General features: G+C 36.5%; 52 protein-coding genes. 39 read left to right on the plus strand and 13 right to left on the minus strand.

The window, feature by feature from the left end; all coding sequences use genetic code 11:
* Positions 1 to 600: 600 nt before the first annotated feature.
* Both C7D53_RS17400 and C7D53_RS17405 read right to left on the minus strand, forming a co-directional pair.
* Positions 601 to 1,647 carry a PA0069 family radical SAM protein gene (locus C7D53_RS17400; RefSeq protein ID WP_106917690.1) on the minus strand — a complete coding sequence of 349 codons (1,047 nt, stop codon included), beginning with the start codon at positions 1,645 to 1,647 and terminating at the stop codon, positions 601 to 603.
* A gap of 121 nt (positions 1,648 to 1,768) precedes the next feature.
* Entirely contained in the window at positions 1,769 to 1,963 is a 195-nt protein-coding gene (locus tag C7D53_RS17405; protein ID WP_076352774.1) for a hypothetical protein, read from the minus strand.
* A gap of 174 nt (positions 1,964 to 2,137) precedes the next feature.
* On the opposite strand from C7D53_RS17405, the gene C7D53_RS17410 reads away from it, so the two are divergent.
* Complete coding sequence (locus C7D53_RS17410; RefSeq protein ID WP_106917691.1) at positions 2,138 to 2,488, plus strand: hypothetical protein; 351 nt, start codon at positions 2,138 to 2,140, stop codon at positions 2,486 to 2,488.
* 125 nt (positions 2,489 to 2,613) lie between these two features.
* On the opposite strand, the gene C7D53_RS17415 is transcribed toward C7D53_RS17410, so the two are convergent.
* Together C7D53_RS17415 and C7D53_RS17420 are read right to left on the minus strand one after the other, a co-directional pair.
* Entirely contained in the window at positions 2,614 to 5,280 is a 2,667-nt protein-coding gene (locus tag C7D53_RS17415) for an AsmA family protein (RefSeq protein WP_106917692.1), read from the minus strand.
* Between the two features lie 34 nt (positions 5,281 to 5,314).
* Entirely contained in the window at positions 5,315 to 6,112 is a 798-nt protein-coding gene (locus C7D53_RS17420; protein WP_106917693.1) for a DUF2797 domain-containing protein, read from the minus strand.
* 89 nt (positions 6,113 to 6,201) lie between these two features.
* Between C7D53_RS17420 and C7D53_RS17425 the strand changes: the two genes are divergently transcribed.
* From C7D53_RS17425 to msrA, 10 genes are all read left to right on the plus strand, one after another.
* A complete protein-coding gene (locus tag C7D53_RS17425; protein ID WP_106917694.1) occupies positions 6,202 to 7,230 on the plus strand; it encodes a GDP-mannose 4,6-dehydratase in 1,029 nt (342 codons plus the stop codon).
* A 136-nt stretch (positions 7,231 to 7,366) separates the two neighbouring features.
* Positions 7,367 to 7,588: a DUF2795 domain-containing protein gene (locus C7D53_RS17430; RefSeq protein ID WP_002662059.1), complete on the plus strand. Its 222-nt coding sequence runs from the start codon at positions 7,367 to 7,369 to the stop codon at positions 7,586 to 7,588.
* Between the two features lie 126 nt (positions 7,589 to 7,714).
* Positions 7,715 to 10,789: a preprotein translocase subunit SecA gene (gene secA / locus C7D53_RS17435; protein ID WP_106917695.1), complete on the plus strand. Its 3,075-nt coding sequence runs from the start codon at positions 7,715 to 7,717 to the stop codon at positions 10,787 to 10,789.
* 150 nt (positions 10,790 to 10,939) lie between these two features.
* The gene (locus C7D53_RS17440) at positions 10,940 to 13,135 is read left to right on the plus strand and encodes a TonB-dependent siderophore receptor (protein ID WP_106917696.1); all 2,196 of its coding nucleotides are present in this window, start codon (positions 10,940 to 10,942) and stop codon (positions 13,133 to 13,135) included.
* Between the two features lie 35 nt (positions 13,136 to 13,170).
* Complete coding sequence (locus C7D53_RS17445; protein ID WP_106917697.1) at positions 13,171 to 15,384, plus strand: TonB-dependent siderophore receptor; 2,214 nt, start codon at positions 13,171 to 13,173, stop codon at positions 15,382 to 15,384.
* A gap of 39 nt (positions 15,385 to 15,423) precedes the next feature.
* Positions 15,424 to 16,626 (plus strand): PepSY-associated TM helix domain-containing protein, encoded by a 1,203-nt coding sequence (locus C7D53_RS17450; protein WP_106917698.1) that lies wholly within the window; start codon positions 15,424 to 15,426, stop codon positions 16,624 to 16,626.
* Positions 16,626 to 18,740: a TonB-dependent receptor gene (locus C7D53_RS17455; RefSeq protein WP_106917891.1), complete on the plus strand. Its 2,115-nt coding sequence runs from the start codon at positions 16,626 to 16,628 to the stop codon at positions 18,738 to 18,740. The genes C7D53_RS17450 and C7D53_RS17455 overlap by 1 nt, the downstream gene beginning before the upstream one ends.
* Positions 18,741 to 18,791: 51 nt before the next feature.
* Positions 18,792 to 20,000: a PepSY-associated TM helix domain-containing protein gene (locus C7D53_RS17460; RefSeq protein WP_106917699.1), complete on the plus strand. Its 1,209-nt coding sequence runs from the start codon at positions 18,792 to 18,794 to the stop codon at positions 19,998 to 20,000.
* A gap of 79 nt (positions 20,001 to 20,079) precedes the next feature.
* On the plus strand, positions 20,080 to 21,048 hold the full coding sequence (locus C7D53_RS17465) for an ROK family protein (protein ID WP_106917700.1): 969 nt from the start codon (positions 20,080 to 20,082) through the stop codon (positions 21,046 to 21,048).
* 262 nt (positions 21,049 to 21,310) lie between these two features.
* Positions 21,311 to 21,865, plus strand: coding sequence for a peptide-methionine (S)-S-oxide reductase MsrA (msrA, locus tag C7D53_RS17470; protein WP_106917701.1), 555 nt, complete (start codon positions 21,311 to 21,313; stop codon positions 21,863 to 21,865).
* Between the two features lie 37 nt (positions 21,866 to 21,902).
* Here msrA and C7D53_RS17475 read toward each other — a convergent pair whose 3' ends face one another.
* Positions 21,903 to 22,718, minus strand: a complete 816-nt coding sequence (locus C7D53_RS17475; RefSeq protein ID WP_106917702.1) for a hypothetical protein — start codon at positions 22,716 to 22,718, stop codon at positions 21,903 to 21,905.
* Positions 22,719 to 23,116: 398 nt separating this feature from the next.
* On the opposite strand from C7D53_RS17475, the gene C7D53_RS17480 reads away from it, so the two are divergent.
* The 11 genes from C7D53_RS17480 (at position 23,117) to C7D53_RS21020 (ending at position 30,853) form a co-directional block, all read left to right on the plus strand.
* Positions 23,117 to 23,278: a hypothetical protein gene (locus C7D53_RS17480; protein ID WP_228422412.1), complete on the plus strand. Its 162-nt coding sequence runs from the start codon at positions 23,117 to 23,119 to the stop codon at positions 23,276 to 23,278.
* 54 nt (positions 23,279 to 23,332) lie between these two features.
* The gene (locus tag C7D53_RS17485; RefSeq protein WP_106917704.1) at positions 23,333 to 24,973 is read left to right on the plus strand and encodes an ATP-binding protein; all 1,641 of its coding nucleotides are present in this window, start codon (positions 23,333 to 23,335) and stop codon (positions 24,971 to 24,973) included.
* A gap of 13 nt (positions 24,974 to 24,986) precedes the next feature.
* The gene (locus C7D53_RS17490) at positions 24,987 to 25,652 is read left to right on the plus strand and encodes a response regulator (RefSeq protein WP_106917705.1); all 666 of its coding nucleotides are present in this window, start codon (positions 24,987 to 24,989) and stop codon (positions 25,650 to 25,652) included.
* 67 nt (positions 25,653 to 25,719) lie between these two features.
* The gene (locus C7D53_RS17495) at positions 25,720 to 27,438 is read left to right on the plus strand and encodes a hypothetical protein (protein ID WP_106917706.1); all 1,719 of its coding nucleotides are present in this window, start codon (positions 25,720 to 25,722) and stop codon (positions 27,436 to 27,438) included.
* A gap of 18 nt (positions 27,439 to 27,456) precedes the next feature.
* On the plus strand, positions 27,457 to 27,609 hold the full coding sequence (locus C7D53_RS21010; protein WP_162926213.1) for a hypothetical protein: 153 nt from the start codon (positions 27,457 to 27,459) through the stop codon (positions 27,607 to 27,609).
* Positions 27,610 to 27,757: 148 nt separating this feature from the next.
* A complete protein-coding gene (locus C7D53_RS21175; RefSeq protein WP_228422414.1) occupies positions 27,758 to 28,372 on the plus strand; it encodes a TM2 domain-containing protein in 615 nt (204 codons plus the stop codon).
* Between the two features lie 230 nt (positions 28,373 to 28,602).
* Entirely contained in the window at positions 28,603 to 28,935 is a 333-nt protein-coding gene (locus C7D53_RS17510; protein WP_106917708.1) for a YegP family protein, read from the plus strand.
* A gap of 10 nt (positions 28,936 to 28,945) precedes the next feature.
* Positions 28,946 to 30,013 (plus strand): type I restriction endonuclease, encoded by a 1,068-nt coding sequence (locus C7D53_RS17515; RefSeq protein ID WP_106917893.1) that lies wholly within the window; start codon positions 28,946 to 28,948, stop codon positions 30,011 to 30,013.
* A gap of 67 nt (positions 30,014 to 30,080) precedes the next feature.
* The gene (locus C7D53_RS17520; protein WP_106917709.1) at positions 30,081 to 30,392 is read left to right on the plus strand and encodes a hypothetical protein; all 312 of its coding nucleotides are present in this window, start codon (positions 30,081 to 30,083) and stop codon (positions 30,390 to 30,392) included.
* Between the two features lie 101 nt (positions 30,393 to 30,493).
* The gene (locus tag C7D53_RS21015; RefSeq protein ID WP_162926214.1) at positions 30,494 to 30,685 is read left to right on the plus strand and encodes a hypothetical protein; all 192 of its coding nucleotides are present in this window, start codon (positions 30,494 to 30,496) and stop codon (positions 30,683 to 30,685) included.
* 9 nt (positions 30,686 to 30,694) lie between these two features.
* Entirely contained in the window at positions 30,695 to 30,853 is a 159-nt protein-coding gene (locus tag C7D53_RS21020; RefSeq protein ID WP_162926215.1) for a hypothetical protein, read from the plus strand.
* Between the two features lie 36 nt (positions 30,854 to 30,889).
* Here the strand turns inward: C7D53_RS21020 and C7D53_RS17530 are convergent, their stop codons facing one another.
* From C7D53_RS17530 to C7D53_RS17540, 3 genes are all read right to left on the minus strand, one after another.
* On the minus strand, positions 30,890 to 31,342 hold the full coding sequence (locus C7D53_RS17530; protein ID WP_106917711.1) for a GNAT family N-acetyltransferase: 453 nt from the start codon (positions 31,340 to 31,342) through the stop codon (positions 30,890 to 30,892).
* Positions 31,332 to 31,958, minus strand: a complete 627-nt coding sequence (gene yihA, locus C7D53_RS17535) for a ribosome biogenesis GTP-binding protein YihA/YsxC (protein ID WP_106917712.1) — start codon at positions 31,956 to 31,958, stop codon at positions 31,332 to 31,334. Before yihA ends, C7D53_RS17530 begins: the two co-directional genes overlap by 11 nt.
* A gap of 63 nt (positions 31,959 to 32,021) precedes the next feature.
* Entirely contained in the window at positions 32,022 to 32,783 is a 762-nt protein-coding gene (locus tag C7D53_RS17540) for an alpha/beta fold hydrolase (RefSeq protein WP_106917713.1), read from the minus strand.
* Positions 32,784 to 33,055: 272 nt separating this feature from the next.
* Here C7D53_RS17540 and mraZ point away from each other — a divergent pair, with 272 nt between their 5' ends.
* The 16 genes from mraZ to C7D53_RS17620 all read left to right on the plus strand — a co-directional run bounded on the left by mraZ (position 33,056) and on the right by C7D53_RS17620 (position 51,378).
* Entirely contained in the window at positions 33,056 to 33,514 is a 459-nt protein-coding gene (gene mraZ, locus C7D53_RS17545) for a division/cell wall cluster transcriptional repressor MraZ (protein WP_076352797.1), read from the plus strand.
* 46 nt (positions 33,515 to 33,560) lie between these two features.
* On the plus strand, positions 33,561 to 34,454 hold the full coding sequence (rsmH, locus tag C7D53_RS17550) for a 16S rRNA (cytosine(1402)-N(4))-methyltransferase RsmH (protein ID WP_106917714.1): 894 nt from the start codon (positions 33,561 to 33,563) through the stop codon (positions 34,452 to 34,454).
* A 39-nt stretch (positions 34,455 to 34,493) separates the two neighbouring features.
* Positions 34,494 to 34,859 carry an FtsL-like putative cell division protein gene (locus tag C7D53_RS17555; protein WP_106917715.1) on the plus strand — a complete coding sequence of 122 codons (366 nt, stop codon included), beginning with the start codon at positions 34,494 to 34,496 and terminating at the stop codon, positions 34,857 to 34,859.
* Positions 34,843 to 36,834 carry a penicillin-binding transpeptidase domain-containing protein gene (locus tag C7D53_RS17560; protein WP_106917716.1) on the plus strand — a complete coding sequence of 664 codons (1,992 nt, stop codon included), beginning with the start codon at positions 34,843 to 34,845 and terminating at the stop codon, positions 36,832 to 36,834. Before C7D53_RS17555 ends, C7D53_RS17560 begins: the two co-directional genes overlap by 17 nt.
* Before the next feature lie 64 nt (positions 36,835 to 36,898).
* Complete coding sequence (locus tag C7D53_RS17565; protein WP_106917717.1) at positions 36,899 to 38,359, plus strand: UDP-N-acetylmuramoyl-L-alanyl-D-glutamate--2,6-diaminopimelate ligase; 1,461 nt, start codon at positions 36,899 to 36,901, stop codon at positions 38,357 to 38,359.
* A gap of 46 nt (positions 38,360 to 38,405) precedes the next feature.
* The gene (gene mraY, locus C7D53_RS17570) at positions 38,406 to 39,647 is read left to right on the plus strand and encodes a phospho-N-acetylmuramoyl-pentapeptide-transferase (protein ID WP_106917718.1); all 1,242 of its coding nucleotides are present in this window, start codon (positions 38,406 to 38,408) and stop codon (positions 39,645 to 39,647) included.
* Between the two features lie 86 nt (positions 39,648 to 39,733).
* Positions 39,734 to 41,059: a UDP-N-acetylmuramoyl-L-alanine--D-glutamate ligase gene (gene murD, locus C7D53_RS17575; RefSeq protein WP_106917719.1), complete on the plus strand. Its 1,326-nt coding sequence runs from the start codon at positions 39,734 to 39,736 to the stop codon at positions 41,057 to 41,059.
* A gap of 58 nt (positions 41,060 to 41,117) precedes the next feature.
* On the plus strand, positions 41,118 to 42,356 hold the full coding sequence (locus C7D53_RS17580) for an FtsW/RodA/SpoVE family cell cycle protein (protein ID WP_106917720.1): 1,239 nt from the start codon (positions 41,118 to 41,120) through the stop codon (positions 42,354 to 42,356).
* Between the two features lie 32 nt (positions 42,357 to 42,388).
* A complete protein-coding gene (gene murG / locus C7D53_RS17585) occupies positions 42,389 to 43,486 on the plus strand; it encodes an undecaprenyldiphospho-muramoylpentapeptide beta-N-acetylglucosaminyltransferase (RefSeq protein WP_106917721.1) in 1,098 nt (365 codons plus the stop codon).
* Positions 43,487 to 43,560: 74 nt separating this feature from the next.
* On the plus strand, positions 43,561 to 44,919 hold the full coding sequence (gene murC / locus C7D53_RS17590) for a UDP-N-acetylmuramate--L-alanine ligase (RefSeq protein WP_106917894.1): 1,359 nt from the start codon (positions 43,561 to 43,563) through the stop codon (positions 44,917 to 44,919).
* 176 nt (positions 44,920 to 45,095) lie between these two features.
* A complete protein-coding gene (locus tag C7D53_RS17595; RefSeq protein ID WP_106917722.1) occupies positions 45,096 to 45,473 on the plus strand; it encodes a GxxExxY protein in 378 nt (125 codons plus the stop codon).
* A gap of 64 nt (positions 45,474 to 45,537) precedes the next feature.
* On the plus strand, positions 45,538 to 46,515 hold the full coding sequence (locus C7D53_RS17600) for a cell division protein FtsQ/DivIB (RefSeq protein ID WP_106917723.1): 978 nt from the start codon (positions 45,538 to 45,540) through the stop codon (positions 46,513 to 46,515).
* Positions 46,516 to 46,581: 66 nt separating this feature from the next.
* A complete protein-coding gene (ftsA, locus tag C7D53_RS17605) occupies positions 46,582 to 47,967 on the plus strand; it encodes a cell division protein FtsA (RefSeq protein ID WP_106917724.1) in 1,386 nt (461 codons plus the stop codon).
* Positions 47,968 to 48,045: 78 nt separating this feature from the next.
* The gene (gene ftsZ, locus C7D53_RS17610; RefSeq protein ID WP_106917725.1) at positions 48,046 to 49,959 is read left to right on the plus strand and encodes a cell division protein FtsZ; all 1,914 of its coding nucleotides are present in this window, start codon (positions 48,046 to 48,048) and stop codon (positions 49,957 to 49,959) included.
* Positions 49,960 to 50,060: 101 nt separating this feature from the next.
* On the plus strand, positions 50,061 to 50,507 hold the full coding sequence (locus C7D53_RS17615) for a GatB/YqeY domain-containing protein (RefSeq protein WP_106917726.1): 447 nt from the start codon (positions 50,061 to 50,063) through the stop codon (positions 50,505 to 50,507).
* A 460-nt stretch (positions 50,508 to 50,967) separates the two neighbouring features.
* Positions 50,968 to 51,378, plus strand: coding sequence for a BrxA/BrxB family bacilliredoxin (locus tag C7D53_RS17620; protein ID WP_106917727.1), 411 nt, complete (start codon positions 50,968 to 50,970; stop codon positions 51,376 to 51,378).
* A 222-nt stretch (positions 51,379 to 51,600) separates the two neighbouring features.
* On the opposite strand, the gene C7D53_RS17625 is transcribed toward C7D53_RS17620, so the two are convergent.
* On the minus strand, positions 51,601 to 53,199 hold the full coding sequence (locus tag C7D53_RS17625; protein WP_106917728.1) for a hypothetical protein: 1,599 nt from the start codon (positions 53,197 to 53,199) through the stop codon (positions 51,601 to 51,603).
* A gap of 77 nt (positions 53,200 to 53,276) precedes the next feature.
* Positions 53,277 to 53,447, minus strand: coding sequence for a hypothetical protein (locus tag C7D53_RS21025; RefSeq protein WP_162926216.1), 171 nt, complete (start codon positions 53,445 to 53,447; stop codon positions 53,277 to 53,279).
* Between the two features lie 754 nt (positions 53,448 to 54,201).
* Here C7D53_RS21025 and C7D53_RS17630 point away from each other — a divergent pair.
* Positions 54,202 to 55,716 (plus strand): GH3 auxin-responsive promoter family protein, encoded by a 1,515-nt coding sequence (locus C7D53_RS17630; RefSeq protein WP_106917729.1) that lies wholly within the window; start codon positions 54,202 to 54,204, stop codon positions 55,714 to 55,716.
* An 80-nt stretch (positions 55,717 to 55,796) separates the two neighbouring features.
* Here the strand turns inward: C7D53_RS17630 and C7D53_RS17635 are convergent, their stop codons facing one another.
* Genes C7D53_RS17635 through C7D53_RS17645 form a run of 3 tightly spaced genes read right to left on the minus strand, consistent with a single transcriptional unit; the run spans position 55,797 to position 57,666 of the window.
* Positions 55,797 to 56,243 carry a hypothetical protein gene (locus tag C7D53_RS17635; protein WP_106917730.1) on the minus strand — a complete coding sequence of 149 codons (447 nt, stop codon included), beginning with the start codon at positions 56,241 to 56,243 and terminating at the stop codon, positions 55,797 to 55,799.
* A gap of 24 nt (positions 56,244 to 56,267) precedes the next feature.
* Positions 56,268 to 56,630 (minus strand): hypothetical protein, encoded by a 363-nt coding sequence (locus tag C7D53_RS17640; protein WP_106917731.1) that lies wholly within the window; start codon positions 56,628 to 56,630, stop codon positions 56,268 to 56,270.
* A gap of 4 nt (positions 56,631 to 56,634) precedes the next feature.
* Positions 56,635 to 57,666 carry an endonuclease/exonuclease/phosphatase family protein gene (locus C7D53_RS17645; protein WP_228422416.1) on the minus strand — a complete coding sequence of 344 codons (1,032 nt, stop codon included), beginning with the start codon at positions 57,664 to 57,666 and terminating at the stop codon, positions 56,635 to 56,637.
* Positions 57,667 to 57,671 lie beyond the last annotated feature (5 nt).

The raw sequence follows: 57,671 nt of genomic DNA on the forward strand, positions 1-57,671 counted from the left end.
ACACCTCAATCATCCTACCCCTGCGCTCCCATTTTATTGGGACTGCAAAGATACAAACTCTTTTTTATCTCGCAACCCCTACAGTGTAAAAGTTGAAGGTTTTTTTTTAGCTTGCCTCCCTGGTAGTCTATAATGTCTCTGCCTATCAAAAGGCTCTTCTGCGCTACTGATCCACTCTCGTTTTCAGTGGGGCAAAGATAGAAACTTATACCATAACCCGCAAGTTTATTTAACATAAAGTTCATATTTTGTTCCTATTTTTTCATAAGGGGCTGGCAGGCAGCGGGAAAGATTTTAAACAAATGTTTGGGAGATGGGAAGGAGGGACATAAATAATGAATAATGGGTGATGGAAGATATGCCTATATACTATATTTATATATACGACATCTTCCCTAGCCCTGATAGCAACGGTTACCCCGCAGCAAGGGTTGGGAAGCGGGTGGACCTGGATTGGGGACGCATGGAGCGAGGAGTAGAAGTGAATAGCAGGATAAAGCTCCTGAAAAGAGGAATGGTAATAAATAGAGAATAGATGAATCTTTTATTACCTATTATATTATATAGATACAGATTCTTTATTTGGATGGAAAATGAAAATTAATCGAACAATCTCAGTTGCTGATCTCGTGCTCCTGTGAAATTACTAGTGGAGAGTTTGGGAAAGTCTTTTCCATCAAAGAACTTCTTTCGCCCTATTTTAAAGGTGGTGTGAATCATGTCTGCAATATTCCCCTCTCCTCTCTGTCTTTCAAAATATCTTTTATCACCAAGTTTTCCTCCACGCATGGAACGGATCAGGTTGAGTACTTTTTGTGCTCTATCCGGAAAATGAGATTCTATCCAGTTAACGAAAACAGGCTCTACCGTATCATTTAATCTGACGAGGGTGTATCCGAATCCCAAAGCGCCGGCGTCAGCAATTGTTTTAAGAATGGTTAAGGGCTCATCACTGTTAAGTCCCGGAATGATGGGAGCTACCATGACATGTACTGGAATCTTATTCTCGGAGAGAATTTCTATGGCCTTTAATTTATTTTTCGCGGAGCTTGTTCTTGGTTCCATTTTTCGTCTTAAGTCTTCATTAATGGTAGGAATACTTAATGATACGGAAACAAGGTTTTGCTCTGCCATTGGTTTTAAAATATCCAGATCTCTTAGCACCATTGCGTTTTTTGTAAGAATATTGACAGGATGTCTGTAATCAAGACAAACCTGCAGGAGTTTTCTGGTGATTTCAAATTGTCTTTCGGCGGGCTGATAACAGTCTGTATTGCCAGACAGTAGGATGGGTGCTGCTTTATATCCTCTTTTTTGAAAAAACTTTTCCAATAATTCAGGAGCATTTTTTTTCACCATGATCTTTCTTTCAAAATCAATTCCGGCACTATAGCCCCAATATTCATGGGTAGGTCTTGCAAAACAATAGGAGCAGCCATGTTCGCATCCTTGATAAGGATTCATGGAGTATTCCATTGGGAGGTCTTCACTTTTAACCTGATTCACAATGGTTTTTGGAAAAACTTCGGTAAAAGTGGTCTTTATGGTTTCGAAGTCTTCATCTTCAGGCTCATGGGTATACCTGTCGAAACGATTGACTACGTTCCGCTGAGCACCCTGACCTTTTATGAAGTTTTCGTTTTTCATCCCGATGTAAAATTATAATGGAATTGTTTTAAAATAATGAACTTTAACATTAAAGTTTTCCACAAAAAAATCCAACACTTTCAAAAGCGTTGGATTAAACATAATTAAATATATTTTTTTACTACTTCAGCGCGTAAAATTCCACTCCGTGTGTTTCGTCGTCGTGGTTCTTTTCATCAAAGTGTCTGTGATAGTCCGAATAGGTATCACTATATTTTTTGTCTTTTTTAGTCAATATCTTTTTTAATCCTATTAAGCTTAATACTGCCAAAAGACCAACTCCTCCTGCCAGCAAAACTCCAACTTCTTTTTTCATATTTTCTTTGATTTATTATTGATACCATTGCAAAAAGTGTACCTATTTTATTTTTCTGAATTATAAATTTTGTTAACATTAACCCCAATTTTCAAGAAAACTCTAATGCGTTATTTTTCTTATCTTTAGAAAAGCAATGGTTTAATTATTGCACTCAATAACAAAAATAGTATTATGGAAAATTCAGAAAACAGCGATAGAATGACAACCTTAAGCCAAGTTATGCATACCCTCTCTGAGAGGGGGATTAAGAGGGAATTCAGAATGAATGAAAACTGTGAAATGAAATTTGAAAATTCTGATAAAGTCTACCAACCCTCGGAATTGGTGATCTTAAAAACATATCGTTTTGAGGGAGACAGCAATCCGGATGACAATGCGGTGCTATATGTATTAAAAGATAGTGCAGGAAACCGTGGAATGATCATTGATTCCTATGGTGCAGACAGTAATTATCCCGGTGAAAAGTTTGATGAATTCCTAAGAAACATTCCTGTTTTGGATAGTGATGAGTTTAATTATTAACTTAAGAACATAAATATTAATTTTTTAAACCATTAAGATCGTTTTGATTAAAAAACAAAACCAATCCTTCTATTAATAATTGACATCATAAGTTAAGTATGAATGCATTTTAATGGTTTAAAAGGTTATTTTGCTTCTCCCTCGTCTTTCTTTTTAAAGATTTTATTGAAAAACCCTTTCTTTTTTTCTTCTTCTGCAGGGGGCTTTGGTGTAGATTCTTTACTCTTTGTATTTTTTATTTCTTTCTTAATTTCTTTTACCGATTGCTTCATTTCCTTTACTGAAGAAACAGCATTCTTCACTTTTGCTTCTGTTTTTTCAACGTTTTTTCCGATCAGGGTCTTCTTCAGCCCTTGTTCAATTCCTTTCCAAAATAGATTAAAAAATGACTTTGTAGGATCACGTTCTACATTCTCCACAGCTACTGATTCAGGAAAATTGCCTGAATTCGACTTTAAGAAAACATTGGCAACTGCAGTTAAGAAGCCTTTTTTCTCATGATTATGTTTATTTAAAACGGCAATTTTTAAATCTTTATGCTTTAAATTGAATGATCCGTGTAAACCGGCAGGATTTCCCTTAAAATTAAAAAGCATCTCCTGAATAGTTCCGGCCGTAGCCGTCACGTGAAGATAAGGCCTTATAAATGGATTAATCCCATTGGCCGGAAGATTAGTGGTTTTTCCTGAAATAGCGAAAGCATCGTTGTGGTCTGCAACATCAAAACTCCAGTTAACAGAAAGCGGTGACAGGTTCATGAACGAGCAGTTAATCTTAATATCAACCTTTGTGGGTTTTCCTTTTGCTTTGGCAGAATTCAGATTTTTGACGTTCATATTAAAGTTGCTGAACGTTAACTTCCCCGGCCCCATACTTTCGGGGGTATCTTCTTCGTAGACTAAAACTGAGTTTTTCAGATCCAGATTATTAATATTCATAGGAATTTTAATGGATCTCAGCATCTTTGAATACAAAGCTTTCACCTTTGGATCATCTTTAGGAATCTTACTTCTGAAAATATTTGCATTTGCAGATTGAATGGCAACTTGGGAGGCATTGATGGATTTATTATTAGAAAACAGATCCCAATCTCCCTCGGCAGTTACTTGTTCCATCTTTAGATCATATAAATCTCTTTCAACCGGTATCATTTTGATAAACTGCGTTCTCGAAACGATAGGTTTCATTGCAAAATTATTAATCTGAACCTTATTTTTGTTCAGTTTTAAAAGACCAAGGCTGATATTATAAAACTGAGTTCTATAAGCAAAATTACGGGTGGTCAGAAAATAATCCTTTACTTTAAAAGAAAGGCCCTGATTATTGGCTTTAGGCGCTATTTCAATGCCATTTACCGTCGCATTCAGGTCATGGAATGCCAGCGGCTCTTTTCCTTTATCATAAATTAGATTTGAGTTTTTTAGGGAGGTTTTTCTGATGACAACAGATCCTATGATCCCTGCAGCAACATTTTTCTTCTGTTTATTTTCTCCTGCTCTGATGGTTCCGTTTAGGTTTTCAACTAGGAAATCCTTGACATCCAGATTCAGCTTTTTATTGATAAATTCCAGTTTATTGATAGTAAAGGCAACATTGCTGGATTTTAAATCCAGTGTTGTTTTTCCATTAGCTACAGAGTTTGGTGAGAATGAAATATTTCTAAGTTCTCCATTAGTGGGCTTTAGTGCAACACTTCCAATGGTAATGTTCTGATGATTGGAATATACAATATCCTTTCCTGAGAAAGTAAAATCCTTATACCCTATGGGGATAACCTGCTCTGAGGTTTCTTTGTTAAATGCCAGTTTGGTGATATTCAAATTTAGGTTTCCAGCGGATAAAAGCTTACTTCCGTCGGGTTTATTGACTTGAGCAATCGCATTTTTTAGTCTAATATTCTCTAAATTAATCTCAAAGTTTAATGGTTTACGCGTTTTCTTCGCATTTTTCACTCCGGTATTGTAAACGGTCAAAAGAGGATTTTGGAAATCTGCATCCTGTAGAGAAATCTTATTTTTATTTAAGATCACCTCCTTGAAATTCATTTCAGGAATAGAAAATTCAAACAGCTGAGTTTTTTTAGGATAATATTTTTTAAACTTTTCAAAGGACAACAGTGGAATCAGCTTTAAATTTTCAACTGACATTTGTCCGTTAGCTGTATTGATAGATTGAATAGTAACAGCATATACATTATCCGGCCTGAAGAAGAAACGCTCACCTTTTATACTGTATCTATCGAAAACAACAGGTAGTTTATTTTCTATAGATTCTTCTGTCATCTGTAGGTTTTCTACAAACAGATTAAGTTTTTGTACAGAGAGTAGCTTCTGTTTGGTAGACCTGAAAATAGCAACAGAACCATTATTAATTCTTATATTTTCGAATAAAAACGGGTTCTTTTTCTTACCTGTTTTATGATCAACAGGCTGGGCAAGAATTACATTTAGGTTGGGCTTTGCCAATAAGAGATCGGAGGAGCTTATCTTTTTGTTGAAAATAGCATCATAAATTCCAAAGCGGCTTATCTTTAAGGTATCAATCGTCCCCTGAAGACCTAAAACATTCGTATTTTGAGGGTCTTTACTATTAACGGAAATTCCTGTTGCAAAGATATTCCCTGTTCCCAGATCCACATCCAGAGTTTTGTAGGAGACCTTATAGTCTGTATTGTTTTTTATATAGTTCGGAAGTTGGGTTTTCAGCCACATATTCAGTCCGAAATTCGCAGCAAGAAGTAATCCTGCCAGAATTCCGAAGCTTATTAATAGTCTTTTAACCCATTTTTTCATATTGTGATTTGGTTTAATGTATCTTAAATTAAGATCAATTCTTTATAGCCAATTCAATTACATACCCCTCATGTCCTCTTACATTGATGAAGTTTCCTCCCTCAAATCCAAGATACTGACCTTTAATACCCACAAGCTTTCCTGTAAATTCAGGTTTTTTATCTAGGGTAAATGAAGTTACTTTTTCTGGCTTTTCAAAAGGATAGTCAAATTTCCATATTTCTTCTCCTTCACTATAGAACTTTTGAAAATCTTCAGGAAAATATTCCTTAATCTTCTGTCTGAAATCCGCAAGGTCTATCTCTCCCTCAAAATCGTCCTGAAGCATCTTTCTCCAGTTAGTTTTATCCTGTAAATGATCCTTTAGTGCCACTTCAATCATTCCTGCTTCATAACGATTTTCTGTTCTTGCAATGGGTAATGCAAAAGTTGCACCCTGATCAATCCATCTTGTCGGGATCTGTGTATTTCTGGTTACCCCTACCTTTACATCTCCGGTATAAGCCAAGTAAACGGTATGAGGCTGAAGCTGAATTTGTTTTTCTACCTCCAGATCACGCTCTGCCACCCCTAAATGTGCGGTAGAAAGCTCCGGACGGATAATGGTATTACTTGCATAAGGACTTTCAAAAAAGCAGCTCTTGCAGAATCCCATTCTGTAAATAGGTTTATTCTCGCCACAGTTTACACACTGGAATCCGATATGTTTAATGCTTAATTCCTTTCCAAACAGCTCATTCATATGGATCAAATCCCCAGAAAGATTGAGATAATATTGGATAGGTTTTGCATCGTAGCTTGTCATTTTTAATATTTGCCCTTGAAACTGCATATTATATTTATATTACTTTTTTACGTAAATTTAATGAATATATTTTTCAAAAAGTAAAATTTATATTTTTGTGCAAATAAAAACCACAGATGATTTATCTTATAACAGGAGGCAGCGGGTTCATTGGTTCCCATTTAATTGAACGATTATTAAGAAATGGACATTCTGTCATAAACATTGACAATTTTGATGATTTCTACAACTATCAGATCAAAATTAAAAACACTTTAGAGTCAATTGATAAAATTTCGGATTTTGAGTTCTCTGATAAAGAGACCGATATCCGGAACCTAGCTTCCCTCTCCCACTCTCCCAATTACACCCTTTATTATCAGGATATTAGAGATAAAAAAGGGCTTGAAAACATTTTTAAGAGCCATTCTATTGATATGGTGATTCATCTGGCGGCATTAGCCGGTGTGCGCCCCTCTATTGAAAGGCCCTTGGAGTATGAAGAAGTGAATGTTCGCGGCACCATGAACCTTTGGGAGCTTTGTAAGGATTTTAACATTAAAAAATTCATTTGCGCTTCTTCATCAAGTGTTTATGGCAATAATGAAAAGACTCCTTTTGCAGAAACAGATAATGTAGACAATCCCATTTCTCCTTATGCTGCTACCAAGAAATGTGGGGAAATTCTAGGACATGTTTATCATAAGCTTTATCATATTGATATGATTCAGCTAAGATTCTTCACGGTATATGGACCAAGACAACGCCCAGATCTTGCCATACACAAATTTACTCGACTTATTTCTGAGGGAATGGAGATTCCATTTTACGGAGACGGAAATACAGCAAGAGACTACACTTATATTGATGACATTATTGATGGCATGACCAAGTCTATTCTTTATCTGGAAAAGAATTCTGATGTTTATGAAATTCTTAATCTTGGAGAAAATCAGGTAATCACCTTAAACGATATGGTTGCCACCATAGAAAATGCCATGAGCATGACTGCTGTCAGAAAAAATCTGCCAATGCAGCCGGGTGATGTCACAAAAACGAATGCAGATATTACAAAAGCAAAGGTTTTAATAGGCTATCAACCCTCCACTGACTTCCAAAATGGCATAAAAAAATTTGTGGAATGGTTTTTGAGAAAACGACATTAAGTAAATTACTGACATGGCTGCCGTGCAGTTGGTGACAGTCATTTATAAGAAAAAATTATAAAAAGAATTGAAAATCAAGTATAAAAAAGTTTATTATACAACCTATTTTTATACTTTTGCAAAAAATTAGAAAATTATGTACTGGACATTAGAATTAGCTTCATATCTAAGTGACGCACCTTGGCCAATGACAAAAGCAGAGCTTATTGACTACGCAATCAGAACTGGTGCTCCTATGGAAGTAGTTGAAAACCTTCAGGCAATCGAAGATGAAGGAGAAATTTATGAATCTATTGAGGAAGTATGGAGTGACTATCCTACGGACGAGGATTTCCTTTGGAACGAGGACGAATATTAATAAAGCGATAAGCTTTAGGCTGCGTGCTTAGAGCTTTTTTGCCCTTTTTTATATATTAACTTACACGATAAGCGTGTCATTTAAAACGCTTAAAGCATCTTGCATTAAGCATAAAGCAAAAAATTTATGAGTTTTTTAAACAAAGTTCTTAAAGGGTTTTTGGGAGACAAAAAAGCGCAGGACCTAAAAGAAGTAAAAAAAGTTGTAACAAAAATCAAGGCTGTAGAACCTAACATCCAACAATTGTCGGATGATGGTTTGAGACAAAAAACTGCTGAGTTTAAAGAGAATATAAAATCTGCAACCAGTAAGATCACAGCTCAAATAGAACAGATTAAAGAGCAGATAAAAAACTCAACAAACGTTGATGAGAAAGAAGCTCTTTTCTCAACAATTGAGTCTTTAAAGAAAGAATCATACGAAATTGAAGAAAAAGTCCTGGTTCAGGTTCTTCCGGAAGCTTTTGCATTGATAAAAGAAACGGCAAGAAGATGGGCTCAGAATGGAGAAATCCGTGTAACTGCAAGTGACTGGGATAGAGAACTTGCTGCTGCAGGGAAAGATTTCGTTGAAATTCAAGGAGACACTGCTGTTTGGAAAAACTCATGGGACGCTGCCGGAACTCCTGTAGTTTGGGATATGGTCCACTATGACGTTCAGTTTATCGGAGGTATTATTCTTCACAGTGGTAAAATTGCCGAGATGGCAACCGGTGAGGGTAAAACCTTGGTAGGAACATTACCTATTTACTTAAATTCTCTTCCTGAAAGAGGGGTTCACGTTGTTACAGTGAACGACTACCTTGCAAAAAGAGACTCCGCGTGGATGGGACCTCTTTATCAGTTTCATGGGATGTCCATTGACTGTATCGACAACCACCAGCCGAACTCAGATGGAAGAAGAAAAGCATACAACTCAGATATTACGTATGGAACCAATAATGAATTTGGTTTCGATTATTTGAGAGATAACATGGTGACTTCACCTACAGAATTGGTACAAAGAGAATTGAACTTTGCTATCGTTGACGAGGTGGATTCTGTATTGGTAGATGATGCGAGAACACCACTAATCATTTCCGGTCCGGTTCCTCAGGGAGACAGACAGGAGTTTGATGTTCTTAAACCGTCAATCGACAGAATTGTTGAAGTTCAGAAAAAAACAGTTTCCGCAATCTTCAATGAGGCGAAAAAATTAATCGCTGCAGGAAACACCAAAGAAGGAGGATTCAAGTTGCTTCAGGCTTACAGAGGTCTTCCTAAAAACAGACAATTAATCAAATTCTTATCGGAAAGCGGAAACAGAGCATTGCTTCAGAAAGTTGAAGCACAATACATGCAGGACAACAACCGTGATATGCCGATTGTAGATAAGGATCTTTACTTCGTGATTGAAGAAAAGAACAATCAGGTTGACCTTACAGACAAAGGTGTTGAGTACATGTCTCAAGGAAACTCTGATGCTAACTTCTTCGTTCTTCCTGATATTGGGACTGAAATTGCTGAAGTAGAAGCTAAAAATTTATCTAAAGAAGAAGAATTCGAGGCTAAAGAAAGACTTTTCTCTGATTTTGCTGAAAAATCAGAACGTGTTCACACCATGAGCCAGCTATTGAAAGCTTATACATTATTTGAAAAAGATGATGAGTATGTAGTGATTGATGGTGAGGTGAAAATTGTTGATGAGCAAACAGGACGTATCATGGAGGGTCGTCGTTATTCAGACGGACTTCACCAGGCTATTGAAGCTAAGGAAAACGTAAAGATTGAGGCTGCAACACAAACTTTTGCAACAGTTACTCTTCAGAACTACTTCCGTATGTACAATAAGCTTGCGGGGATGACGGGTACTGCTGAAACGGAGGCTGGCGAACTTTGGGAAATCTACAAATTAGATGTTGTGGTAATTCCAACCAACCGTCCTATTTTAAGACATGACAAACAAGATTTAGTTTTCAAAACTAATAGAGAAAAATATAATGCTGTAATTGAGGAAATCGAAAGATTGACTGCAGCAAAAAGACCTGTACTGGTAGGTACTACCTCTGTTGAAATTTCTCAGTTGCTTTCAAAAGCACTTCAGTTGAGAAAAATCCCGCACCAGGTATTGAACGCGAAGCTTCACAAGAAAGAAGCTGAGATTGTTGCAGGAGCAGGACAGCCGGGGGTGGTAACTATTGCAACCAACATGGCGGGTCGTGGTACGGATATTAAGCTTTCTAAGGAAGTAAAAGAAGCAGGAGGTCTTGCCATTATTGGTACAGAAAGACACGATTCAAGACGTGTTGACAGACAGTTGAGAGGTAGAGCAGGACGTCAGGGAGATCCAGGAAGTTCTCAGTTCTATGTTTCTCTTGAGGACAATCTGATGCGTTTATTCGGTTCTGAAAGAATTGCTAAAATGATGGACAGAATGGGTCATAAGGAAGGTGAAGTTATTCAGCACTCCATGATCAGTAAGTCTATTGAAAGAGCTCAGAAAAAAGTAGAGGAAAACAACTTCGGAACAAGAAAGAGACTTCTTGAGTATGATGACGTAATGAACAAGCAGCGTGACGTCATCTACAAGAGAAGAAAGAACGCTCTATTCGGAGACCACTTGAAATATGATATTACAAACATGATTTTCGATGTTGCTAATTCTATCGTTGCGAAAGGAAAAGCTACTGGAAATTATAAGGATTTTGAATACGAAATCATTAAAACATTCACAATGGAATCTCCGGTTTCTATGAATGATTTTAATAATAAAACGGTTCAGGATTTAACTAATATCCTATTCAACGCCGCTCAGGAAGATTATAAGATGAAGCTGAACCTGTTGAAGGAAAAATCATTCCCAATCATTGAGAATGTATATCAAAACCAAGGATCAATGTTTAAGATGATTCAGGTTCCTTTCACAGATGGGCACAAAACGATGACTATTGTGGCTGACTTGAAAGAAGCATACGATACTCAATGTGAAAGCTTAATCAATGATTTTGAAAAGAACATTACTTTATCAATCATTGATGAAAACTGGAAGCTTCACCTTCGTGAAATGGATGATCTAAGAAGATCTTCTCAGGGTGCTGTTTATGAGCAGAAAGATCCGCTTGTTATTTACAAACAAGAATCTTTCCACTTATTCAGCGAAATGATGGATAAACTAAACAAAGAAATTGTTTCTTTCTTATACAAAGGAGAAATTCCAGCGTAAGAAAACAATTACCAATATGATTAAAAAACCGCTCTGGCATTGCCAAAGCGGTTTTTTGTTATTCAGTATATACTATTTTCATGATAAATATCAAATATTTTATTTATTTAGAATACTTAAAAATAATATATTTGCAGAAAATTTGACTTCATGAAAAATGTACTGATCTGTGCTTCAATGCTTGGTCCTATATTGACCTTCGCTCAAGAAAAAGATTCTACCAATACCAAAAGCATAGAAGAAGTAATTCTTATTAACTCTTATATAAAGAAAGATAGTGAATATTCAAATAAGATGCCTTTAAAGGCTATTGAAAACCCGCAGTCTTTCTCAAGCATAGATAAAGTCATTTTAGAAAATCAAGGAATTTATACTGCAGATGATGCTGTAAAGAATATTCCCGGCCTACAACCCATGTGGACATCCAATGGTAGAGCCGGTGATGGTGGGGCCTATGTAAGTTTAAGAGGTTTTGTTTCTGCAAATTCTTTAAGAAATGGTGTTCTAGGTGCTGTAACAGGTACTATTGATGCTGTTAATCTAGAAAAACTGGAGGTTCTGAAAGGTCCATCGGGAACATTATTCGGAAGTTTGCTTTCAAGCTATGGCGGTGTAATCAACAGGGTTACCAAGAAACCGTATCAAACTTTTGGAGGAAACATCAGTGTATCCGGAGGTAGTTATGATACCTACAGAGCTGCAGTAGATATCAATACTCCTCTTACTCAAGATAAAAAATTATTGTTTCGTTTAAATTCTGCTTATACAAACGAGGGAACTTTTCAAACAGAGGGATTCAGAAGAAATTTAGCAATTGCGCCAAGTCTAAGCTATAAACCTACAGACCGCCTGAGCATCAACCTTGATATGGAACTTTTTCAAATGAAAAATATGGGGGATCAGACGTTTTTCTTTTACTCTGGTAAGTATCTGCAAAAGGTAAACAATGTAAAAGACCTTAACCTTGATTATAAAAATTCATATTTAGGAAAAGATCTTACCAATACAGGAAGGAGTATCAACTTCTTCGGACAAGTGAATTACCAGATTTCAAATTCTATTACTTCTTCCACCAATTTCAGTACATCATCCAGCTATTCTAACGGTTTTATGCCTTATTTATATTTTTCCGGAGATGATGCAAGCAGTATGTACAGAAGTGACCAATCTACACGAGACAGCAGAAAAAAATCATTCAATTTCCAACAAAACTTTAATGGAGACTTCCGTATTGGGAACTTAAGAAACAGAGTGGTATTAGGATTTGATTATTTAAGAGTAAACAATGATCAGAATTTCTATGATGTTAATGGCTTTGATAAAGATGCAGGGGGGAACTCAATTCCTGTTCCATTGCATCAGCCAGGTTTTGATTATACTAATTTTAACGGTACTGCATTACAGGCACAATACAACGCCATGGCAGGAAATGAAAAACCATACCTTATAAAAGGAATTCAGGAGAACTATGCTGTTTATATTTCAAATGTACTGAACATCACCAATAACCTAAATGTATTAATGGCATTGCGCGTTGATAATTACGTTAACAAACCAAATACAATTGATCCTGAGCAAAACAAAAAATTAAATCAAACGTTCTTCTCTCCCAAATTAGGGATCGTATATGAGCTTATAAAAGATAAGGTTTCTGTTTTTGGAAATTACCAAAACAGTTTCAAAAATCTTAATTATTTTGTAGATGCCTCCAAGGTTACAAGAACACCGGTTCCTGAACAAGCTAACCAAATGGAAGGAGGGATTAAGACCAATTTATTTAACGGAAAAGTATCATCTACTTTCAGTTATTATAACATCAGGGTAAAAGATGTTTTAAGAAATATCCCGTCTGTAGAAGCCCCAAATGCACAGATACAAGATGGAACAATTGTAAGCAGAGGTGTTGAGCTTGAAATTAACGCTTATTTGCTAAAAGGCTTTACAGCAATTGCCGGCTTTAGCTACAATGATTCAAAATACACACAATCTGACGAATCTGTTCTGAACAGAAGACCGAATACATCAGGATCTCCTTATTTGGCTAATCTTTATGCAAGTTATCAGTTTTTAGACGGAACGCTTAAAGGTCTTGGTTTCGGAGTTGGCGGAAACTATGCCAGCGAAAATAAAATTGTAAATACTTTCAATACAACAGACAAAACTAACGAAGTATTCACTTTACCATCATATGTTGTTCTGAATGCCAGCGCATATTATGACACCGGAAAATTCAGAATTGGGGTGAAAGTAGACAACTTTACCAACCAACATTACTGGATTGGATATACAACAGCAAATCCGCAGCGACTAATCAACGCTATAGGAACTCTTACTTATAAATTCTAAACTGTTAAAATAATTTACTACCCCTTATATAAACAATGAAAAAACTGACAATAGGAGCTGCATTATTAACATCCATGTTAACTTTAGCTCAGGAAAAAGACACGATTAAATCTAATGATATTGAAGAAGTAGTTGTCAACGGAAGATATTATAAAAAATACGTGGAAAAACAGGGTTCTTCATCTCTTAGATTAGATGAAGCACTTATCAAAATACCTCAGAATATTTCAATCATTACCAACAAAGCCCTAGAAGACCAGCAGGTTACAACTTTAAGTGACGGTGTTCTAAGAAACGTTGCCGGAGCCCAAAGACTGGAGCATTGGGGAGATATGTATACAAGGGTAAATATGAGAGGGGCTAGAGCCGCTGCTTTCATGAACGGAGTTAATGTAACTTCAACTTGGGGACCTTTAAGTGAAGATATGAGCTATGTAGATCATATTGAGTTTATTAAAGGCCCATCAGGTTTCTTAATGTCAAATGGTGAGCCAAGTGGAATTTATAATATTGTTACTAAAAAACCTACCGGAAGCAACCTTAACGGAACAGCAAGAATCACGCTTGGAAGCTTCAATATGTATAGAGGTGAAGCTGACATAGATACTAAAATCACGAATAAAGTAGCTTTCAGGTTGAATTTAATGGCTCAGAATAAGAACAGCTTCAGAGATTATGAATTCAATGACAGGTATATTATTAATCCTTCATTGAAAGTAGAGCTTAGTGATAAGACTACTTTAACAGCTGAGTATATCTATCAAAAGGCAAAAATGTCTGAAGTAGGTTCTGCCTATGTGTTCAGTTTCCAAGGTTACAAAGCAAAACCGGTTGGATATACACTTACAGATGCGGGTATTGACCCTACAAAAGTTGATAACAATACCATCAATGTTAATTTACAACATAAATTCAACGAAAACTGGAAATTAACGTCCCAATTGACGTATGTGAATGAATATACAATGGGAAGTGACCTTTGGCCAAGTATGTTTGAGGGTAATTATATGATTCGTCGCCTAAATTATTGGGAAGCGGACAATACAATGAAATTTGGACAGGTCTTTTTGAACGGATTTGTAAAAACAGGAACTATTTCTCACAAGATCTTAGCAGGTCTTGACCTGGGAAGTAAGAGATATATGGCTGACTGGTCACAAGGATACAACTTAGATAAATATAATGCCAATGGGGATTATGATGCAATAAACAATAAGGATAAAGATTACAGATATTGGTATAATATAGATACCAGTAACTATGACATTAATATCCCTGGCAATCTAGCTTATTCCGGCCCTAATAATACCACAGCCTACAAGACTTTTGACAAGAGCACTCCTCTTTCTGTAAGAGCTGGTGCAGGAAGTACAATAGATCAAAGGTATACAGGTTTATATCTACAGGATGAATTAGGTTTCTTTAATGATGCCTTAAGACTTACATTAGCAGCCCGCTACACGAACGTAAAAGAAGTGAATTACGGAACAAAAGCCGAAGCCAACAGAATTACCCCCCGTATTGGATTAAGCTACTCTATTAATCAAAATATGTCTGCATACGCATTATATGATCAATCATTTGTACCACAGGCAGGACTATTCAGAAATGGAACAACGGCTTCACCATTAACAGGCAGCAATATTGAGGTAGGTGTTAAGAAAGATTGGTTCGCAGGAAAATGGAATACTACTCTTTCATTATATAACATCAATAAAAATAATGAAATTACAGGAGACCCGGATCTTACGGATAATCCGAATGGAAAATATTCTATTCTACTGGGAAAAACCAGAGTTCAGGGAGTCGAGTTTGATCTTAAGGGAGAGATTGTAAAAGGGTTCAATGCTATTTTCAATTATGCGTTTACAGAAAACAAATATACAGAAACAACAGCTAGCGCTAAAAAAGGAGACAGAGTTCCCGGCTATGCAAAACATACAGCAAACGGTTGGTTGAATTATACTTTTAGTGATAATATCCTTGAAGGATTCGGATTAAGCTTCGGAGGAACTTACATGGCAGATAGAAGCAGCTGGAATTGGGGAAGTACAAATACCCTACAAATGGCTGACTATGTAAAATTTGATGCAGGAGCTTCTTGGGAGAACTCAAAATTCAGAGTAAATCTGAACGTATTTAATATCTTCAACAGGTATTTATACTCAGGTTCACCATATGCTGGTTATTATTATTATCAGGCAGATGCGCCTAGAAATTTCAGAATATCAATTGGATATAAATTCTAAAAAATAAAGGTTAGCCCTCTCGGGGGTTAACTTTTTGCTATGAAAAATAAACGTCATCATAAAAAGAAAGTTTCTCCAACAAAGAAATGGTCTGCCAAACTGCACTTGTGGTTTGGTTTGTCCGTTGGTATCATTGTCTTCATAGTCTCTCTTTCAGGTACTTTATATGTTTTTAAGGATGAAGTCCAAAACAGCCTTCGAAAGGAAGCCATTTATGTAAAAAAGGAAGATCTAGGAAAGAAACCATTAGCCATCAATATTCTTCGGGAGAAAGTAAGCCTGGAACTTAATGAAAAGGCTCCTATAAACTCCGTGGAAATATCTTTAGACAAAGGAAAATCCTACCGGTTTTTATATTATGAAAAGAGCAAAAAAGGGTGGAACTATTTTCAACAGGTACTCATTAATAAGCAGGCCTATGTGAATCAGTATACCGGACAAATTCTTGCCGTATATGATGAAAAATATGATGTATTCAATATTCTAAAATATATCCACTGGGGGCTTCTGCTCAACTCAGAATGGGGGCCATATACTGTAGGAATTCCAACCGTTCTCTTTATTGTTATGCTGATTACAGGAATTATTCTATGGTGGCCGAAAAACAAAAATGCCAGAAAAGGACGTTTCTGGTTCAATTGGGAAAATGTAAAAAACTGGAAACGCAAAAACTATGACATTCACAATGTACTGGGATTTTATGCCTCCTTCATTGCCTTAATAATGAGTGTTACAGGAATCTATTTTGCTTATCCCTACGTTAAAAACACCTTCACATTTGCCCTATCCGGCTCATGGGAGCTTCCCAAAGAAAAAGAAAAAAAATCTCCGGACTCTCTGATGGTAAAGAATGAAGCCGTTTTTGATCTGGCTGCGGCACAGACTGAAAAATTGTATGCAAAATCATCAAGCTTCAGAATTACTCTAAACGGAAAGAATAAAAAAGGAAAAGAACTGAAAAACCTTCCAGTCACCATCTATGGACAGGAAGGAAGATTCAGCGAAAGAAACCTACTCTCATTTGATAAATATTCAGGAAAACTCTTAGCCAATAAACCTCATCAAAAACTGAGCACCGCCGAAAAATATGCCAATGCCAACTATGATGTCCATACAGGATCTTACTTTGGTTTATTTGGAAAAATTATTTGGTTTATTGCCGGTTTAATATGTACCTCACTCCCGGTGACCGGATTTTTGATCTGGTGGGGAAAAAGAAAGAAACAAGGAAAGAAAATATAATGAAAAAAGTGCTTTTATCAGCTGCCTGCTTAGGAACTACTACCGTTTTTGCACAGGTGAAAGATAGTTTACAAACTAAAAATGTAGACGAAGTGGTCATGACTGCCTCCAGAAAAAAGGAAAACATAAAAGAAGTTCCAAGTTCTATTACAATAGTAGGAGAAAAGCAGATACAGTCTCAATTGACAGTTAACTCGGATATTACTAGTATCCTTCAGTACACCGTTCCCAGTTTAGGAACCAATTCGGGACAGACTTCCAATTCGGGACAAACGTTAAGAGGACGTCAGGTTTTGGTTTTAATTGATGGAGTTCCACAGTCTACCCCACTTCGTAACGGAGCCCGAGATTTAAGGACAATAGACCCATCAGCTATTGAAAGAATTGAAGTAATCAAAGGAGCATCTTCCATCTATGGAAACGGTGCAGACGGAGGAATCATCAATTATATTACGAAAAGAAACAAAACAGATAAAAAAATCTCCGGAATCTCACAGATTGGTTTTACAGGACAGCCTTATGGAGGAACTTTAGGAGTAAGAGCCAGCCAGCTTTTATCAGGAAAGATCAATAAATTTGATTACACCCTTTCATTAGCCTACGAAAGAACAGGATATACCAAAGATGGAGATGGTGTTATGATAAGCCCTACCTACAGCATCGCCAAGATGAACAATTACAACGGGTTGCTGAAAATAGGCTATGATATCAACGAGAACCAAAGAATTGAAGCCTCTTATATTGGCTATTCTTCAAGATCAGACCTTAGCTTAGGATTAAAAACAGGAAAATATGGGATCACTCCAACCATTGGTGAAGGGGTGGGAAAAGGTTTGGAAACAACACCTCAGGGAACTCCGAAAAACCACAACATCCGAGTGAGCTATGACAATAAAAACCTGTTTGCAGGAACTTCTTTGAATATCAACCTTTATTATCAGGACTTCAAAACCGTTTACGGATACAGCGATACCTTTTTCAATGGTGGCCAGTCTAATGTGATTTCAAAAAAAGCCGGAGCAAGATTCAATTTTGATACCCAGCTTTGGAATTCGGCAAACTCTCAGGGAGAAATCATCTACGGAGCGGATATCCTAAATGATGAAACCGTGCAGAAGCTGGAAGACGGACGTTTTTGGACGCCCAATATGAGCATGACCAATATTGCCCCTTTCCTATTGGCTAAAATTGATCTGTTTAAAAAACTGACCATCAAAGGAGGACTTCGCTACGAAAATATCAAAGTTAATGTAGATGACTTCAATACTCTCTCTACCCTTAAAAGTGATGGAACTTTCACCAAAAGTATCCCTGTAGCCGGTGGAAAATTAAACTATAATGCACTGGTAGCAAATATTGGCGTCCGTTATAACATTGAGCCATACATCAACCTTTTTGCTAGCTTCTCCCAAGCCTACTCTATCAATGAGTTAGGAAGAATTTTAAGAACCTCAACCTCTGAAACCATAAAAAGCCTAGAAACTAAACCCATCATCGTTAACAACTATGAATTGGGGGCTACAGGACAACTTTCTAATTGGCTTAACTATGAATTGACTTCCTATGTGAGTACCTCAAAACTGGGAGCTTCTTTTGTACAAAGCCCGGACAGAGCGTTAATGATTCAGAGATCTCCTGAAATTGTATACGGAGTTGAAGGGTTTTTACATTTTACCCCAGCAAAATGGATTCAGTTTGGGGGAAGCTACAGCTGGATGGAAGGAATTACCTCTGTGAAAGATGATGGTGATTATTCTGCAAAGATCAACAACAGCAGAATTTCTGCACCTAAAGTTTTGGCATATGTTCAGGCAAAACCTATTCCGGCTTTGTCCATTGGTCTTGATATGCTTCATTCTTTCCAACAAAACAGATTTGAGCCTAATGCTAAAACGGGATTGTTTGGGTATGGAGAAGGAGATGTTCCTGAGTATACCGTTTTCAATTTCAAATCAAGCTATGAGGTAAACAATAACTGGAGATTATCATTAGGTGTTGAAAACATTTTCAACAAAGTGTATCAGCCTGCTATTTCATGGTGGACAGCAAGAGACAGTGATTTCACAAATGCTCTTGGATTGAGAGGGACATTCATGATTGAATATAAATTTTAATTAAACTAAATAAAAAGCAAAGCATATCTTTGCTTTACTTTTTACTGCAATATGAAGAAAAATCATCATAAAAAGAAACCTGGATTCTTTAAGAAATGGTCTGCCAAACTGCATTTGTGGTTTGGGCTGGGAATAGGATTTCTGATCTTTATTATCTCTATTACCGGAGCATTGTATGTTTTTAAGGATGAAGTAGAAAACATTACCCGAAAAGATGTTATCTATCATCACGAACAAAATATCGACCAGAAACAGATCCTGCCCATCAGGGTTATGGAAAAGGCCGTTGCCGATCAGGTAAAGGAAAAATACCCCATCCATTGGGTCAATATTCCTATCGACAAAAAAATGTCATACATGTTCTTCTGGTATGAACACAATACGGATGCCTGGAACTACTTTGATGAATTTCCTATTTATAAACAAGCCTACGTAAACCCATATACCGGAAAGGTGCTTCGGGTATATGATGAGAAAAACGGATTCTTCAATATTGTAAAAATGATTCACTGGAGCTATCTTTTGAAGCAGGATTGGGGAACATATGTAGTGGGAATACCTGTTATCATCTTTATCATCATGCTGATTTCCGGGATTATTCTATGGTGGCCTAAGAACAAAGCCGCAAGAAAACAACGTTTCTCTTTTAAATGGAAGAATATTAAAAGCTGGAAAAGAAAGAACTATGATCTTCACAATGTATTGGGTTTCTATGCTTCCATCTTTGCGCTTATCTTTTCCATTACCGGTCTTTTTTATGCATTCTTTGTAGTTCAGGCAATGATCTATGTCCTGTTTTCCGGTGGAGAAACCAAATACCCTGACTTCTCCCATATTAAAACTAAAGCTCCTATTGAACTGAGAACGGAGGGAACATTGGATAAAATCATCAATACAGTGCAGACAAAATATCCTGATTCTTATGGTTTTGCAATCGATTTAGGACATGAGCATATGGATGACCATGAGCATCCTAACTTTGAGGTGTATGTAAAGCATCTTACCTACTCCTATCACAAAAGTAGCAGCCTGATCTTTGATGAAAATTCCGGAGAGCTTCTTCACACCCACGATCCAAAAGACAAAAATTTTGGTGAAAAGGTTGTAAATGCCAATTATGACATACATGTAGGAGCTATTTTAGGGCTTCCTACAAAGATTATAGCCTTTATTGTAAGTCTTATCTGTGCTTCACTTCCTGTTACCGGATTTCTGATCTGGTGGGGTAGAAGAAAGAAGAAACCCGCAAAAACAGTTTAACATATTAAATAAAACCCAGTTAATAATCTATTAATACAATCTTTTTTATAATTTTAGCCCCTAGAATTTAATAATAGAAATGTCATTAATAGATTTATCAAAACAAGTTGCCCTTGGAGTTGACATCGGCGGAACCAATACTAAGTTCGGAATCGTAAACCACCGTGGAGAAGTTCTGGATAAAGGAAACCTTAAAACCGATGCCTATGATAAAGTAGAGGATTTTATCGATGCACTGTATGAACATGTAGCTCCCTTGATGGAAAAACATGGTACAGAAAAGCACTTCGACGGAATTGGTGTAGGCGCACCCAATGCAAACTATTACAAAGGAACCATAGAACTAGCCCCTAACCTACCCTGGAAAGGTGTTATTCCTTTTGCTGAGCTGATGACGGCAAAATTTAATTTGCCTTGTACTGTAACCAATGACGCAAATGCTGCGGCCTTGGGGGAAATGCTTTTCGGAGCTGCACGTGGAATGAAGGATTTCATCATGATTACCCTGGGAACAGGTGTGGGTAGCGGAATTATCGCTAACGGAAACCTCATCTATGGACATGATGGTTTTGCCGGAGAACTGGGACACACTATTGTAAAACCGGGCGGAAGAAAGCACTGGAGTACAGGATCCGAAGGAAGCCTGGAAGCCTATGCCTCTGCCACAGGAATTACCATCACTGCCAAGAAAATGAGAGCAGAGTTTCCTGAATCCATGTTGAATCAATACCCTGAAGACGAAATTAATTCTAAAACAGTGTATGAATGTGCCATGAAAGAAGACCCGATTGCTACTGAAGTTTTCAGATATACGGGACAAAAACTGGGTGAAGCATTGGCTAATTTTGTGATGTTTTCTTCACCGCAGGCCATTCTTCTATTTGGCGGAGTAATTAAGGCTGGAGATTTTATCCTAAAGCCCGCTAAACTTCATATGGAAAGAAACCTTCTTCCTATCTTCAGAAATAAAGTAAAACTGGTATTCAGTGAACTTGACGAAGCTGATGCTGCAATTCTTGGAGCAAGTGCTTTGGTTTGGGAAAAATAACTGAAACCCTTTTTTAATAATATAGAGCATCCTTATTTTAGGGTGCTTTTTTTTTGCCAATTTTTGCAGATGATTACGTTCTATTTTTCTTGTACTTATTGTGAGAATATTCGTGTTATTTGTGTTTAAAATCATTTGCCACATCTATCATTATAATTTGTGTTTATAAACCAAAATGATGCTTAAATGAAAAAGTTTTTCATATTTTTGATCAACTTTTTCCGGGTCTGGAAAAGATCATACAACAATATAATTACCAAAAATGGACAATAATAATTTAGAACAGATTACTTTCGGTGGCGGCTGCTTCTGGTGTGTAGAAAGCTGTTTCAATATGCTGAAAGGGGTACAATCTGCTATTTCAGGATATTCAGGTGGGCATAAAGAAAATCCTACCTATCAAGAAGTCTGCACAGGAGAAACTGATCATGCAGAAGTAGTACAAATCACTTACAATCCTACCATCATTTCCTATGAGCAATTAATGGATGTGTTTTTCTTCCTGCACGATCCTACTCAGCTGAACAGACAAGGTAATGATATCGGAACCCAATATCGATCTGTTATTTTCTATAAAGATGATACTGAAAAACAAAATGCCGAAGAAGCTTTAAAAAAATCTGAAGCATCAGGAAGATGGCCGGGGAAATACGTCACAGAATTAGCTCAAATTGAAAAATTCTGGCCTGCTGAACAATATCATCAGGGATATTATAATGAAAACCCAACACAGCCCTATTGCAGCGCTGTAGTAGGTCCTAAGATCCAAAAATTTAAAAAGTATTTTGGGGAATTGGGAATGCTCAATGCAGAATAATACAGTAAAAAAAGCGAAAGAAATTCTTTCGCTTTTTTTATTTTCCATATTTTTCAATAATGTATACCGTTGACGCTCTTAGCTCTCTTCCGTTATCAGGATCTATACCATCCATAGTAAAAAACTCTACATTTCCATTGAATTTTGAGTACCATGTCTTTCCCAGTGCATTATCTACCGTGAGAGTATCCTTTCTTGTGATCCTCTTAAAATACCTCAGCTGAACCGTATCCTTAGGAACAGCATTCCTGTGAGGGTTCTTGTCTTCACAATCCATCAGCCTATATTCACTATTTTCCCAAAACATACAGTTTTGCTCATTACCCAACCCCCCGAAAAAACTTAACGGTGTACTGCTATTCTTGCTTTTTCCTCCTAAAGAATAATTACCAATCAGTACACTTCCAATAATAAAGATACCAACAATTCCCAATCCATTTTGCTTCACAAACTCCGGCATCTTGAAATGCTGCTCATTGGTTATATTGATAATAATATTAGACAGTCTTTCTGTTAATGACTCTTCATCTTCATCCACTTTTATTTTTACAGTTGTTTTATTGGCTTCATCCTCATTCTTTACAAATGTTCTGGAGAAATCAATAAAGTTTGTGCAGCCTAGATACTGACTAAGTTTATCAAGAATTACAATATCTTTTATATCAGGATCTCTATTGTCACGTATGGATGCATTATAATATCTGACAAAAGACCTTTCGTTAATCATAAATTTCAATTTCTCATCAAAATAATCAGAGAGCGCAGAAGATAGACCGCTCTTTGTACTCGCGGCCGGAAAGTCTTTTTGTGCCTTTTTGAACACCTCATGAATAAGTAGTTTTTTCTGGGTCATATATAGTTTTTTCGGTCGTTACAAAATAGGTGATTCCCAATCGTACCACATTACGGATTCCCATAAAGCCCCCGTGTCCATTCCGTGTCCTTCAATGTCCAAAACGTGACTAACACCTGCGTCACTGTTTGTCGCATCTTTGCTTCAGAAATCAGTGACAAACAAAACATTACAAAAACAAATTTACAAAACTGATTTCAAAATCACCAGATAAAACGGAGGTAAAACTCCGGGTTGGGAAGCAGATGTTTCTCCTCCGTTTTTGAAGGTTCACTTCCCAAAAATTTAGAAGCGCTTCAAATTTTTTAATCGTGTAGCTCTACCTGTGATCAGTTTCGCCGGCAACTACAGAAATGCTCAATTTTTAAATTTTTAAGAAGATGATCCAATTCATATTAATGTTACTAGGCTTAACATTCACCAATAATAACGCAGATACAACAACTCATAATAGCCAGGATTCTGGTACAGTAACAACCTATTCAACGGTACCACTTTCTCCTGACGACGGAGGACCTGTAGGAGGAGAAACAGGACAAACCCCTCCTCCAAGAAAGTAAATAGCAAAGCGAAAGAAATTCTTTCGCTTTTTTTGTTATTTTTGAAAGAAAACCGTGAAAACCATTATTCACATCTTATTTATTCTTGTTCTTTGCTCCTGCCATAGAAAAGAGATCTCAAAAATTGATAGGGCAACCTATGACAAGGCCTATGATTTTTACGATGCCTCACAAAGTGACAGTGCTTTTACCTACTTTAATAAGGCAAAGGATGAATTGATTGAAAAGGGATATTATTCCTTTGCAGGAAATAGCCTGGTCATTATGGGAATTATACAATGTGAGAAAGGAGATTACTACGGCAGTCAGGAAACAGCTTTATCAGCAATTAAGTATTTGGATGAAAAAAAAGACTCTGCCGAACTTTCTGCAAACTATAATAATTTAGGAATAGCTTCCCAGAAACTTAAAGACTATACCAAGGCTACACTCTTTTTTAATAAAGCCGCAGGGTTTTCTCAAGATTCAATCTATAAATTAACACAACTTAATAATCAGGCAATTTCACTTACTCTTTCCAAAAAATTTGATTCTGCAATTGTTATTTTCAACAGGGTTTTGTCATATCAATACTTAGCAAAATCTCCAATTGCATATTCAAAAGCTTATGATAATTTGGCCTATACCAGATTTTTACAAAATAAAAAATATAATTCAGAGCCCGAATTACTTAAAGCTTTGAAAATTCGAGATAGTATAGATGATAATACAGGATTAAATGCCAGTTATTTCCATTTATCCGATTTCTATGAAAATCGCGATCCTCAGAAAGCTTTGTTCTATGCAAATAAAATGCTTGATGTTGCATCTAAAACCAAAAACTTTGATGGCAAGCTAGCCGCTTTGCAAAAAATAATTCTTCTAGAGACTCCCGAAAATACAAAACTATTCTTCAAAAAGTACCAGGATTTGGATGACAGCCTGCAGATAGCCCGCAACAAATCCAAAAGTCAGTTCGCTCTTGAAAGATTTGGATCTGAACAACTAAAGGTAAAAAACGCAAAAAATGAAGTCGAAATTTTTAAACGAAATATAGGACTAGGAGCGTTATCCTGCATTTTAGTGGGAGGTTTTTTCTATTATAAAAGAAGAAAGAAAAGATTACAAAAAGAGAATGAATCAAAGATAAAGGAAAACGAACTCAAGCTCTCAAAAAAGGTTCATGATGTAGTAGCCAATGGAATTTATCAGGTGATGACCAAAATTGAAAATCAGGACCATTTTGACAGGGACAAAGCCCTTGATGAACTGGAGTTTGTTTACGAAAAATCACGGGACATCTCTTATGATAAAGCCGATTCTAATAACAAGGTTGAGTTTCATGAAAAAATATCCGGTCTTGTAGGCTCTTTTAAGAATGATACTGTAAAAACCTTTCTGGCAGGGAATAGCCTCAGCATATGGAATGATGTGAATGATTCTACCCAAAACGAAATTTATCAGGTTCTCCGGGAGCTCTTGGTGAACATGAAAAAGCATAGCCAGGCTACTCTTGTTGCTTTAAAATTTGAAAGGACTAACAACCTTATACAAATTCAGTACACAGACAATGGGATTGGTATTCCGGGAGAGATTATTCATAAAAACGGGTTAACAAATACGGTTTCCCGTATTGAAAAAATTAAGGGGACTGTTATTTTTGACCCTAAAACCGAAAAGGGACTGAAAGTGTACATTTCATTTCCCGCTTCTTAAAAAAAAGAAAAGAATGTTCAAAAAAATTTTAATAGCCGAAGACCACGAAAGCAGCAGTATTTCTGTTCAAAAAACACTTGAAGATCTTAATATTTCCAATGTAGATTATGTCTATTATTGTGATGATGCATTGGCAAAGATTCAAAAATCAATCCGCGAAAAGGATCTTTATGACTTATTGATTACTGATCTTGAATATGAAGAGGATCACCGTGAACAAAATATTAAAGATGGCAAAGAACTTATCAGGGCTATTAAGGAAATCCATCCTTCACTGAAAACTATCGTTTTTTCGGCAGAGCACAAATCCGGGGTTATAGATTCTCTTTTTAAAGAGTATGGAATTAACGGTTTTGTTCGTAAGGCAAGAAATGATTCTAAAGAGCTGAAAAAAGCCATTGCTGCTGTTTATGATAATAAGAACTATCTTTCTCTTGACCTTAGACAGGATGTAAAACAGTTGAACAGCTATGAATTTACAGAGTATGATATTATTCTTGTTTCCCTTCTTTCACAGGGAGTATTGCAAAAGAATATTCCTACTTATCTTCAAAATAATAATATTAAGCCTAACAGCCTAAGCAGCGTGGAGAAAAAACTGAATAGCCTGAAAGAAGAACTTCAGATTACAAGCAATGAACAACTAGTTGCTTTTTGTAAAGATTTAGGACTTATTTAGTCCATTAAAAAGATATTTATATATTTTTGCCAGTAGAAAAACTAATATCTTTTTAAAACACAAGGAAATGTCACAGGAAGACTCTTTACTTAATAATAATCTTAAGGGGATTAACAATAATATCAATCACCTTAATAATAATCTGAATTCCTTCAACTCCCAATTAGGAAATATCAATTCTGAAATAGGCAACATCAATAACCAACAGCAAGCTCTGGATGGCAGAATGAATGCTATGTCCGGAATTATTGATGATTTTATCAAAACTGATAAAGAAAAAAGGGAACTTCAGGTTGCCGAAAATATGCAGGAAAGCCTAAAGCAAGACCTTAGCAACAAGTTTGGCTATTATGAAGAGATCAGAAGAACCGTTTTAGGTATTTTGCAAGCTGTAGACAGTGGAATTGTAAGGCATGAGATCATGCAGGATGCCGCTGAAAGCTTAATGATAAAAACTCCCAATTATTGGCTGGCTCCTGCAATGGTTGCTATTGTAGCCTGGGTTCGTGACGACAGAGAAGATACTGAAAGGGCACTGAACGAGGCACTAAGGAGAGATGATTATAAAACAACCCTGTTCTTCATGCTTCTTATGAGAAGACTAGGTAGAGATGAAGCCTGCCATCAATGGGTACAAAGATATCTCATGCATCAGGACCCTTATCGTCTTGATCGTGAATTTGTAATGGTTCTGGAGGCTGCGGCAACCGGATCATTTCCTACACCTTCCCGGGAACTGATTATTTCTACTGTAGACGGATGGCTTAACCTCTTAACACAAACGGATCAGTACATTAATGAGCAGAAAAACGAATGGCTTAAGTTCTTCCAGTCTAAAGGTCGCCTAGACAATAAAGAGTATCCTTTTCTTGAGAAATACTGCACCAATTGGGCAGACCTTAAATCTTCTATGAAAAAAGCGAAACTCCACCAGTTTCTGATTTCTTACTTTAAAAATATACTCAATACTCCTATAGATTATTCAAAAACATCAAAAAATCAGTTAGATGAAATTCTGTCATTACTGATCACTAATTTTGATGATGAAGAGTTTGAACTGCAAAAGAAAATAAAGCTCAACCAGCAACTTATAGATAAAAAAAAGGATAGAAGATCTGTAAAGCTAGATTATGCTTTGGAGAAAGCATTTGAAGACAAAACAAACTTCCTTCAGATGCTTACCAACGTTGCTTTTATTCCGGAATTGGCAGGAGGAACACATGCTACTCAACCTTTGGCAGTAGCCATTAGCAGTCCTTGGATTGTGGAAGCCCATGAAGCCTATACGGCAGACTACAGAATGAACGCTGTTACCACAGCAAATTTAGCGATTGAAAATTATAAAATATCTTCTGATAGTACCGATGAGACAGAACAGATGAAGGCACATGGAGAACATTGGGATAAGATTTTAAAAGATGAGGTAAAGAAAGCCTCATCCGGCAACGGTTGTATTGTTGCGATCACCATTCCCATTTACGCATTTGGCTTATTTTGTTACCTGACCGATCCTAAGGCTGAATTTCTCGGTTATCTTATCTTTTCCGTATGTACGGGATTTCTGGCATTAATGTATTGGGCCGGAAGTTCAAAGAAGGCAGAAGTAAGAAAAAAAGTTAATGAATCCCGTATAAAGTCCGATGAAGCATTAAGAGGATGCCTTACAGAGCTGAAGAGCTTCAAAGCAGAATACGATATGGAAGACGCAAAAACTTCAGAAGTAAAAGCAATGCTTCAATCTATTCAAGCTGAGGAGTTTTTAGCAAACTCAAGAATTACATCATAACCACAAATACTTAATAAGATGAACAACCCGGAAAATAATGCCGAAAACAATAAAGAAGGAAATAAGGAAGATAAACGATCTGAAAACCCTCCAAGAAAGGATAAACAGAACGCAAAATTCCCAGATTGGGATATTCTTCCTCCTAATCAGATCGTAAAACCAAGATCGTAACTGGAGATTATGCTATAGTAATCCCTATAATATTTATTGACACCCTATAAACCTTTCAAGCTCTTGAGAGGTTTTTGTTTTACGGTTTACCGTAAGGATTACCATTGATGCGATCCTAACTTTGACCTATAAATAAAAATAAATTACCATGGCTGTATTTGCAATACCTAATCCTACAAAAACCCTATATGTTGACTTTCCACTGGAAAGGGTGAAAGAAAGTGTAAAAAACATTTCTGTTTTACATTCAAAATATAGATTTTATTCTTGTAATGAGATTTTCAATCAATATACCTATGAATCTTATGAGTTTCTAAGCCTGGGAGTTTATATTGATATTAATTTAAACTCTGTTACAGATAATAAAACGGGGATTAGTATTGAGATCAGAAGAAAAATGGGAACTTTCAATGAACCCCATGAAGTTACCCACGCCAACGATCATATTGTAAACATTGTCAATTGTGTTGCTAAATTAACTTCTATGTCACTGGATGAAATTAATAGTTTAAAAGCAAAGAAAGACGAAAGCAAGGATGTGTATGTTAAAGCCAAAAGCAGAAAAGATAAAAATACCGCAAGTATATTATCTCTTTTACTTGGTGGAATAGGTATACATAGGTTTTACTTAGGACAAACATTGCTCGGTGTTATGTATCTTATATTTAGCTGGACTTTTATCCCCGCTTTTATTGCTTTTATAGATTTTTTCATCTTCATTTTTATGTCTCAAGATAAATTTGATGTAAAATACAATCGTTAATGCTAAAAAAGCAGTTGGAACAAACAAGGATACTCCAAATAAATATTCAAACGGCGACCATTTTCATGGTTGCTGTTTTTTTAGTAATAAATAGTCTTTTCTATTTCTTCATTTTCTATACAAAACCAGACCTACAAAATATCAATATCAAAGAAAGATTTCGTTTTACGGTTTCCCGTAAGGATTAGCCTTGAAACGGTTATACTTTTGACCTATAAATAAAAACAACTATGGGAAAATTTGTTATCACTCAAAGAGTAAATAATGAATATCAATTCAATCTTAGGGCTAAAAACGGAGAAATCATTCTTACCAGTGAAGGATATGTTCAAAAAGCATCTTGCCATAAAGGAATAGAGTCTGTAAAGATTAATTCTCAGGAAGATTCGAGGTATGACAGAAGAGTAGCCGTAAATAATAAAGACTATTTTGTTCTGAAAGCCAGAAACGGGGAAATTATTGGTAAAAGTCAGCTGTACAGCTCCAAAACAGCAATGGAAAACGGAATTTCCTCTGTAAAAACCAATGCTCCGGAAGCAGAAATAATTGATGAAACCCTTTAATACTACAACCATGGATCTTAAAATTAAACTTGAACAATTACAACAGAAAGTTGTAGGATTAAAAGAGCAGATTGCTACCGAAGAAGCCACTAAAAACGCGTTTGTAATGCCTTTTATACAGATTTTGGGGTATGATATATTTAATCCTACAGAAGTTGTTCCTGAACATGTATGTGATATAGGTACCAAAAAAGGAGAAAAAGTAGACTATGTTATCAAAAACAATGATGAACCTATCTTTATTATAGAATGTAAGCACTGGAAAGAGAATGCAGATGCTCACAATTCTCAGCTTCACAGATATTATCATGTTTCCAAGACAAGGTTTGGGGTACTTACCAACGGTATTGTTTATAATTTTTACACAGATCTTGAAAAGCCGAATATTATGGATGAAAAACCTTTTTTCACCATCAATATTGAAGATTTAAAAGACAGCTCCATTAAAATACTGGAAAGCTTCACCAAAAAGGATTATAATCTTGAAAGCATTCTTGATTCTGCAGAAGCTTTAAAATACATCAAGGCAATAAGAAAAGAATTTGAGAAAGAAATAGAAACCCCTTCTGATGAAATTGTAAAGCTTTTGGTGAGCAGGTTTTTTGAAAAGCCTATCACAGCAAACAGAATGATTTCTTTTAAGGAGTATACCAAGAAAGCCCTTACAACCTCCATCAATGAATCGATAAGTTTCAGGTTGAAGTCTGCTTTAAGCATTAATGAACAAATTGAAAAGCAGGATGAGGATGTAAAAACACCTCCATCTATTGATGAAAACAATGATTCTAAAATTGTCACTACTGAAGAAGAACTTGAAGGATTCCAAATTGTAAAGGCCATCATGAGGGAAAAGGTTCCTGCTGCACGTATTGCCTATAGAGACACCCTCTCCTATTTTGGAATTTTACTGGATGACAACAATAGAAAACCATTATGCAGACTACACTTCAACACAGCCAATAAATACATTGAAACTTTTCATAATGGAAAGGATTCCGGAGAAAAGGTATTGCTTAATAGCCTCGATGAAATATACCATTTCAGAGACGAGCTTCACAAAACGCTGGAAAACTATTAATTATGCACTAGAAACAACAAAACTAATAACCACGAAAACTATCCCATATAACTAAAAAACAAATACGATGAAAAAATTACTCTTCACGGGACTTTTAGGTCTCGGATTATTATTACCTGCAAACTTTTCCGCATCTACCCACAATTCTTCTTCCACCAAGGAACTCCTTACTAAAAAACCAAGAAAAGGAAAGTCTAAAAAAAGCAGCAGAAGTAAATCTACAAGATCCAGCTACTCTCCCTCAGGATCTTATTCAAGAAGCAGAGGCTGCACCTATAACGGAAATCAATTATATGTGGGATCAAGAGGCGGCTGTTATTATTACTCAGGAAGCACTAAGCAATATGTAAAGAGATCATATTGCTCAGGTTGCAACTAATTAAAAAAACACTCCATATAAATCAACTTAAAAAAAAAGCGAAGACAGTCTTCGCTTTTTTTGTATTTTCGACAAACTTCAACTATAAAAACTTTAATATCATGATTAAACTCTTATTATTCCTTATCGGGCTTATATTCCCCGGTAAAGAAAGTACATACAATAGCTCCAAAGCCTCGGTAACAATCCAAAATAGCCTGGAACCTGGAGATGGAAATGGAAATGGCCACGGAAACGGAGGGAGTACTGGTGGCAATACGGGCCAGACACCACCGCCCTTTACTCAACCTTAATAATAAAAAATGATTCAATTGATATTAATCCTCTTAGGAATAACACTTCATAATGGCAGTACAAATACAGCCAACGGCAATCAAACAACCACAATGCAAAGCAGCACTATCCTAAGTGAAAATCTTGATACCGGAGGAGAAACAATCCAAACCCCTCCAAAGAAATAAAACAGGCTATCCTACATTTGGATAGCCTGTTTCAATTTATCTTCTTATCATTTCCGTATGCGGAATATCGTCTTCTAAGTATTTATTTCCGGTATCTTCAAAACCAAATCCACTATAGAATCTCAATAAATAATCCTGAGCCGAAATTCTGATTTCAGAAGTATGAAATCTATTTTCGATGGTTTCTACGGCATATTGTATTAATAGTTTACCCAAACTTTTACCTCTAGCCTTTTCAGTCGTCAAAACTCTTCCAATAGAGGTTTCATCATATTTTATTCCCTTATTGAAAACACGGCAATAGGCAAGAACTTCTCCATCTTCTTCTGCCCAGATATGAACTGCTTTCTGATCATAATTATCTAAATCAGGATAGGGACAATTCTGCTCAATAACGAAAACATCTATACGGGCTTTCAATATTGAATACAGTTCCGGAACGGTAAACTCATCAAAGGTTTTTATTTTCCAGATTATATTATTCCTCATCAAAACTTACACTATTTTGGGTTAAAAAATCATTTGTCTTTTCTATGAAATTTAGAATTTCATCACCTCCCAGTTTTTTTTCAGCTGAGGTAACATACAACTCAGGAAGATCTTCCCATGTCTTATGAAGTTCTTTCTTATAATTTTCAAAGTTTTTAATAACCTCACTCGGTTTTAACTTATCTGACTTTGTGAAGACAATTGAAAAAGGAACACCACTTTCTCCACACCATTGGATAAATTCCAAATCAATTTTCTGTGGATTGTGTCTCGAATCTACCAACACAAAAAGGTTGACCAGATTTCTTCTGTTCAGAATATAATTCGTAATCAACTTTTCAAAGTCTTTTCGAATGGACTTTGAAACCTTTGCATATCCATATCCTGGTAAATCGGTAAGATACCAGTTTTCATTCACTAGAAAATGATTGATCAGCTGAGTCTTTCCCGGAGTTCCCGAAGTTTTAGCCAAATCCTTATGATTCATCATTGCATTGATCAGCGAAGACTTTCCTACATTGGATCTTCCGATAAAAGCATATTCAGGCATAGTAGGTTCCGGGCAATCCTGCCATTTTCCACTACTTTTTACGAACGTTGCTGTCTTAATAACCATTTTGAAAATATTTTAGAAAAATAAACCACTAAGAAAAGCTCTTAATGGTCATTTATTATGTATTTAAACTTTATCTTTTATCCAGTTGTACAGGATTTCATTGAAATCATCCGGCTTTTCCATCATCGCAGCATGGCCGCAGTGATCAATCCAGAATAGATCCGAATTAGGAATAAACTTATGCATGTCTTCCGCTACTTCCGGAGGAGTAACGTTATCCTGCTTTCCCCAAATCAGACAGGTAGGAGTCAAAATCTTAGGAAGATCATTCAGCATATTGTGCTTAATGGCACTTCTGGCCAGCATTACTGTTTTTATTCCTTTCATTCTATCATTTACCACTCCAAAAACTTCATCTACAAGATCTTCAGTAGCCACTTTAGGATCATAGAAAACCTCTTCAGTCTTCTTTCTTATGTAAGACTTATCGTTTTTCCTTGGAAAACTGTCCCCAAAAGTTCTTTCATATAAACCAGAGCTTCCTGTTAAGACAAGATTCTTTACCAGATCCGGTCTTGCCAACGTAAGAATAAGTCCTACGTGTCCTCCCATCGAGTTTCCTACTATCGTTACAGGGCCAGAAATATGGCTTTCTATAAACTTGATGATATATTTTGCTAAAGTGGTAAGATTCGTATTGAGTACTGGCAAATCATAGATTGGCAGCTGAGGAACATAAACCTTATATCCTCTCTGTGAAAAAAAATCTACCATCTTATCGAAATTGCTCAAACCACCCATTAACCCGTGCAACAGCACTAATGGATGTCCTTCCCCTGCCTCTATATAGGAGTATTTCTTTTCTTTTTTTGTACTAAATATCATAAAACGCCTTAATAAAGCCTTGCAAAAATACAAATTAAACCTCAAAAATATTTTGATTATCCTAATTTAAGATAAAAATAATACAATATTCCCCTTTTTAACTTTTTTTTTAAAAACTGCTTTATTATGGCTTAAATAACAGTTTTAACAACCATCTACATATCAGTAAATTACATTCTTGGAACTCAATCTTTAATAAAACTTATTAACATTGAGTCAAAAAGTGGGAAAAAGTGGGAAATTTTGGAAATTATTATATAAATTTGTCCCAAATGAAAAATTTCATTGGAACATATGAGTGTAAAATTGACGACAAAGGCCGCCTAAAAGTTCCCTCATCTTTAATCAAACAGATGGAAAACTTCGAGGACAAAGCATTTGTAGTCAAAAGATCTGTGTTCCAACCTTGTCTGGAGGTCTATCCAATGAATGCATGGGATAAACTGATGGGCAAAATTAATAAACTGAACAGATTCATTAAAAAGAATGCTGATTTCATACGAATGTTTACGGCAGGAGTAAAAACAGTAGAATTGGATAACGCAGGAAGATTACAGATTTCCAAAGACTTAATGAGCTTTGCAAATCTTCAGAAAGACACGGTAATCACCAGCGCAGGAGAACTTTTCGAAATTTGGGATAAAGAAGCCTACGAAAAAGTGATCTCCACCAATGAAACAGATTTTGCCAGCCTTGCCGAGGATGTGATGGGCTCTTTCGATGAAGAATAGCGGTATCAGTTATTAAGATTATATTAAACAAAAAACACAATTAAGCATGTATCATAACCCCGTTTTGTTGAAGCAGAGTGTTGATGATTTGGTGACGAATCCTGACGGAATATATGTGGACTGCACCTTTGGTGGTGGCGGACACTCAAGGGAGATTTTGAGCAGACTTTCCGACAAAGGAAAACTGTTCAGCTTTGACCAGGATCTCGATGCGCTTAAAAATACAATTGATGACCCTAGGTTTACATTGGTAAATCAGAATTTCAGATTTCTGGAAAACTCTCTGCTAATGTATGGAGAACCTCAGGTGGATGGTGTTCTGGCTGATCTTGGAGTTTCATCTCATCAGTTTGATGAGGCAGACCGAGGTTTCTCTACAAGAAGCAATGCTCCTTTGGATATGAGAATGAATGTGATGCAGAACCTTGATGCCAAAAGAGTGATTAATGAATATGGAGAGGAAGAACTTGCAGATATTTTTTATCACTACGGAGAATTAAGAGAAGCAAGAAAACTGGCAAGAGAAATTGCTCATCATAGAAAAACAAAAACAATTGAAACCACAGAGGACTTAAAAAAGCTTTTCAGCTATATTCCTCCTCATAAGGTTAATAAATTCTATGCTCAGCTTTTTCAGGCAGTAAGAATAGAGGTGAACCAAGAACTTGAAGTATTAAAAGAAATGCTTGTTCAGGCTTACAATGTCTTAAAACCCGAAGGAAGATTAGTGGTAATCTCTTATCATTCCCTAGAGGATAGATTGGTAAAAAGATTCCTGAAAAACGGAATGTTTGAAGGAGAGCCCGAAAGAGATATCTACGGAAATTATAAAAAGGCATTCGAATTGATAAAGAGTAAAGCAATAATTCCGGATGATAAGGAAATTGAAGAAAACTCAAGAGCAAGAAGTGCAAAAATGAGAACCGGAATAAAATTATAAGGCAACAGTAAATTTACTGCAAAGCAAATTAAAATAAAATTGGCAAAAAGAACAACAAATCGCCCACAGAAGAGACTCACTTTTATAGATATTATAAAAGGAAACTTTCTGAATCGTGATGAGATCAAAATACATTACAAGTATTTTCTATTGTTGTTTATCTTGATGATGGCCATGATTTACAGTAATCACCTCGTCAACAAGAAAATTAGAATTGTAAATGCCTTAAAGGAAGAAACAGAAGAATATAAATCGAGAAACGCTTACGCTCAAAGTAAGCTGATCAAGGTAAAAATGGAATCAGAGCTGGGGAAAGAGGTTGCCCGGGACTCATTAATGACCCTGGAAAACCATCCTCATAAATTGCTAATAAAACTGGACAGTACAGATGCAAAAGCAAAATGAATACGACAATAAGCGTAAAAAAACTTTACGATGGGGCTACCTCTTTGCAGTGGTAGCTTTGTGCGTGTTTGTAATGTTCCTGGCAAGGATTGTAATTCTGCAGAACACCAATGTTCAGGAGATTAAGGATGATTACATTAATAAAAACTATCGTGAAGCCACCTTAAAGGCTGCCCGTGGTAATTTATTCGCTTCCGACGGCTCCATTTTGGCAACAACCGTAATGCGCTACGACATCTATCTTGACTTCAAAACGATGAAAGATACGATCTACAGCAACAATATCGGAGCTTTAACGGATTCCTTGAGCAAAATGTTCGGAAAATCCAGAGGAGAGTTCAGACAAAAGTTCGACGAACAGAAGAAAAAGAAAAACCAATACTATACCCTGGTAAAAGGACTTGATTTTGATCAATACGACAGAATCCGAAACTTTCCAATCTTCAAAAAAGGTAAAAACAAAGGGGGCTTCATTGTTGACAGAAACTACAAAAGAGAACTTGCCACCTCGGAAATCGGAGCAGGAACTATTGGTATCGATAACGGAGAACTCAGATCCGGCTTGGAAGGAGCTTTTTCAAAATATTTAACCGGTACAGACGGAAAAAGATTAGAACAGAGAATCAATTCTTCACAATGGAAGCCTATTGACTTCTGGAAAGTTCAGGAACCCGTAGACGGAGAAGATGTATATACCACTTTAGACCTTAGAATTCAGGACATTGCACACTCTGCACTGGAGAAGCAGCTTATCCATTACGAAGCAAAACACGGCACTGTAATCGTGATGGAAGTTGAAACCGGAAAAGTACGTGCGTTGGTTAATCTAAGAAGAACAGACGATGGCGAATATGAAGATTCTTACAACTATGCGTTAAAAGACAATATTGAACCGGGATCCACATTCAAGACCATTTCTCTTTTGGCAGCAATGGATGATGGTTTCATTGATGAAAATACAACCGTAAACGTAGGAAATGGAGTTTGGACATATGCCAAGCAAAGAATTTCTGACGGCCACGGTGGCGGAACCTATGACATCAGTGATGTACTGGCTAAATCCAGTAACGTAGGAACCTCCAAGCTGATCACAAAATATTATGCAGAAAAACCACAGATCTTCCTTGACCATTTAAAACGTTGGAAATTATTCGACAAAATGGAAATCGAACTTCCGGGGATCACAAAGCCAAAGATTGTAACTCCAGAAAACAAAAGATGGAATGCCGCTACTCTAGCCTCCATCTCATATGGTTACTCTTCAAACGTTAACCTACTGCAACTAACAACTTTCTACAATGGAGTTGCCAATGGAGGTAAAATGCTTAAGCCATTATTCATCGATAAAATCATGAAAGACGGAAAGGTAATGTACAATGCAAAGCCTGAAGTAATGGTGAATAAAATGGCCTCAGAAAAGGCTATTAAAATGATGACAAGCGCCCTAACTAAAGCTGTAGAAAAAGGAACGGGACGAAGCATCTTCACCCCGAATCTGAAAATGGCAGGAAAAACAGGAACCGCCAGATTTGAATACTGGCTTCCCGGCCCTATGAAGTACCGTGCATCATTTGCTGGATTCTATCCCGCAGACGCTCCAAAATATACATGCTATGTAATGGTAAGCGAGCCTAATACTTCAATCGGATTTTATGGAGGACCTGTAGCAGCACCGGTATTTAAGGAAATTGCAGGGAAAACATTCCTAAAAACGCCTCAGAATATTGAAAAAGAAATGCTTGTAGACAAAAAGGTAAACCTTAGCAAAATGGTTGAACCTAATGTGAAGGTGGCAGTTAATAATAAACAGATGCCTAGTGTGGTAGGATTAATTGGTAAAAATGTTATTCCACAATTAGAAAACCTAGGTTACCGAGTTGATTACAAAGGAGTTGGAAGAATAAAAGAACAGTTCCCATTGGAGGGTACTACCATCAGTAAGAACCAGAGAATATATTTATCTCTGCAGAATTAAAATTAGAAGAACCCGTCCCAAAAGGACGATTTAACAAAAATAGGACGAAATCCTATTGATAACAATGACAGTAACAGAATTAGTAAACAGAATTCCAGTAATAGAAATTCACGGTGATAGTAACCGTGAGGTTTCCGAATTGGTATTCGACAGCAGAAAGGTTTCAGAGAACTCTCTTTACATCGCTATGAGAGGAACGGTTGTGGATGGACATACATTCATTGCATCTTCTATTGAAAAAGGAGCAACAACCATTGTATGTGAAGAATTTCCTGAGACATTAGCAGAAAACGTAACCTATGTGAAGGTAAAAGATTCAGCTAAGACTTCAGGTCATCTTGCCTCTAATTTCTACGGAAATCCATCTCAAAAACTTAAGCTGATAGGAGTTACAGGAACCAACGGAAAAACCTCTGTTTCTACTCTGCTTTTTGATGTTTTTACCAATCTTGGCTATACTTCTGCATTGCTTTCAACTGTTGAGATCAGAATCGGGGAAGAAATTATTCCGGCAACACATACCACTCCGGATGTGATCACCATTAATAAAATCTTGGCTGAGGCTGTTGAAAAAGGCTGTGAATTTGCTTTCATGGAAGTAAGCTCTCATGGGATTGCTCAAAACAGAATTGAAGGACTTCACTTCAAAGTAGCGGGCTTTACAAATCTTACCCACGATCATTTAGACTATCATAAAACCTTTGAAGAATATTTAAAAACAAAGAAAAGATTCTTCGATGGACTGGAAGATACCGCTATTGCCATCACCAATGTAGATGATAAGAACGGAAATGTTATGCTTCAAAACACAAAGGCTAAAAAGAAGTCTTATGCTTTGAAAACCATGGCAGACTATCATGGAAAACTATTGGAAGTTGACTTTAACGGAATGTTGGTGAATTTCAACGGAAAAGAGTTTTGGACGACATTGACGGGAAAATTTAATGTTTACAACTTATTATTGGTCTTTGGAATAGCTATCGAACTTGGATTTGAACAAGAAGAGATTCTTCAGGCTATCAGCAAGCTGAAAAGAGTTTCCGGAAGATTTGAGACATTCAAGTCAGACGGAGGAATTTTCTTTATCGTAGATTATGCCCATACTCCAGACGCATTGGAAAATATTCTGGACAGCATCAATGATATCAGAACAAAAAATGAAAGATTAATCACCGTTTTCGGATGTGGAGGAGACAGAGATCACTCCAAAAGACCTGAAATGGGAAATATTGCCACCAAAAAATCAACATTGGCAATCATCACTTCAGATAATCCGAGAACAGAAGATCCTGCACAAATTATTAAGGAAATTGAAGCAGGAGTTGAACCTCAAAACTTCAGCAAGTACACTTCAATTCCGGATAGAAAAGAAGCCATAAAAATGGCCATAAAGTTTGCAGAACCTAAAGATATTGTTTTAGTAGCCGGAAAAGGCCACGAAACCTATCAGGAGATAAATGGTGTAAAACATCATTTTGATGACAAAGAAACAATCAATGAGCTTTGGAGATTAATGTCTAAATAGATTGAAAAGATTGAACTCATTTAAAGATTAAAATTAAAAAAGAAACATGCTATACTATCTATACGAATATCTAACTGACCATGGAATTCACGTTCCGGGATTAGGAATGTTGAAATACATTTCTTTCCGTGCCGGAATGGCTGTACTGTTTTCTTTAATTATTGCACTTGTGTATGGTAAAAGAGTGATCAATTACCTTAGAACAAAGCAAATGGGTGAATTAGTACGTGATCTTGGGTTAGACGGACAGAAGCAAAAAGAAGGAACTCCTACTATGGGAGGTCTTATCATCATTTTGGCAACCATTATTCCGGTATTGCTGTTTACAAGAATCACCAATGTTTATATTGTATTACTACTCGTTTCCATGTTTTGGATGGGTGCCATTGGATTTTTAGATGATTATTTAAAGAAAATCAAAAAAAATAAAGACGGGCTTAGCGGCAAGTTTAAAATAGTAGGACAGGTTGGTTTAGGGCTAATTGTAGGAATTACAATGTATTTCCACCCGGACATTACCGTGAAGAGAAAATATGCAGATGCAAAAGTGGTGAACAGAAATAATGTAGAGCAAAACTTTATGCCTACAGAAAAAATTACAGTTTCCACCGTTCCTTTTGCAAAAAACAACGAGTTTGATTACAGCGGAATCCTGTTTTGGATGAATGAAAAAGATGCCCACGAATGGGCATGGATTGTCTTTATACCCATCGTAATCTTCATTGTAACAGCTGTTTCGAATGGAGCCAATATTACCGACGGAATAGACGGCCTCGCCGCAGGAACCAGTGCAATTATACTGCTCACTCTTGCCCTGTTCGCGTATCTTTCCGGGAACATCATCTTTGCAGACTACCTGAATATCATGTTCCTTCCCAATATGGGAGAAACCACCATTTTTGCCGTGGCCATGGTAGGTGCCGTAATCGGATTCTTCTGGTACAATACCTATCCTGCACAGGTTTTCATGGGAGATACAGGAAGCTTAATGCTGGGAGGAGTAATTGCTGTTTTAGCCATTATCTTAAGAAAAGAATTGTTGATTCCTGTGCTATGCGGAATCTTCTTAATAGAAAACCTATCTGTAATGCTGCAGGTTATTGTTTTCAAATACAGAAAAAGGAAATACGGGTTGGAATATGCCCAAAATAATAGACTATTCAAAATGTCACCATTACACCATCATTATCAGAAAGACGGATTTCACGAAAGTAAAATCGTTAACAGAATGATTATCATCGGAGTAATATTGGCCATTGTTTGTCTGATCACACTGAAAATGAGATAATTTTTGTAAAAAGTAGAAAGTACTGATGTAGGGACACCAAATGCATTGTACGTTTTACATTTTACATTTTACAAAAAAGATTAAATATGAAAATAGTTGTTTTAGGAGGAGGAGAAAGCGGATGTGGAGCTGCTTATTTGGCTAAAAAGAAAGGTCTGGAAGTATTTCTTTCAGATAAAGGAGCCATTAAGGATAACTATAAACAGTTTCTTGCTGAAAATGAAATTGAATTTGAAGAAGGAAACCACAACGAGGAAAGAATCTTAAATGCAGATTGGATTGTAAAAAGCCCGGGAATTCCGAAAAAGGCTGAAATTATCTATAAAATTCATGAAAAAGGAATAAGACTTTCCTCAGAAATTGAATTTGCCTCTGAATTTACAGATGCAAAGATTATTGCCATCACAGGAAGCAACGGAAAAACAACCACCACTTCCCTAATCTACTATATCCTGAAAAATGATGGATTAAACGTAGGCTTAGGAGGAAATATAGGATACAGCTTTGCAAAACAAGTTGCAGATGAGAACCATGAATATTATGTATTGGAAGTAAGTTCTTTCCAATTAGATGATATTCAGAATTTTAGACCTTATATCTCTTTATTGTTGAATCTATCCCAGGATCACCTGGATCAGTACAACTACAACTATGAAGAATATGCCCTGGCAAAGTTCAGAATAACTGAAAATCAGGAGAATGACAATTTCTTCATCTACAACAAAGATGATGAGATGAGTAAAAATCTTCTTGAAAAACTAGAGATAAAGGCTAAAATGATCCCTTTCTCTACAAAAGAGAAGCTGGAAGAAGGAGGTTTTGTCAATGAAGATCAAATTGTGGTAAAAATGAAAGATGAATTTTCAATGAAAGTTGAAGAATTATCCCTACTTGGAAACCATAATGTAGCGAATAGTCTAGCAGCATCAATAGCTGGTAAGATATTGAAAATCAACAACGAAAGCATTAGACATTCTCTAATGACCTTTCAGGCAGTAGAACACAGATTGGAGTTTGTAACTGAAATAGAGGGTGTTAAATACATCAACGACAGTAAGGCGACCAATGTGAATGCAACCTATTATGCCCTGGAAAGCATGAAAACCCCAACCGTATGGATCGTGGGTGGATTAGATAAAGGGAATGACTATACCGAGATTGAGGATTTAGTTAAAAGAAAAGTAAAGGCAATCGTTTGTCTGGGAATTGATAATAAGAAGATCATAGATTTCTTCAAAGGAAAAAAGGAATTTATTTATGATACCTCAAGCATGGAAGAAGCCGTGAAAATATCCAAATCATTGGCCAAAAACGGAGAAACTGTTTTATTATCACCATGTTGTGCAAGCTTTGACCTATTCAAAAGCTATGAAGACAGAGGGCGTCAGTTTAAAGAACAAGTATTAAAATAAAAATGTCGGGTGTAAAAAGTACATTTTACTTTGCACATCATACATCAATACAAAAAATATGGACGAGCAGAACACAGAAAGCAGAGTTGAATTTCTAAAGGGCGATAAAGTACTTTGGATGGTCATTCTTGTGATCTCCATTTTCTCTATTTTCCCTGTTTATTCTGCAAGTTCAAACCTGGAGTACATTGTTAATAACGGAACCACCACAGGTCACGTTATCAAGCACATGTTCTTTGTAGTCTTAGGTTTAGGAATCATGAGACTCGTAGGAACCGTAAAATATGAATATATTGGAAAGCTCAGCAGTATTTTGCTTGGCCTTATGATTGTTTTATTGGTTGTTACCATGTTTACCGGTCAAACCATTGATGGAGCCAGTGCTTCCAGATGGCTGAAAATTCCGGGAACACCCATCTCTTTCCAGCCATCGTCTTTTGCTTTCCTGATGTTAATCATCTATTTATGTAGATATCTAACCAAGAAGATCACAAGAGAAAGACTTCCTATAGAGAATATCATGTATATCTTCGGGCCTATACTTCTCGTGTTTGTTCTGGTTGCAAAAGATAACGGATCTACAGCATTAATGATCTTAATGGTTTCCGTTATTGTTCTCGTTATAGGACAACTTCACTGGAAATATATCGCAGGGTTTATTTCAGCATCATTTATAGCCATTGTACTATTCTTGCTGATTGCATTGAACACTAATATGATCGGTGGAAACCGTGTCCATACCTGGATGAGCCGTATTGAAACATTTACATCAAGCAAGGCAAAATCAGCAGATACTGATGATGAAAGCATAAAAGCCAAGAACTATCAGGTAATGCAGGCCAAAGCAGCCATTGTACACGGAGGAATTACCGGAATGGGACCTGGAAAAAGTGCATTAAAACAAATGCTTCCTCAATCTGCCTCCGATTTTATCTTCGCCGTAATTGTAGAAGAATATGGAGTAATCGGAGCCGCATTTCTGATCAGTCTCTATCTGATTATGATGATACGGATTGTAATGATTGCCAGTAAAATGCCGGCATTCTTCGGATCGTTGCTCGTGCTGAGCCTCGGGGTAATGATCTTTATACAGTTAGCGGTAAATATTGCCGTTGCGGTTAATCTAATCCCCGTAACAGGACAACCTTTACCATTAATCAGCTACGGAGGAACCTCCATGTTGGTAACCTATTTACAGTTAGGAATTATCTTAAATATAAGCTCAAGAATTCAAATTTATGATGAAGAAGGGATGGGCAAAAAACAAAGCATAGCAGAAATAAACGATATCGCATAACCAAAAAGCAGGACAAAGTCCTATTAATTTAAATGAGCAAAAAACTAAAAATATTATTATCAGGCGGCGGAACAGGAGGACATATCTTCCCTGCCATTGCCATTGCTGATGAAATCAAGAAAAGATTTCCTGATGCAGAATTTTTGTTCATTGGTGCCAACGGAAAAATGGAAATGGAAAAAGTTCCGCAGGCTGGCTATAAGATAGAAGGAATAGATATCGCCGGAATCGACAGAGGAAATATATTATCCAACTTGGGATTACCTTTCAAGATTCTGAAAAGTTTATCAAAATCAAAGAAAATCATCAAGAGCTTTGCTCCGGATTTCGCCGTGGGAACCGGTGGTTTTGCAAGTGGTCCTGCTTTGTATGAAGCAAGTAAATTGGGAATTCCGATTTTCATTCAGGAACAGAACGCTCATGCAGGAGTAACCAATAAAATCCTTAGCAAAAAAGCAAGAGCCGTTTTTACAGCCTACCCAAAAGTAGAGGGTTTTCCGGCAGAAAAAATTAAATTTCTGGGCAATCCGATTCGTGAAAATATTATTTCAGGAATGCAGGAAACAATTCAGGCAAAGGAAAAAATGGGATTGAATAAAGACAAACTTACGATTCTTTCTGTAGGTGGATCTTTAGGCTCCAGAACACTGAATAATGCATGGAAAGCCCATTTAAAAGACATTTTAGACAAAAACTATCAGCTTATCTGGCAAACAGGAAAGCTTGATTATAAAGATATTTTAGAAGAAACAAAAGATACTGAAACCAGAAATATTCAGATCCTTGAATTTATCAAGGACATGGAACTGGCTTATTCTGCAGCAGATATCATTGTTTCAAGAGCCGGAGCCATCGCCATCTCAGAGCTGGCAGTAGCACAAAAACCGGTATTATTGGTTCCTTTCCCTTTTGCAGCGGAAGATCACCAAACCAAAAATGCCATGAATCTGGTTGAAAAAAATGCAGCCAGAATGGTAAAAGACTCTGAAATGCAGGAAAAGTTCTGGAATACACTATCAGAAATCTGCGAAAAAGAAAGTGTAAGAAAAGAAATGTCAGACAATCTAAGATATTTTGCCAAGCCAAATGCCGCAAAAGAGATTGTAGATGAAATATTTAAATTAATGTAAAAGTAGAATTGTAAAATGTATTAATGAAAATCATAAATACTCTTTACATGAATACATCAATACAAGGAAAAAGAATGAACAATTTAGAAACATATCAAAATTTTTACTTCGTTGGAATCGGAGGTATCGGAATGAGCGCGTTAGCACGCTATTTCCATGCATCCGGAAAAAATGTATTGGGCTATGATAAAACCAATACCAAGCTTACTCAAAATCTAATGAACGAGGGAATTGATATTGTTTTCGAAGATCTTACTGACGAAAAAATTACATCTCTTCAAAAGGAAGATACATTGGTGATCTACACGCCGGCTATCAAAACGCTTGGAATATTAGATTATTTTAATGAAAATCAGTTTCTAGTCTTAAAACGAGCAAAAGTTTTAGGATTAATTACAGAAAATACAGATTGCATTGCCATAGCAGGAACCCACGGGAAGACAACAACTTCTACGCTGGTTTCTCACTTATGCAAGGAAGTTAATTTGCCGTTCTCATGCTTTTTGGGAGGTATTTCCGAGAACTTTAAATCCAACTTCCTATACAATGGTTCCACTTATTCTGTAGTAGAGGCAGATGAGTATGACAGAAGCTTCCTGAACCTTTCTCCGGATTGGGCCGTAGTAACTTCTACTGATGCTGACCACTTGGATATTTATGGCGATAAAAGCCACATTGAAGAAGGTTTCAGACAATTTGCAGCACTAGTTCCGGAAGATAAAAAACTGTTTGTAAGAAAAGGAGTTGAGATTGGCAGAGGACATCAAACCTACGCTGTGAATGAAAAGGCAGACTATTACTCAGATAATCTGCGTATGGATCATGATAAGATATATTTTGACTTCCATACTCCCACCGAAACAATAAAAGATTTTGTTTGGGAAATACCGGGAATTCATAATGTAGAAAATGCAACAGTAGCATTGGCTATTCTGCACAATTTGGGCGCAGATTTTGATACGCTGAAAAAAGCAATCGCCAATTTTAAAGGAATTAAGAGAAGATATACTAAACATATTTACGAAAACGGTAAAATTTACATTGATGACTATGCCCATCATCCAACAGAGATTAATGCAGTAGTAGGTTCTATCAAAACTTTTTATCCTGATAAAAAATTATTGGTTGTTTTCCAGCCCCATTTGTTTAGCAGAACCCGAGATTTTGCAGATGGATTTGCAGAAAGTCTGAGCAAGGCCGAAGAATTGATTTTAATGGATATCTATCCGGCAAGAGAACTTCAGGAGAATTTTGAAGGTATTACTTCAAGCTGGCTGTTGGAAAAAGTAAAATTAGATAAAAAAGAAGTATCGAATTTATCCGATGCTTTTGAAAAAATAAAAGAAAAAGATTTTGATATCCTCCTTACAGTAGGTGCAGGAAACATTGATACCCTGTATGACCCTATTTGTGAATGGATTGAGAAAATTTGAATATAAACGCAATGCTCGCAAAGAAAAATATAAAATCGTTCGCAAAGGCGTTTCACTCAGCAAATGAGAAAACAAATTATATAAGTTATAGCCCTCGCTGAGTGAAACGCCCTTGCGAACGGAAAAATAAACAGATTGCTTTGCGATCATAGCGTTAAACAAAAAACACAAAATGTATGATAGAAAATGAAATTTCAGAGATTGTTTTCAGTGCTGGAATGAAAATACATCGTACGCTTGGAATTGGACTTTATGAAAATGTATATGAAGAGTGCTTAGTTTATGAACTAAAAAATAGAGGATTGAATGTAGAAAGTCAAAAAAACATTGACATTGAATATGAAGAATTAAAGATATCTAAAGCGTTCAGAGTAGATTTATTAGTTGAAAACAAATTAATAATTGAAATAAAAGCAGTTCAGGAGATTAATGATTATCATTTTTTTCAGCTTTTAAATTATTTAAGAATAACAAACATAAAACTCGGAATGATTTTGAACTTTCATTCAATGTTATTCAAAAATGGAGTAAAACGAGTTGTAAATAAATTGTAAAAATAATAATGTATTTACGTATTCATGAATACATTTTACATAAATACATGAATACAAAAAATGTATGAAAAATAAGTACAGAATATTAAAAATTGTTGTCACGGTAATCATCCTAGGATTGTTGCTGAGTTTCTCCTTGAAGAGATTCGGCCGCCAGCAGATTACCGACAATAAGATTTCTGTAAAAATGAATGAAAAAACTCCGGTTTACTTCGTTGATGAAAAAGATATCAGAGAAATTGTAAAAAAGGAAAACCCATCAGGAAAAGTGGGTGACCTTAACATTCCGGCATTAGAAAAAAGGATCAATTCTCTTCCTGCTGTAGACAGTGCCAATGTTTATTTGAATCTAAACGGAAAGCTGAACCTGGATATCAAGCAAAGGGTCCCTGTTTTCAGACTTAATAAAGACGGAAAAGATTTCTATGTGGATGAAAAAGGAATTGAGTTTCCTATTTCCAAAACCTATTCGCATCCATGCATGCTGGTTACAGGAAATGTACAGCCTGATGAATATGAGAAACTGGCAGAATTGGTTGGAAAAATTGATAAAGACGATTTTAGCAAGAAATACTTCATTGGAATTTCAAAATATAAGGAAAGCTACAATCTTCTGACAAGCGAAGGAAATTACCGAGTAGAGATTGGAGATTTAGATAATATTGATTTTAAAGTAAAAGGATTTAAAACCTTTGTAGAAAAATATCTGGTATATCAGGATCCACAAAAGTACAATATGGTGTCTGTAAAATATCAAAACCAGATTGTAACCACCTTAAACCCCTATTTCAAGGAAAACGACAGTATCCTGAAAGCAGGAAAACAGGAATTGGCTAAAGTTCCGGCCTCAATGGCAGCCTCAAAAAAACAGGAAAACAAGCCAAAGGCAGCAGAAGTAAAAAAAACAAGTACAACCTCGGTAAAACCGAAAGAAAGCACAAAACCGAAAACACAACAAAAGGAAGTAAAAAAAACAGAGAAAAAAACAACGGCCCCGGCACAGTCCAAGCCAAAGCCAAAAGCAAAGGTGAAAATAGAATAATTTAACACAAAGTAGGATACAATCCTAATTATAGAAAAAGTAGAAAAAAATCAAATCGATATAAAAATGGAAAATCAAGAGTATTCAGTAGGTCTGGACATCGGGACAACAAAGATAGTCGCGATTGTCGGAAGAAGGAATGCACACGGGAAGATAGAAGTTCTCGGTGTAGGAAAAGCTAAAAGTCTTGGTGTTCATAAAGGTATTGTGAATAATATTTCGCAAACTATTAATTCAATCAAGGCCGCAGTTTCCGAAGCACAATCCAGTGCTGGAGTTCCTATCCGCAAAGTTACGGTAGGTATTGCAGGAAAGCACATTCGTTCTCTGCAGCATTCCGATTATATTATGCGTGAACATCCGGATAAATTTATTACAGATGATGACATTGAAGCATTAAAAGATCAGGTCAAGAAGCTCGTTATGCTTCCTGGAGAAGAAATTATCCATGTACTTCCACAAGAATATAAAGTAGATTCCGAAGGTGAAATTCAAGAACCTGTAGGAATGCACGGTAAACGTTTAGAAGCTAACTTCCATGTTGTAGTTGGGCAGATGGGAAGCATCAGAAATATAGCAAGATGCGTTCGTGAAGCCGGATTAGAAATGGAGGCCCTTACTTTAGAGCCATTAGCCTCTTCTGAAGCCGTTCTTACTAAAGAAGAAAAAGAAGCAGGAGTAGCAATTGTAGATATTGGTGGTGGTACCACAGATATTGCTATCTTTAAAGATAATATCATCCGTCATACCTGTGTTATCCCTTACGGAGGCGGGATTATTACCGAAGATATCAAAGAAGGTTGTTCCATTATTGAAAAACATGCAGAACAATTGAAAGTAAAATTCGGTTCGGCTGTGCCAGAATTAGAAAAAGACAGTACTTTTGTAACAATTCCGGGGCTTCACGGCCGTCCAGATAAAGAAATTTCTTTAAAAACCCTTGCTCAGATCATCAATGCGAGAGTAGAAGAAGTTTTGGAAATGGTTAACACAGAATTGAAAGCCTATGGAGCTTTTGAACAAAAGAAAAAGCTGATTGCAGGAATCGTTTTAACCGGTGGTGGATCCAACCTGAAACACCTTCGCCAGCTAGCCAATTATACAACAGGTTTTGATAGCAGAATCGGTTTTGCAAATGAATATATTGCCAACGATAAGAATCAGTACCTTAAAGGCCCTGAATTTGCTACGTCTATCGGATTACTGATGGAAAGTTTAAAGATCAGAGACAAGAGGCTGAATATTGACGAAGAAGTGGAACCGGTAGTAAATGAGCAGCCCAAAGCTGAGACTAGCTCTGTAGCAGCAGAAACTGTTCAGCCGATTCAGCAGGCAGCCCCTGTACAGGAGCAATCTGTTCCCGATCAGAAGCAGGAAAACAGAAGAGCGAAACTGACCTTTGGACAGTCGCTTATGGAAAAAGTAAAAAAATTCTTTGAAGAAGTAGAATAAAGTATAAATGATAGATGATAACCGATAATGGATTTATCAACTCTCACCCATCATTCATCAATTGTTAAAAGTATAGTTATGGAAAATATAGGTACACAAGGATTTTCATTTGATCTACCAAAAGGAAATTCATCCATCATAAAAGTAATCGGTGTAGGAGGCGGTGGAAACAACGCCCTAAAGCACATGTACGAGAAAGGAATTCATGGAGTTGACTTCGTGGTATGTAATACAGATGCTCAAACTCTAGATAATAACCCCGTTGCCAATAAAGTTCAGTTGGGAACTTCCATTACGGAAGGTCTTGGAGCTGGTGCCGACCCTGAAGTGGGAGAAAAATCTGCCATCGAAAGTATTGAAGATATCAAAGCCGCTATGGGACAGAACACGAAAATGGTGTTCATCACTGCCGGAATGGGTGGTGGTACCGGTACCGGAGCAGCCCCTGTCATTGCTAAAGTAGCAAAGGATATGGGGATTCTTACTGTGGGAATCGTTACAGTTCCATTCAGCTTCGAAGGAAAAAGAAGACTGGAGCAGGCAGAAAACGGTCTTGAAAAATTAAAAAATAATGTTGATTCATTAATTGTAATCAATAACGATAAATTAAGACAGCAATTCGGAAACCTTGGATTTAAGCAGGGATTCTCAAAGGCGGATGAAGTTTTAGCCAATGCTGCCAAAGGTATGGCAGAGGTTATTACCGGTTACTTTGATGTAAACATTGACTTTAGAGATGCTAAATCTGTACTTCAGAATTCCGGGACAGCGTTGATGTCTACGGGAACTGCGTCAGGTGAAAATAAAGCAGAAGAAGCCGTAAGAAAAGCCCTTGATTCTCCATTGTTGAATGACAATAAAATTACAGGTGCCAAAAATGTACTATTGCTAATCAGAAGTGGTGCAGAAGAGGTAACTATGGACGAAATCGGTATCATTATGGACCACATCCAGAAAGAAGCAGGAAATACTGCAGACATCATTTTTGGAGTGGGTGCTGATGAGGAACTAGGAGATGCAGTAAGCGTTCTTGTTATCGCTACAGGGTTCTCTAATGACAACAAGAAGTTCTCTGGTCCTACAGAGAAAATCAGAATCAGCCTTAATGACAGTTTTGAAGCCCCAAAATCTTCTCCTTTTAAAACAAGAGAGGAAAGAGCCTCAACTCCTGAAACCACCCATGATTTCGGAGGAAAAAACCTTTTCAGATTAGATGACGAAGACCATGATACTACCAAGTTCAATGTGACGTCTACTGAAAAAAAAATGATTATTGAAGAAGAAGAAATCAGAACTGAAATTAAATTCTTTGATAAAGAGGAAAATACAGTAAATACACCTGAGCAGGAATGGAGAAATGAAGACGAAGATGCACAGGATGCTTTCAGTCTGTTCTCTATTGATGAAGAAGATGAAGATCCAAACGACCTGGAAATCCAGTCTTTCTCATTTGATTTTGAAAATAAAAAAGATGAGCCTCAGTCAGGAAATACTTTCAACAATTCTTCTTCTCAGGAAAAACCTGTTGAGTTTAGCTTCTTTGTAAACGAACCTGTTAGAAATGAGCCTAAGACAGATTTTGGACAGCCTAAAGCCGAGTTTAATGCTCCGGTAAGTGCTGTTGCAGAGCCTGCTCAAAAAATAGAGACGTTCTATCAAAAAGAAGAGCCAAGAACAGAAACAAAACCTGCTTTTGAAACCAGAGCAGAAGTTGAAGCACCAAAAACTGAAGAATCTGAATTCACTTTCGTGAATAAAACCATTGATCAGGACAGAGTAATAGAAAGAAGAAATAAACTAAAAGAATTCAATTCCCGTTATCAAAGCTTTGACAGCACAAGTGAATTCGAGTCTATTCCTGCTTTCAAAAGAAAAAATATTTCGATTGACGGAACCAATGCATCAGACCAGAATATCAACACTTATATGTCTGACAACAACGGTTCTATGCAAATCAGAGAAAATAGATTCCTTAATAAGGATGTAGACTAAAATAAACGTATTAATGTATTGATGTAAAATGTATTAATGATTTTACAGACTTGGTTCTTGAATACATTAATACTTTTTACGTTAATACAAATAAAGATAATATGAGTTTAGAAAATATAATAAGTGACGCAATAAAAACAGCCATGAGAGAAAAGGACAGAGTAGCCTTGGATTCTCTACGTGCTGTGAAGTCTCAAATTCTTCTTTTAAAAACTGAAGCCAGAGGTGCTGAAGTTTCTGCAGAACAGGAAATTGCCATTCTTCAAAGAATGATCAAGCAGCGTAAAGACTCTTTTGAACAGTTTTCTGCTCAGGGAAGACAAGATCTTGCCGAAGTAGAAGAAGCTCAAATGAAAGTAATTGAGAAGTTTTTACCAAAACAACTTTCAGCAGAAGAACTAGAAACAGAAATTAAAAACATAATTTCTGAAACCGGAGCTGAATCCCTTAAGGATTTAGGAAAGGTAATGGGAGCTGCCTCCAAGGCATTAGCCGGAAAATCTGACGGAAAAAGTATTTCCGAGATGGTTAAGAAACTCCTTTCATAATGCGGTTCGGGTTTCGGGTATCAGGATCATTCTGAACCTCGGAAACACGTATCTCATACCATAACTAAGGATATACAACCTTTGCATATCGATTTGATTAAAGAAGCCCGGGACTTTTGAGTCTCGGGCTTCATTTTTTGTGTGTATTCAAGTGCGCTATTCTGTTTTGAATAAAATTGAAAAAAAAGATAACTTATTACCCGATTTGAGTAGATAATAAGTGGCTGATTGCTTGAGGGAAAGCCTTAAATGTTTTTTTCATGGTCGTTTGTTTTTCAGAATCATTTCAAATTTAATAATTATATTTTATTATTCCTAATTTTAATTCACATTTTTATGAATATTGTTAAATTATTAATATTCAATTAATTTTATATTGACTAATCCATTGATAGTTTTTATGTATTGAACAAACGTAAAGAAATGTTTAACTTTGTAGCGATAAAAAAAAACAAAATATATGTATCCAACAGATTTAGTAATGCCTATGAAGGCTGAACTTACAGATAAAGGTTTTCAAGACTTAACATCTCCTGCACAGGTAGAAGAGGCGTTAAAGCAGACTGGAACTACATTATTGGTGATCAACTCTGTATGCGGATGTGCTGCAGGAGCTGCTAGACCAGGAGTAGTGTACTCTTTGACTGGAGACAAGAAGCCTGATCATTTAACAACTGTATTTGCAGGATTTGATACAGAAGCTGTATCCGAAGCAAGAAAACACCTTGCTCCATTTCCTCCAAGCTCTCCTTGTGTAGCGCTTTTCAAGGATGGTGAATTGGTTCACATGCTGGAAAGACACCACATCGAAGGAAACCCTGCTGGTGCCATTGCTGCAAACCTTCAGGCTGCTTACGACGAATACTGCTAAGAAATATAAGCACTCAAAAAAATAAAACCGCTACAAAATTGTAGCGGTTTTTCTATTATACCCATTGGGATTAAAGAGCATAATAGGACTAAACCAAAAGTAAGTTAGTTGTCATATGACAAAGAAAAAATGCAAAATATCAAAATCATCCATCACCATATATTTGGATTAACCTTAATTATTATTTAACTAATGCATTCTCTATCTTTTCAGAAATATTTCTTAATTAGTCAAATCAATTCTAGTAGCAATAATCCTATTTTCACCCCAGTTTCCGCCCACATTTCTGAAGTAAAAATCAGGAATATTGGAGCTTGAATTATTAGGGTTAAACATAATGTAATATCTGTTGGTTACCGTGCTCCCATTTTTTATCAGGAAATAGCCCTGTCCAGGAATAAATTTAGTAGGTGAAGCTGTTCGTGGCCCCTGAAATAACATCCCAACATATTGCGCAACCCCCATTATCTGATTTCCTGTTACTGGATCAACTGATAAGAAATCAGGAGTAAGAATTGCAGAATTAGGTCCCGGTGGATTATAGCCCGGTGTCGCAGCGCCAGGAAGCTCAGACAAAGAAAATCGGGTATAAATCCAATCATTAGCAGTTAGATAGGTTGCATTATCAGTATAACCCACTAACATTTCCGTTAGGTCAATTCTCCAAGACCCCGGAGGTAAGTCAATATAAGAACCTGTGGATAGCCAATAAGTTTGGCCTTGCCCAACAAAAGGAACATCAATCGTATTAGAGGCACTATGAACTACTCCCATTTTATATGGTACAATGGGAGCTTTCCACGTTCCCACTCCATTAGCATCTGATGTCAGCACTAGATCAATTGCCTGGTTTCCGTCAACCAGCTTAAAACCCGTAGTGGGAGAAGCTGCTGTTCCGCCTGTTTGAATCTCTAGTTTTTGCGAAGGGGTAATGGTTCCTAATCCTAGATTACCGTTGGCAAGAACAGTAACATCATTCATTTGCTGTGCAGCTGTGTGTCCTGAACCAGTGGTAGGGTTGTCTTTTGCACCATCAATATTAAAAATACCCTGCGGATTTGTTGTATCGATGCCAACAGAACCAGCTCCAGTAATTCTAACTTTTTCTGTACCATCAGTATTTAACCCTAAAGCTGATGTAGTTCCAGATGTTTCTACAATACCATATAAACCAGATGATGTTACCCCCGTACCACGAAATTGTAATGACCCAATAGTACCACCAGAAGTTGGAACAGTCTGATTCGTCAAAAAAGCCGGTGTTGTATCAGAAGTGATGCCAATATTATCTTTGCTCCCATTTCCTATACTTTCCAAATGTATTCCGTATGTTGGTGTGGAGGTACCTACCCCAAAAAAGCCGGCAGTTGTTAACCTCGCCTTTTCAGTACCATTTGTAACAATTGGCAAGTCAAAGTTATTATTGGTTCCTAAAGTTTTTAATACGGTCTCTGAATTCCCTCCAGGATACCAAGCGGTTGCAGGAGGTGTAGAACCTCCAGCTACCCCAAGCTTGATCCATTTGATCGCTGTAGCATCATAATAATAGTAACCAGGAGATGTCACATCAATTGTTTTACCAGCAGGAGTACCCGAAACTGCGCCAGTCACATACACTAAAGCTGCATTTTGGGCTGTACCATAAAGTAAGTCTTTCCCCTTAAGCACATCACCTGTCATGCGCGGAGCAATAATCCCTTCCGGTTTGGAAACTGTAGGATTTATCATGACATCCAAAGTAGAATTGGGAGTGTCTGTATTAATACCCACCTGAGAATAAGCCAATCCCGAAAAAAGGATAGCTATTAAAGATTTTTTCATAATTGCCTATGTTTTTAAAAAAAGTTAAAAAAATTAAACTGTTGAGTTTATATTGTATAAATTTTTTTATGTTATTATCAGAAACTGTGGGATCGTATTGTTGCTTTGAACAGACATCTATAAAGCCGTTTGGGAGGAGTAGAATCTACTCTTACACCCAATATTGTATTAGGTGTATTATTGGAGGGAATACTTTCAAGAGAGTAAAGGCTTCCTGATGCAAGCATTGCTAATAAATATTTTCCCATGATTTTGTTTCTAAAAAATCAATTCTTATTTTTAGTAGCCTTATAAAGACCACTTTCTGGTCAACTAATTATGATATTCTTTTAAGCAAAAAATACCTAATCAATTATTCCTTAATCATTTGTGAAGACAAAATTAGAATAGTGATTACACATATCCTATGCTGATTTCACATAACATTAAAATGATTAAAAAAAAACACAAAAAATCTGCTATAAATCTAAAAATCAACTATTTATATTATTCATTTTTTACAATCCTTTTTTTACATTTTACATTATCTGATTGCCGATAGCATAAGCAATAAATGATGATTTTAATTTCATTTTATTTAAAGAAATCCATAAAAACATTTCATGTTCCTAAAACATATTTTTAAAATTTGTTGATCCTTTATTTAAAAATCATCATTTATCATCAGGCAAATTGTGAGGTCAATTTTTATGAAAACGAGGTAAAGAAACAGAGGTCAAAGAAAGTATATCTCAAAAAATAAAAAGCGTTGAAAACAAAACTTAATAATCAGTTGCTAAACAGGACAAAGAATTCGGGCTTCACGGCTTTTTCTTGTGAGCCAATGGAAACTCCGGACAGGAAAAATCGTTTTCTAAAAGCCAATCCATTCCCGTGGCATCATGCTTTATTAAAACAAAGGATGAATTGTAATTCCGATTTTCATAACAAGAAGAAAATGAAATTTTTATTTAATTCTTTAAAAAATTTTCAGAAATTTCAAATATCATTATATTTGTTGGAATGGCAACCAAGGCACTTTTCAATACTGTGGTCAACTGGTTCATCCGTCAAAGGATAGATCAGATTCAAAATTTCATGGATCATCCCATTGAAACACAGAAAGGTATATTGTTTTCTCAACTGTTTCATGCAGAGGATACGGAATATGGTAAGCTGCATGGCTTCAATTCTGTTTCGAGTTATCAGGATTTTAAAAATAAGGTTCCTATCGTTACCTATGAAGATTTTGAGCCTTATATTGAAAGGGCACGTCAGGGGCACAAGGATGTAAGCTGGCCAGGATTGATTAAGCATTTTGCCAAATCATCGGGAACGACCAATGCTAAAAGCAAATTTATCCCTATTTCTGCCGAAAGCCTTGAATACTGTCATATGAAGGCAGGAAAGGACATGGTATCCATTTACGCCAACAACCATCCTGAAAATCAGCTTTTTAACTATAAAAACTTACGTTTAGGCGGAAGTTCTGAACTGTATGCGGATTTTAACACAAAATTTGGCGACTTATCTGCTATTTTAATTGATAATCTCCCATTTTGGGTAGAAATTACCACCACACCAAGTAAGAAAGTTTCTTTAATGGGGGAATGGGAAAGCAAACTTAAGGCTATTACCTCAGAGGTAAAAAATGAAGATGTAGGAAGTATTCTGGGGGTACCGAGCTGGATGATGGTTCTTTTACAAAGGGTATTAAAGGAGACCAATGTAGGGAGTATTTCTGAGCTGTGGCCTAATCTGGAGGTCTTTTTCCATGGTGGAATCAGTTTCAAGCCTTACAGGGAACAATACAAGCAGATCATCGGAAAAAACATCAATTACTACGAGATCTACAATGCATCTGAAGGGTTTTTCGGGATACAGGACAGATCGAATAGTGATGAAATGCTTCTGATGCTGGATTATGGAATATTCTACGAGTTTATACCGATGGATCAGTTTCATTTTTCAAATCCAAGGGTAGTAAGCCTGGAAGATGTGGAAATTGGGAAAAACTATGCCATGGTGATCACCACCAACGGCGGATTGTGGAGATACCTGATTGGGGATACCGTGGTGTTCACATCAATCAATCCTTTCAGAATAAAAATAACGGGAAGAACCAAGCATTATATCAATGCTTTTGGAGAAGAGCTCATGATTAATAACGTAGAATCTGCGTTGTCAAAGGCCTGTGAAAATACGGGTGCCAGGGTTACCGACTTTACCGGGGCTCCGGTTTTTATGAAAAACAATGAAGGTGGGGCTCACGAGTGGATCTTTGAATTCAGCCAATTTCCTGACAGTCTGGATAATTTTATTGATGCTTTTGACCAGCATTTAAAGACCATCAATTCGGATTACGAAGCAAAGAGATACAACAATATTACCCTTAAAAGACCTATTGTACATATTGCAAAAGATAATCTATTCTACCACTGGCTGGAGTCCAAAGGAAAGCTTGGAGGACAGAATAAGGTGCCAAGATTAAGCAATGACAGGGAATATATAGAACCGCTTCTGGAGCTTAATAAGTAAAACTATAACAGTCTTAATAAATCATTTTATTGAGCTAAAAAATAAAAACCCGCAGCTGAATTCAACTGCGGGTTTATTTTTTATTTGCTTAAATCTTCTTTTAATTTTTTAGCGGCATCTTCTACTTTTGCAGCTCCTTTTCTTGCTGCATCTTTTGCATCTTTCCCCGCTTCCTGGGCTCCGCTTTTAATATCTTTTCCTACTTTGTTAGCCTCTGCTTTAATGTCCTGCCCTGCCTTGTTAAGATCCTGTTTGGTTTTATCTGCAGTGGCATCAATTTTATCTTTGGCTTTCTGTGCCGCGTTGTCAATTTTATTTCCGGCCTGATCTAGCTTTTCATTTACATTTTCCTTTGCTTCATTCACTTTTGCTGAGTCAACAATGTGGGGAGATGTTTCTGAAACGGTTGTAGTGGTGGTGGTAACTGATCCGTCAGCACTTTCTACCTGCTCTGTTTTTGTTGTTGATTTTGTACAGGCAACAGTGAATATAGAAATCACTACTGCTGCAAGAATTTGTTTTTTCATATTGTATATTTTTAGGAATGTTTTTTATTCTGTTTTGGTTTCGTTTGATACAGAGGTTTCAGAAGTTTTCTTCTTCTTTTCCGCGTCTGTTTTTTTCTTTTCCTCCTCCTGTTTTAATTTATTCTCTTTTTCAAGTTCAGCTTTAAGTTTTATTTCTTCTTCCTGAGCTTTTTTAACCTGTTTTACAGAGTCTAAATATTGAGGAGATGACATTCTGATCTTACGGGCAATATCTACCGAAACGGCACCCGTTGAAAAGGAATCCACTGCGGTGGTGTCATATTGAATTTTAATTTCCGGCTCAGCATTCACATTGGAAACTTCTTTCTTGGAACATGCTGTAAGCAGAATGATAAAAATAAAAATGGCAGGCAGTAAATTTTTCATGGAACTAATTTAGTAGAAATTCTGCAATTACAGGATAATGATCCGATAATTTCACAGATTGGTCTACTTTATAACTTAAAGGAATGATTGATTTTGAGCTGAAGATATAATCAATTCTTAAAGGAACTTTATAATCATGAAAGCTGCTTGCACTACCCTTTCCAGCAGTTAAAAACGCATCCTGAAGGTCTCTTCCAAGGCTGTAATACTCATAGGAATTAGGAACAGAGTTAAAATCTCCTGCTAAAATTACAGGATAAGGTGAAAAATCAATCACCTTTCTGATTTTTTTAATCTGATCTTCATGAGCCTGAAACGTAGGAATCATACGGGAAAGAAGTGTTGAAACGTTTCCTATTCCCAGACCTTCCAGTTTTGTAAACATTGTTTTGTGCAGTCGGAACGGCTCCAGATAAACATTTACAATACGGATGATCTTTCCGTTGATATCTACATCTGCATAAAAAGAGTTTCCTCTGGAATTATCTTCAATTATCTCAGCCTGTCTTAGAATCTTATGTTTTGTTTTAAGAATAACTGAGGGATATTTTACAAGATCCTGTCTTAGGGCACGGTTGGTATCCTTTTCCTGAACCAGAATAATATCCGGGTCTTGCTCTTTAATATAGTTTTTCACCTTATCCCATCCGTAGTCACCATACTTTACATTAAAGGTTAAAACTTTGATATCACGTATTGTTTTGATGTTTTCTGTTTTGGGAGAAAAGTTAATCCATCGTCTTATGGGATTATAAAAAACCAATGTACCTAAAGCAAATGCGATTGCAATTTTTTGTTTTTTAAAAGCCCAGACTAATGTAAGAAGTAAATGTGCAAGTATCAAATACGGAAAACCAAGAGAAAGAAGATTAAGATTCCCCAAAAGATTAGGTGGAACCCATGCATTTCCCAGCGTGCATAAGAGCAAAACGGCAACGGCGATATGTATAAATAGTAATATCTGATTGGACTTCATGAAAAAAACGGTCTTGGTACGGATTTTTTTAAGCAAAAACCCTACCAAGCAGTCAAACATTAACT

This window comes from Chryseobacterium aurantiacum, assembly GCF_003020585.1.
In the GTDB taxonomy this organism is placed as follows: Bacteria; Bacteroidota; Bacteroidia; order Flavobacteriales; family Weeksellaceae; genus Chryseobacterium; species Chryseobacterium aurantiacum.

Excerpts from the sequence above, each read along its gene's own strand:
- C7D53_RS21025 (WP_162926216.1), bottom strand. The coding sequence starts at position 53,447 with ATGGGAAAATATTTATTAGCAATGCTTGCATCAGGAAGCCTTTACTCT.
- C7D53_RS17445 (WP_106917697.1), top strand. The coding sequence starts at position 13,171 with ATGAAAAAACTGACAATAGGAGCTGCATTATTAACATCCATGTTAACT.
- yihA (WP_106917712.1), bottom strand. The coding sequence starts at position 31,958 with ATGGTTATTAAGACAGCAACGTTCGTAAAAAGTAGTGGAAAATGGCAG.
- C7D53_RS17465 (WP_106917700.1), top strand. The coding sequence starts at position 20,080 with ATGTCATTAATAGATTTATCAAAACAAGTTGCCCTTGGAGTTGACATC.
- C7D53_RS17520 (WP_106917709.1), top strand. The coding sequence starts at position 30,081 with ATGAAAAAATTACTCTTCACGGGACTTTTAGGTCTCGGATTATTATTA.
- C7D53_RS17425 (WP_106917694.1), top strand. The coding sequence starts at position 6,202 with ATGATTTATCTTATAACAGGAGGCAGCGGGTTCATTGGTTCCCATTTA.
- C7D53_RS21175 (WP_228422414.1), top strand. The coding sequence starts at position 27,758 with ATGGCTGTATTTGCAATACCTAATCCTACAAAAACCCTATATGTTGAC.
- C7D53_RS17600 (WP_106917723.1), top strand. The coding sequence starts at position 45,538 with ATGAAAAATAAGTACAGAATATTAAAAATTGTTGTCACGGTAATCATC.
- C7D53_RS21010 (WP_162926213.1), top strand. The coding sequence starts at position 27,457 with ATGAACAACCCGGAAAATAATGCCGAAAACAATAAAGAAGGAAATAAG.
- C7D53_RS17450 (WP_106917698.1), top strand. The coding sequence starts at position 15,424 with ATGAAAAATAAACGTCATCATAAAAAGAAAGTTTCTCCAACAAAGAAA.
- C7D53_RS17630 (WP_106917729.1), top strand. The coding sequence starts at position 54,202 with ATGGCAACCAAGGCACTTTTCAATACTGTGGTCAACTGGTTCATCCGT.
- C7D53_RS21015 (WP_162926214.1), top strand. The coding sequence starts at position 30,494 with ATGATTAAACTCTTATTATTCCTTATCGGGCTTATATTCCCCGGTAAA.
- murG (WP_106917721.1), top strand. The coding sequence starts at position 42,389 with ATGAGCAAAAAACTAAAAATATTATTATCAGGCGGCGGAACAGGAGGA.
- C7D53_RS17490 (WP_106917705.1), top strand. The coding sequence starts at position 24,987 with ATGTTCAAAAAAATTTTAATAGCCGAAGACCACGAAAGCAGCAGTATT.
- murC (WP_106917894.1), top strand. The coding sequence starts at position 43,561 with ATGAACAATTTAGAAACATATCAAAATTTTTACTTCGTTGGAATCGGA.
- C7D53_RS17455 (WP_106917891.1), top strand. The coding sequence starts at position 16,626 with ATGAAAAAAGTGCTTTTATCAGCTGCCTGCTTAGGAACTACTACCGTT.
- C7D53_RS17620 (WP_106917727.1), top strand. The coding sequence starts at position 50,968 with ATGTATCCAACAGATTTAGTAATGCCTATGAAGGCTGAACTTACAGAT.
- C7D53_RS21020 (WP_162926215.1), top strand. The coding sequence starts at position 30,695 with ATGATTCAATTGATATTAATCCTCTTAGGAATAACACTTCATAATGGC.
- C7D53_RS17400 (WP_106917690.1), bottom strand. The coding sequence starts at position 1,647 with ATGAAAAACGAAAACTTCATAAAAGGTCAGGGTGCTCAGCGGAACGTA.
- mraZ (WP_076352797.1), top strand. The coding sequence starts at position 33,056 with ATGAAAAATTTCATTGGAACATATGAGTGTAAAATTGACGACAAAGGC.
- C7D53_RS17460 (WP_106917699.1), top strand. The coding sequence starts at position 18,792 with ATGAAGAAAAATCATCATAAAAAGAAACCTGGATTCTTTAAGAAATGG.
- C7D53_RS17615 (WP_106917726.1), top strand. The coding sequence starts at position 50,061 with ATGAGTTTAGAAAATATAATAAGTGACGCAATAAAAACAGCCATGAGA.
- C7D53_RS17515 (WP_106917893.1), top strand. The coding sequence starts at position 28,946 with ATGGATCTTAAAATTAAACTTGAACAATTACAACAGAAAGTTGTAGGA.
- C7D53_RS17635 (WP_106917730.1), bottom strand. The coding sequence starts at position 56,243 with ATGAAAAAACAAATTCTTGCAGCAGTAGTGATTTCTATATTCACTGTT.
- C7D53_RS17405 (WP_076352774.1), bottom strand. The coding sequence starts at position 1,963 with ATGAAAAAAGAAGTTGGAGTTTTGCTGGCAGGAGGAGTTGGTCTTTTG.
- C7D53_RS17475 (WP_106917702.1), bottom strand. The coding sequence starts at position 22,718 with ATGACCCAGAAAAAACTACTTATTCATGAGGTGTTCAAAAAGGCACAA.
- rsmH (WP_106917714.1), top strand. The coding sequence starts at position 33,561 with ATGTATCATAACCCCGTTTTGTTGAAGCAGAGTGTTGATGATTTGGTG.
- msrA (WP_106917701.1), top strand. The coding sequence starts at position 21,311 with ATGGACAATAATAATTTAGAACAGATTACTTTCGGTGGCGGCTGCTTC.
- C7D53_RS17480 (WP_228422412.1), top strand. The coding sequence starts at position 23,117 with ATGTTACTAGGCTTAACATTCACCAATAATAACGCAGATACAACAACT.
- C7D53_RS17495 (WP_106917706.1), top strand. The coding sequence starts at position 25,720 with ATGTCACAGGAAGACTCTTTACTTAATAATAATCTTAAGGGGATTAAC.
- C7D53_RS17560 (WP_106917716.1), top strand. The coding sequence starts at position 34,843 with ATGCAAAAGCAAAATGAATACGACAATAAGCGTAAAAAAACTTTACGA.
- mraY (WP_106917718.1), top strand. The coding sequence starts at position 38,406 with ATGCTATACTATCTATACGAATATCTAACTGACCATGGAATTCACGTT.
- C7D53_RS17510 (WP_106917708.1), top strand. The coding sequence starts at position 28,603 with ATGGGAAAATTTGTTATCACTCAAAGAGTAAATAATGAATATCAATTC.
- secA (WP_106917695.1), top strand. The coding sequence starts at position 7,715 with ATGAGTTTTTTAAACAAAGTTCTTAAAGGGTTTTTGGGAGACAAAAAA.
- C7D53_RS17540 (WP_106917713.1), bottom strand. The coding sequence starts at position 32,783 with ATGATATTTAGTACAAAAAAAGAAAAGAAATACTCCTATATAGAGGCA.
- murD (WP_106917719.1), top strand. The coding sequence starts at position 39,734 with ATGAAAATAGTTGTTTTAGGAGGAGGAGAAAGCGGATGTGGAGCTGCT.
- C7D53_RS17625 (WP_106917728.1), bottom strand. The coding sequence starts at position 53,199 with ATGAAAAAATCTTTAATAGCTATCCTTTTTTCGGGATTGGCTTATTCT.
- C7D53_RS17565 (WP_106917717.1), top strand. The coding sequence starts at position 36,899 with ATGACAGTAACAGAATTAGTAAACAGAATTCCAGTAATAGAAATTCAC.
- C7D53_RS17595 (WP_106917722.1), top strand. The coding sequence starts at position 45,096 with ATGATAGAAAATGAAATTTCAGAGATTGTTTTCAGTGCTGGAATGAAA.
- C7D53_RS17420 (WP_106917693.1), bottom strand. The coding sequence starts at position 6,112 with ATGCAGTTTCAAGGGCAAATATTAAAAATGACAAGCTACGATGCAAAA.
- C7D53_RS17530 (WP_106917711.1), bottom strand. The coding sequence starts at position 31,342 with ATGAGGAATAATATAATCTGGAAAATAAAAACCTTTGATGAGTTTACC.
- ftsZ (WP_106917725.1), top strand. The coding sequence starts at position 48,046 with ATGGAAAATATAGGTACACAAGGATTTTCATTTGATCTACCAAAAGGA.
- C7D53_RS17580 (WP_106917720.1), top strand. The coding sequence starts at position 41,118 with ATGGACGAGCAGAACACAGAAAGCAGAGTTGAATTTCTAAAGGGCGAT.
- ftsA (WP_106917724.1), top strand. The coding sequence starts at position 46,582 with ATGGAAAATCAAGAGTATTCAGTAGGTCTGGACATCGGGACAACAAAG.
- C7D53_RS17430 (WP_002662059.1), top strand. The coding sequence starts at position 7,367 with ATGTACTGGACATTAGAATTAGCTTCATATCTAAGTGACGCACCTTGG.
- C7D53_RS17440 (WP_106917696.1), top strand. The coding sequence starts at position 10,940 with ATGAAAAATGTACTGATCTGTGCTTCAATGCTTGGTCCTATATTGACC.
- C7D53_RS17410 (WP_106917691.1), top strand. The coding sequence starts at position 2,138 with ATGGAAAATTCAGAAAACAGCGATAGAATGACAACCTTAAGCCAAGTT.
- C7D53_RS17415 (WP_106917692.1), bottom strand. The coding sequence starts at position 5,280 with ATGAAAAAATGGGTTAAAAGACTATTAATAAGCTTCGGAATTCTGGCA.
- C7D53_RS17640 (WP_106917731.1), bottom strand. The coding sequence starts at position 56,630 with ATGAAAAATTTACTGCCTGCCATTTTTATTTTTATCATTCTGCTTACA.
- C7D53_RS17645 (WP_228422416.1), bottom strand. The coding sequence starts at position 57,666 with ATGTTTGACTGCTTGGTAGGGTTTTTGCTTAAAAAAATCCGTACCAAG.